Source organism: Roseateles sp., from assembly GCF_039595595.1.
In the GTDB taxonomy this organism is placed as follows: Bacteria; Pseudomonadota; Gammaproteobacteria; order Burkholderiales; family Burkholderiaceae_C; genus Roseateles.
This window is the reverse complement of the sequence record NZ_JBCNLG010000018.1, coordinates 55,767-111,163: the sequence shown is the minus strand read 5'-3', so window position 1 is coordinate 111,163 and position 55,397 is coordinate 55,767. Positions and strand designations below refer to the sequence as shown.

General features: G+C 69.7%; 43 protein-coding genes, 2 pseudogenes and 1 riboswitch (1 of these 46 only partly in view). Of the genes and pseudogenes, 23 read left to right on the top strand and 22 right to left on the bottom strand.

Annotated features, from left to right (window positions below):
• Window positions 1-257: 257 nt before the first annotated feature.
• The 5 genes from ABDW61_RS19430 to ABDW61_RS19410 form a co-directional block, all read right to left on the bottom strand.
• Complete coding sequence (locus ABDW61_RS19430; RefSeq protein WP_343641023.1) at window positions 258-2,432, bottom strand: TonB-dependent receptor; 2,175 nt, start codon at window positions 2,430-2,432, stop codon at window positions 258-260.
• Window positions 2,433-2,602: 170 nt separating this feature from the next.
• The gene (locus ABDW61_RS19425) at window positions 2,603-3,019 is read right to left on the bottom strand and encodes a hypothetical protein (RefSeq protein WP_343641021.1); all 417 of its coding nucleotides are present in this window, start codon (window positions 3,017-3,019) and stop codon (window positions 2,603-2,605) included.
• Between the two features lie 24 nt (window positions 3,020-3,043).
• Window positions 3,044-3,217 carry a hypothetical protein gene (locus ABDW61_RS19420; RefSeq protein ID WP_343641019.1) on the bottom strand — a complete coding sequence of 58 codons (174 nt, stop codon included), beginning with the start codon at window positions 3,215-3,217 and terminating at the stop codon, window positions 3,044-3,046.
• 125 nt (window positions 3,218-3,342) lie between these two features.
• Entirely contained in the window at window positions 3,343-3,918 is a 576-nt protein-coding gene (gene msrA / locus ABDW61_RS19415) for a peptide-methionine (S)-S-oxide reductase MsrA (protein WP_343641017.1), read from the bottom strand.
• A gap of 76 nt (window positions 3,919-3,994) precedes the next feature.
• Window positions 3,995-7,903: a DUF748 domain-containing protein gene (locus ABDW61_RS19410; RefSeq protein WP_343641016.1), complete on the bottom strand. Its 3,909-nt coding sequence runs from the start codon at window positions 7,901-7,903 to the stop codon at window positions 3,995-3,997.
• 86 nt (window positions 7,904-7,989) lie between these two features.
• Between ABDW61_RS19410 and ABDW61_RS19405 the strand changes: the two genes are divergently transcribed.
• Window positions 7,990-8,757, top strand: a complete 768-nt coding sequence (locus ABDW61_RS19405) for a YdcF family protein (RefSeq protein ID WP_343641015.1) — start codon at window positions 7,990-7,992, stop codon at window positions 8,755-8,757.
• Between the two features lie 195 nt (window positions 8,758-8,952).
• On the opposite strand, the gene ABDW61_RS19400 is transcribed toward ABDW61_RS19405, so the two are convergent.
• Window positions 8,953-10,524: a UbiD family decarboxylase domain-containing protein gene (locus tag ABDW61_RS19400; RefSeq protein WP_343641014.1), complete on the bottom strand. Its 1,572-nt coding sequence runs from the start codon at window positions 10,522-10,524 to the stop codon at window positions 8,953-8,955.
• A gap of 311 nt (window positions 10,525-10,835) precedes the next feature.
• Between ABDW61_RS19400 and ABDW61_RS19395 the strand changes: the two genes are divergently transcribed.
• From ABDW61_RS19395 to nusB, 11 genes are all read left to right on the top strand, one after another.
• A complete protein-coding gene (locus ABDW61_RS19395; protein WP_343641012.1) occupies window positions 10,836-11,687 on the top strand; it encodes a transglycosylase SLT domain-containing protein in 852 nt (283 codons plus the stop codon).
• A 149-nt stretch (window positions 11,688-11,836) separates the two neighbouring features.
• Window positions 11,837-11,984: riboswitch (ZMP/ZTP riboswitch) on the top strand.
• A gap of 90 nt (window positions 11,985-12,074) precedes the next feature.
• Window positions 12,075-13,325, top strand: a complete 1,251-nt coding sequence (gene glyA / locus ABDW61_RS19390) for a serine hydroxymethyltransferase (RefSeq protein WP_343641011.1) — start codon at window positions 12,075-12,077, stop codon at window positions 13,323-13,325.
• 16 nt (window positions 13,326-13,341) lie between these two features.
• Entirely contained in the window at window positions 13,342-13,785 is a 444-nt protein-coding gene (gene nrdR, locus ABDW61_RS19385) for a transcriptional regulator NrdR (protein WP_343641010.1), read from the top strand.
• 154 nt (window positions 13,786-13,939) lie between these two features.
• Window positions 13,940-14,572, top strand: a complete 633-nt coding sequence (locus ABDW61_RS19380; protein ID WP_343641008.1) for a GspH/FimT family pseudopilin — start codon at window positions 13,940-13,942, stop codon at window positions 14,570-14,572.
• A gap of 35 nt (window positions 14,573-14,607) precedes the next feature.
• Complete coding sequence (locus ABDW61_RS19375) at window positions 14,608-14,988, top strand: type IV pilin protein (RefSeq protein ID WP_343641006.1); 381 nt, start codon at window positions 14,608-14,610, stop codon at window positions 14,986-14,988.
• A gap of 11 nt (window positions 14,989-14,999) precedes the next feature.
• Window positions 15,000-15,656 (top strand): prepilin-type N-terminal cleavage/methylation domain-containing protein, encoded by a 657-nt coding sequence (locus ABDW61_RS19370; protein WP_343641004.1) that lies wholly within the window; start codon window positions 15,000-15,002, stop codon window positions 15,654-15,656.
• 8 nt (window positions 15,657-15,664) lie between these two features.
• Window positions 15,665-16,744, top strand: a complete 1,080-nt coding sequence (locus tag ABDW61_RS19365; protein ID WP_343641003.1) for a pilus assembly PilX N-terminal domain-containing protein — start codon at window positions 15,665-15,667, stop codon at window positions 16,742-16,744.
• Window positions 16,741-18,396: a bifunctional diaminohydroxyphosphoribosylaminopyrimidine deaminase/5-amino-6-(5-phosphoribosylamino)uracil reductase RibD gene (gene ribD, locus ABDW61_RS19360; protein ID WP_343641002.1), complete on the top strand. Its 1,656-nt coding sequence runs from the start codon at window positions 16,741-16,743 to the stop codon at window positions 18,394-18,396. Before ABDW61_RS19365 ends, ribD begins: the two co-directional genes overlap by 4 nt.
• A gap of 26 nt (window positions 18,397-18,422) precedes the next feature.
• On the top strand, window positions 18,423-19,529 hold the full coding sequence (gene ribBA, locus ABDW61_RS19355) for a bifunctional 3,4-dihydroxy-2-butanone-4-phosphate synthase/GTP cyclohydrolase II (RefSeq protein ID WP_343641001.1): 1,107 nt from the start codon (window positions 18,423-18,425) through the stop codon (window positions 19,527-19,529).
• Window positions 19,530-19,542: 13 nt separating this feature from the next.
• Window positions 19,543-20,007, top strand: a complete 465-nt coding sequence (gene ribH / locus ABDW61_RS19350; protein ID WP_343641000.1) for a 6,7-dimethyl-8-ribityllumazine synthase — start codon at window positions 19,543-19,545, stop codon at window positions 20,005-20,007.
• Window positions 20,004-20,513 (top strand): transcription antitermination factor NusB, encoded by a 510-nt coding sequence (gene nusB, locus ABDW61_RS19345; RefSeq protein ID WP_343640999.1) that lies wholly within the window; start codon window positions 20,004-20,006, stop codon window positions 20,511-20,513. The genes ribH and nusB overlap by 4 nt, the downstream gene beginning before the upstream one ends.
• An 80-nt stretch (window positions 20,514-20,593) precedes the next feature.
• Here the strand turns inward: nusB and ABDW61_RS19340 are convergent, their stop codons facing one another.
• Window positions 20,594-21,793 (bottom strand): nitronate monooxygenase family protein, encoded by a 1,200-nt coding sequence (locus tag ABDW61_RS19340; protein ID WP_343641027.1) that lies wholly within the window; start codon window positions 21,791-21,793, stop codon window positions 20,594-20,596.
• A gap of 220 nt (window positions 21,794-22,013) precedes the next feature.
• Between ABDW61_RS19340 and ABDW61_RS19335 the strand changes: the two genes are divergently transcribed.
• Window positions 22,014-22,715, top strand: a complete 702-nt coding sequence (locus ABDW61_RS19335; RefSeq protein ID WP_343640998.1) for a response regulator — start codon at window positions 22,014-22,016, stop codon at window positions 22,713-22,715.
• Complete coding sequence (locus tag ABDW61_RS19330; RefSeq protein WP_343640997.1) at window positions 22,712-24,403, top strand: HAMP domain-containing sensor histidine kinase; 1,692 nt, start codon at window positions 22,712-22,714, stop codon at window positions 24,401-24,403. The genes ABDW61_RS19335 and ABDW61_RS19330 overlap by 4 nt, the downstream gene beginning before the upstream one ends.
• A gap of 28 nt (window positions 24,404-24,431) precedes the next feature.
• Here the strand turns inward: ABDW61_RS19330 and ABDW61_RS19325 are convergent.
• Both ABDW61_RS19325 and ABDW61_RS19320 read right to left on the bottom strand, forming a co-directional pair.
• Window positions 24,432-25,808, bottom strand: a pseudogene (locus ABDW61_RS19325) (methyl-accepting chemotaxis protein); the annotation flags it as partial.
• Window positions 25,809-25,951: 143 nt separating this feature from the next.
• Window positions 25,952-27,046 (bottom strand): DUF4382 domain-containing protein, encoded by a 1,095-nt coding sequence (locus ABDW61_RS19320; RefSeq protein ID WP_343640996.1) that lies wholly within the window; start codon window positions 27,044-27,046, stop codon window positions 25,952-25,954.
• Window positions 27,047-27,447: 401 nt separating this feature from the next.
• On the opposite strand from ABDW61_RS19320, the gene ABDW61_RS19315 reads away from it, so the two are divergent.
• Entirely contained in the window at window positions 27,448-28,272 is an 825-nt protein-coding gene (locus ABDW61_RS19315) for a hypothetical protein (protein ID WP_343640995.1), read from the top strand.
• A 31-nt stretch (window positions 28,273-28,303) separates the two neighbouring features.
• Here the strand turns inward: ABDW61_RS19315 and ABDW61_RS19310 are convergent, their stop codons facing one another.
• From ABDW61_RS19310 to ABDW61_RS19295, 4 genes are all read right to left on the bottom strand, one after another.
• On the bottom strand, window positions 28,304-29,845 hold the full coding sequence (locus tag ABDW61_RS19310; protein WP_343640994.1) for a catalase: 1,542 nt from the start codon (window positions 29,843-29,845) through the stop codon (window positions 28,304-28,306).
• An 80-nt stretch (window positions 29,846-29,925) separates the two neighbouring features.
• Window positions 29,926-30,876 (bottom strand): LysR substrate-binding domain-containing protein, encoded by a 951-nt coding sequence (locus tag ABDW61_RS19305; protein WP_343640993.1) that lies wholly within the window; start codon window positions 30,874-30,876, stop codon window positions 29,926-29,928.
• Window positions 30,877-31,017: 141 nt separating this feature from the next.
• Window positions 31,018-31,836 (bottom strand): alpha/beta fold hydrolase, encoded by an 819-nt coding sequence (locus tag ABDW61_RS19300; RefSeq protein ID WP_343640991.1) that lies wholly within the window; start codon window positions 31,834-31,836, stop codon window positions 31,018-31,020.
• Between the two features lie 195 nt (window positions 31,837-32,031).
• A complete protein-coding gene (locus ABDW61_RS19295) occupies window positions 32,032-33,441 on the bottom strand; it encodes a pectate lyase (protein ID WP_343640990.1) in 1,410 nt (469 codons plus the stop codon).
• Window positions 33,442-33,637: 196 nt separating this feature from the next.
• On the opposite strand from ABDW61_RS19295, the gene ABDW61_RS19290 reads away from it, so the two are divergent.
• Window positions 33,638-36,724 carry a hypothetical protein gene (locus ABDW61_RS19290; protein ID WP_343640988.1) on the top strand — a complete coding sequence of 1,029 codons (3,087 nt, stop codon included), beginning with the start codon at window positions 33,638-33,640 and terminating at the stop codon, window positions 36,722-36,724.
• Between the two features lie 52 nt (window positions 36,725-36,776).
• Here the strand turns inward: ABDW61_RS19290 and ABDW61_RS19285 are convergent, their stop codons facing one another.
• Window positions 36,777-37,934 (bottom strand): pectate lyase, encoded by a 1,158-nt coding sequence (locus tag ABDW61_RS19285; protein WP_343640987.1) that lies wholly within the window; start codon window positions 37,932-37,934, stop codon window positions 36,777-36,779.
• Between the two features lie 236 nt (window positions 37,935-38,170).
• Between ABDW61_RS19285 and ABDW61_RS19280 the strand changes: the two genes are divergently transcribed.
• Both ABDW61_RS19280 and ABDW61_RS19275 read left to right on the top strand, forming a co-directional pair.
• A complete protein-coding gene (locus ABDW61_RS19280; RefSeq protein ID WP_343640985.1) occupies window positions 38,171-38,809 on the top strand; it encodes an N-acetyltransferase family protein in 639 nt (212 codons plus the stop codon).
• 180 nt (window positions 38,810-38,989) lie between these two features.
• On the top strand, window positions 38,990-40,360 hold the full coding sequence (locus ABDW61_RS19275) for a TAXI family TRAP transporter solute-binding subunit (RefSeq protein WP_343640983.1): 1,371 nt from the start codon (window positions 38,990-38,992) through the stop codon (window positions 40,358-40,360).
• Here the strand turns inward: ABDW61_RS19275 and ABDW61_RS19270 are convergent.
• Window positions 40,357-41,337 carry a LysR family transcriptional regulator gene (locus tag ABDW61_RS19270; protein ID WP_343640982.1) on the bottom strand — a complete coding sequence of 327 codons (981 nt, stop codon included), beginning with the start codon at window positions 41,335-41,337 and terminating at the stop codon, window positions 40,357-40,359. The two genes, ABDW61_RS19275 and ABDW61_RS19270, sit on opposite strands and share 4 nt — an antisense overlap.
• 99 nt (window positions 41,338-41,436) lie before the next feature.
• Here ABDW61_RS19270 and ABDW61_RS19265 point away from each other — a divergent pair, with 99 nt between their 5' ends.
• Window positions 41,437-42,396 carry an NmrA/HSCARG family protein gene (locus ABDW61_RS19265; protein ID WP_343640980.1) on the top strand — a complete coding sequence of 320 codons (960 nt, stop codon included), beginning with the start codon at window positions 41,437-41,439 and terminating at the stop codon, window positions 42,394-42,396.
• A 107-nt stretch (window positions 42,397-42,503) separates the two neighbouring features.
• Window positions 42,504-43,688 (top strand): YopJ family acetyltransferase, encoded by a 1,185-nt coding sequence (locus ABDW61_RS19260; protein WP_343640978.1) that lies wholly within the window; start codon window positions 42,504-42,506, stop codon window positions 43,686-43,688.
• A 185-nt stretch (window positions 43,689-43,873) separates the two neighbouring features.
• On the opposite strand, the gene ABDW61_RS19255 is transcribed toward ABDW61_RS19260, so the two are convergent.
• Window positions 43,874-44,488 (bottom strand): TetR family transcriptional regulator, encoded by a 615-nt coding sequence (locus tag ABDW61_RS19255; RefSeq protein ID WP_343640977.1) that lies wholly within the window; start codon window positions 44,486-44,488, stop codon window positions 43,874-43,876.
• A gap of 123 nt (window positions 44,489-44,611) precedes the next feature.
• On the opposite strand from ABDW61_RS19255, the gene ABDW61_RS19250 reads away from it, so the two are divergent.
• Complete coding sequence (locus ABDW61_RS19250) at window positions 44,612-45,622, top strand: NADP-dependent oxidoreductase (RefSeq protein WP_343640975.1); 1,011 nt, start codon at window positions 44,612-44,614, stop codon at window positions 45,620-45,622.
• A gap of 309 nt (window positions 45,623-45,931) precedes the next feature.
• Here the strand turns inward: ABDW61_RS19250 and ABDW61_RS19245 are convergent, their stop codons facing one another.
• From ABDW61_RS19245 to ABDW61_RS19220, 6 genes and pseudogenes are all read right to left on the bottom strand, one after another.
• Window positions 45,932-46,273 (bottom strand): copper-binding protein, encoded by a 342-nt coding sequence (locus ABDW61_RS19245; RefSeq protein WP_343640974.1) that lies wholly within the window; start codon window positions 46,271-46,273, stop codon window positions 45,932-45,934.
• An 11-nt stretch (window positions 46,274-46,284) separates the two neighbouring features.
• A pseudogene (locus tag ABDW61_RS19240) lies at window positions 46,285-49,470 on the bottom strand (CusA/CzcA family heavy metal efflux RND transporter).
• Window positions 49,467-50,981 carry an efflux RND transporter periplasmic adaptor subunit gene (locus ABDW61_RS19235; RefSeq protein WP_343640973.1) on the bottom strand — a complete coding sequence of 505 codons (1,515 nt, stop codon included), beginning with the start codon at window positions 50,979-50,981 and terminating at the stop codon, window positions 49,467-49,469. Before ABDW61_RS19235 ends, ABDW61_RS19240 begins: the two are co-directional and overlap by 4 nt.
• A gap of 23 nt (window positions 50,982-51,004) precedes the next feature.
• Window positions 51,005-52,237 (bottom strand): TolC family protein, encoded by a 1,233-nt coding sequence (locus ABDW61_RS19230; RefSeq protein WP_343640972.1) that lies wholly within the window; start codon window positions 52,235-52,237, stop codon window positions 51,005-51,007.
• Between the two features lie 77 nt (window positions 52,238-52,314).
• Entirely contained in the window at window positions 52,315-52,698 is a 384-nt protein-coding gene (locus tag ABDW61_RS19225; protein ID WP_343640971.1) for a hypothetical protein, read from the bottom strand.
• A 129-nt stretch (window positions 52,699-52,827) separates the two neighbouring features.
• A complete protein-coding gene (locus ABDW61_RS19220; RefSeq protein ID WP_343641026.1) occupies window positions 52,828-53,382 on the bottom strand; it encodes a cupredoxin family protein in 555 nt (184 codons plus the stop codon).
• A 132-nt stretch (window positions 53,383-53,514) separates the two neighbouring features.
• Between ABDW61_RS19220 and ABDW61_RS19215 the strand changes: the two genes are divergently transcribed.
• Complete coding sequence (locus ABDW61_RS19215; RefSeq protein ID WP_343641025.1) at window positions 53,515-54,195, top strand: heavy metal response regulator transcription factor; 681 nt, start codon at window positions 53,515-53,517, stop codon at window positions 54,193-54,195.
• A 56-nt stretch (window positions 54,196-54,251) separates the two neighbouring features.
• On the top strand, window positions 54,252-55,397 hold the 5' portion of the coding sequence (locus tag ABDW61_RS19210) for a heavy metal sensor histidine kinase (protein ID WP_343640970.1). The gene runs 222 nt beyond the window's last position; 1,146 of the gene's 1,368 nt are visible here — the first part of the coding sequence; the start codon lies at window positions 54,252-54,254; its stop codon lies off the right edge, out of view.

Genomic DNA, 55,397 nt, shown 5'->3' with positions numbered 1-55,397 from the left:
AATTCCTCTCGTTGGTCCTTCACGGTGACTGGGCTCCAGGGCAACTTCGTCCTCCCGCTGACTAGGCGGGAAAAGTGTTACCCATGTCCTGGCACACCTGTTACCTATGTCCTCGGTCCATACACCCAGCGGGGAGAGGGAGGGGAGAGGGGGCTCGTGCCACAGCGCTGCTGCCCTTCGAAGCACCCCCCTCTCCCCTGCCCTCTCCCCCCTCGCGGGGGGCGAGGGAGTTCTTGCGCAAGCTCACCGCGCTCGAGTCAGAACCTGACCTGCATCCCCGCGAACAGGCTGCGTCCGGGCAGCGGCGTCAGCGGCCGGATCGTCTGCACGCTGCCCGCGCTGTAGGCCAGCTTGTTGGCGAGGTTGTCCAGCTTCACGTACCACATCGCGTCGAGGTTCCCGATGTCGAAGTGGCGCGCGATGTTCAAGCGCAGGATGCCGTAGCCCGCCGTCGGCGTGTCGAAGGCCGGCACGCGGTCCTGGCGCATCGCGCCGCGCACCTCCGCCTGGATCAGCCACGGCCCCCGCTCGGCCTGCAACGACAGACTGCCCCGCACCGGCGACAGACGCGGCAGCGCCTCGCCGGTGTCACGGTTGGTGCCGCGCACCAGATCCACCGTCGTCCCGAGCGTCAGCCCCCAGCCCGCCACCGCCGGCAACGGCTGACGCCCCTCCAGCTCGACGCCACGCAACCGCGCGCGCACGCCGCGATACAGGAACTCCGGCACCGACTTCGTCTCGCCATCCTCGCCGACCTCATCGATCGAGCGCCCGCTCGCGTCCAGCGCGATGTAGTTCGCGAAGCGCGTCTGATAGACCTGCACGCTCCACTTCGCCTCGCCCTGCTTCCAATGAAGACCGAGGTCCACCGACTTCGCCCGCTCCAGTCCCAGGTTCACATCGCCGACCTCGAACGCCCCCGACGCCACATGCACGCCATTGGCGAACAGCTCGTAGAAGGTCGGCGCGCGCTGGCTGCTGCTGAGATTGCTCGACAAGCTGAACCCATTGCCAAGCTCATACGCACCGCTGAGCGAGAAGCTCTTCGGACTGAAGCGCCGCGTCACCGGATCGCCGAAGCGCTCCTCATCGCCCCCCGTCGACGACACATTGACGCGTTCGGCGCGCGCGCCGGCCTGCAGACTCCAGGGCCCGGACTTGAACTGCTCGATCAGGAACAGCGCGTTGTTGCGTGTCTTGGTGCCCGGCACCAGGGCCTCCTCGCCGAGCGCGGAGAAGTCGCTCTGCTCCCACTGCCAGCCGAGCACGCCCTGCACCGTGCCCCAGCCGCCCTGCAGCGCCGTGTGCGTCGCCTCGACGCGCCCGTCCTTCCCCTTGGACGAGAAGACCGTGCCGACCTCGCCGCTGCCCTCCACTTCCTGGTGCTTGTAGCGGCTGCTCGCGAACTGCCAGGTCACGCGCGCCAGCCCCGGCAGCGGATCGCGCCATTCACCGGCGGTGGCCAGGCGCTGACGCTGCATCTCGATGCGGACGTCAGGCTCCACGGTCACACCGTAGTCGTTGTGATAGTCCTCGACCGACACACCGGCATAGCCCTGCGAGAACAGCAGCGAGCCGCCCACCGCGCCGCTGCGGCCATGGCTGTCGGAGTTGCGCACGTGCGACCGCCAGCCGTCCTCGCTGAGGAAGCGCGGCACGCGCTGATCGTCAGCGTGACGGTCGGCCGCGTCGACGTGCCAGGCGAAGGCCTCACCGCCGCCATCGAGCACGACGGCGCCGCCGCGCTCCTTGGCCGCGCCACCCAGGCGCAGCTCCGCCGCGCCGTTCAGCCCGGGCTGCGCCAGGCGCGGAATGCGGTTGTCGATCGCATTGACGACACCGCCGATCGCATTGCCGCCGTACTGCAGCGCCGCCGCGCCGCGCAGCACCTCCACGCGCGTGAGCACCAGCGGATCGACCGGCAGCGCGTGGTCGAAGCTGAGGCTGGACGCATCGACCGAGGCACCGGAGTTGCTCAGCATGCGCACCCGGTCGCCGTCGAGGCCGCGCATCGTCGGACGGTTGCTGTTGGGGCCGAAGTAGGTCGAGCCGACGCCGGCCAACCCGTCGAGCGTCTCGCCCAGGCTGGCGCCGCGCTTGAGCGTCAGCGCATCCCCGCTGAGCACCTGCACCGGCGCGGCCAGCTCGCGCTGGCTCAGCGGATTGCCGGTCACCACGACCGCATCGAGCTTGTGCTTGTGCACGCGGCCCGTGCCGCCGGAGGCCGCATCGGCCGAGGCTGCGGCGTCGGCCCCTGAGCCCGCGGCGGCGGCCTGGGCCGTCTGGTCCGCTGGCGCGGTCGGCGCCTGCTGGGCCCAGCCGCTGGCCGACGCGGCGCTCAGCGCCACGGCCAGCAGCGTGGGTTGCAGGACGGGTTGAGAAGCGGCGCGCGACGGCGCCAACGAACGGATCGAAGCCAATGAGATGAACATGAGCACACTCTCGAGCGCCGGCGGCCGAGCACCGCGGCGCCATCAATTTCTGGGAGAACCTGCGCGACGCCATCGCGCCGCCGGGACGGACGCGAACAGCCGCGCCGCGTCAACGGACGCGAACCAACGCAAGCGGACGCGTCTGGGCGAGGTCGGAATCGATGGAGGGGTCAGGCTCTGGGCGGGCCGCGGGCGGCCTTGCGCCACAGCTGCGCGAGCGTGGCGTCATGCGGCTGGACGGTGCCGAGCGGATGATCCGGCAGCGCCACGGTCCAGGCGAAGGCCTGGACGATCGGACCCAGCGCGTGGCTGAGCTGGTCGAGCAATTGGCAGTCGCCGGTGCCGGCGACATGCCCGATCTTGAACAGCGGCGCGTCCTCGTCGGCCGTGCCAGCCGCGGCGGCGCGCTCCAGTTCGGCCGCCTGCTTCGCGGCCTGCACCGCCAGGCGCACGGGCTCCGGCATCGGGCCGCCGTGCAGCGCCCGGTGCACCAGGCCCAGCGCCTGGAAGCCCAGCAGCGCCACCACGCACAGCCAGACCCAGCCGCGTGGCGGACGGGTCATCGAAGGGGCGGACGCGGCGCGCATCGGTGGGAGTCCTGTCCACGCGCCTCAGCGGGCCGCGGGCATCGCCTGCGTGACGCGGTAGAACATGCCGCAGGGGTCGTCGCTGAGCACCGTCATCTGCCCCTCGACGGTCACCACGTCCAGCGTCAGAAAAGCAGCCAGACAAGCAGCCAGAAGCCGGCGCGAACGGAGAGCAGCGATGGCAAAGCGTGCGGTCATCAGCGCAGGGGCGTGAATGCGGCCTCAACGCCGCGTGAAAGCGAGCATTGTGCCTCGCTCGGATGTCGGCGGAAACGAACCCGCGGGCGAGCGGCGCAGTGCCTCCATGCGGATGAGCCCGGCCATCAGCCGGCCGCCTCGTCCTTCAGCAGCGCCTTGAACTTCAACGCGAACTTGTCGACCTTGGGGGCGACGACGAAGGCGCAATAACCCTGCTCCGGATGGTTCGCGAAGTAGTTCTGGTGATAGGCCTCGGCCGGCCAGTAGTTCTGCTCGGGCTGGACCTCGGTGACCACCTTGCCGCCATGGGCGCGCTGGGCGTCGTCGAGCACCTGTCTGATCACGCCAAGCTGTTCGGGCCGGGTGTAGTAGATCCCCGAGCGGTATTGCGTTCCGACGTCCGCGCCCTGGCGGTTCAGCGTGGTCGGGTCGTGGATGGTGAAGAACACCTGCAGCAGGTCCTCCAGCGAGACGACGCTGGTGTCGAAGCGCACCCGCACGACCTCGGCATGCCCGGTGTTGCCGGAGCAGACCTGTTCATAGTTGGGCTGGGCGACCTGGCCGTTGGTGTAGCCGGACTCGACCGCACGCACGCCCTTGACCCGGAGGAAGACCGCCTCGGTGCACCAGAAGCAGCCGCCGCCGAGGGTGATGAGGTCCTCACCGGGCGCAAGCGTGACGGGGGTGGGGGTGGTGCTCATGGGGTGTCCTCGTGATAACTGTCGGCCGGCTCAGATCGGGCTGGATCATCGCGGATCAAGTCCCGCCGTCGACCGGTCACTGCGCGCTCAGCGCCAGATCCACGCGCGGCTGCCAGGGCTTGTCGCGGTCGTCGCCGCGATCATCCGCCTTCGCATGCAGCTTGGGGGAGGCCAGGAACATCCGCGCGTTCGGCACTCCGCGCTCGATCAGCGCGTCACGAACCGCCACCGCGCGCTGCAGCGCCAGCTCGCGCAACTGCTCGTCGGTGACCGTGTAGCTGTCCATCAGCAGGGTCTTCATCTGCTCGGCCGGCAGATCCTTGGCCAGGCCGAGGAAGTTGCGCGGCTTGTTCGGCAGCTTGGCGTTGTCGTAGACCACCTTCAGCAGGCGCGCGCGCTGCGTGTCGTCGAGTTCCACCGGCGCCAGCGCCGCGTCGGACGCCGACGCGGCCGACGCCGCGGGCGCCGCCTGCGTGAAGGACGCGCGACGCAATTCGCGGCGGCGCTCGGTGACCATCGCCTCCTCCAGCCGGACCGCCTGCGCGGCGCGCCGTTCCGCTTCCGGATCAACCCAGCCGGTGATGCTCAGCTGCAACGCCGGCTTGTCCGCCAGCACCCGGGTCAGCGGGTCCAGCTTCTTCGCCGCTTCGGGCGCCAGCGCCGCGGTGCCCGGCTGGAAGTCGAGGTGGCTCATCTCGGCGCCGCCACCGCCCGACAGCAGCGAGAACGGTGCCGTCAGCGCCTTGGTCAGCAGGTTGAGGATCAGCTTGACCACCAACCCGCCGACGCTGAATTCCGGATCATTGAGGGAACCGCTGACCGGCAGATTGACGTCAATGACGCCGTCCCGGTCCTTGAGCAAGGCCACCGCCAGCTTGACCGGCAGCTTGGTCGCCGACGGACTGTCGATCCGGTCGCCGAAGGTCAGCTGGTTCAGCACGATCTTGTTGTCCGCCTGCAGCCGGCCGCCCGGCTCGATCTGGTAGTGCACCCGCGTGGACAGCTTGCCGCGCTCGATCGCGTAGCCGGCGTACTTGCCGGCATAGGGCGACAGCGGCGCGAGCTCGACATCGGTGGCGCTGGCGGTGATGTCCAGCGCCAGCGGCGCGCCGCTCGGATTGAGCTGGCCGCTGATGTCCAGCAATCCGGTGCCTTCGACCTTGCCCTTGAGCTGCAGCGGCGCCATCGCCGCCGAGCCGGCCGAGAACGCGCCCAGCGTGCCGGTGAGCTCGCTCAGGTTGGCGCTGTAGTTGGGCTTGATGAAGCGGTCGTTGAAGTCGACCTTGCCGCCATTGACGCGCGTCTGGGCGATGCTGAGCCGCAGCGCAGGCTCGCCCGCGGCGGACGAGGCGGCCACGGACGCCGCCGTCGGCTGCGGCGCCGAGGCCACGCTCGCCACCGTCGCGGCCACCGGCGCCGAGGCGGCCGGCGTCCCGGCCGCCGCCGCCACCGCCTGGCCCTGCGCCGTCTGGTTCAGGTCACGCAGGTTGAGCCGGCCCTGTTCGTTGACGATCAGGCGGGCGTAGAACTCGTCCAGCACCGCCTGCTGGATCTTGACGTCGGGGGCGCCGCCGGGTGCCAGCGCGAGCTTCAACCCAGCGAGCTTCAGCCCCTGCCAGCTCAGCAGATCCTCGGCCGAGCGCCGCTTGCCGTCCTGCAGCCGCGCCTGGCGCAGCCGCAGATTCGCGATCAGCAGTTCACCGCCGGCACGCACCGACGGCCCCTTCGGCGTCTCGGTGAAGTCGAAGTCGCCGCGGATCGAGCCCTCCGCGCGTTGCAGATGGATGCCGATCGCCGGATCCAGATAGGGATCGGCCCAGTGAAGTGGCAGGTGCTCCGCGACGATCCGGCCCGAGGCCTTCAGCGGCGCCAGCGCGAGCTGCCCGTCCCAGCGGAACGCCGGCACGTCACGCGCCACCCGCCGGGTCGAGTCAGGGCGCCGCAGCGTGGCGCTGAGCTGCGCCGGCAGCGGCTTGCGCAGCTGTCTGCCATCCCAGTCGATGCCGGCGACCTTCAAGCTCAGCGCCTGGACGCCGATCGGGCGCGCGGGCTCGTCATCGAGCACGTGGGTCGCCAGGTCCAGCAGCGTCGCCTCGCCGCCGTCGATGGCGATCTCCGCGATCTGGGCGCTCCAGGGCGCGTTGCCGACGGGCCTGGCCGCCACCTCGCCGTGCTCGGGCGCCTCCAGCGTCAAATGGTCGCCGCGGCCCGCCGGCGCGCGGTGACGCGAGGCCGTCGCGCCGCCCGGCCCGGCCGGCGTGGCGGAAGCCGCCATCCAGCCGTCCCAGCTCCACTTGCCCGCCTTGTCGCGGCCCAGGTCCAGCTTCGGCCCGGACAGCGCCACGCGTCCCGCCGTCAGCTTGCGGCTCTCCAGCGCAATCTCCGCCTGATCCAGGCTGAGTTGCTTCAGCGCCAGCACCGCCTTCTTGCCGTCGGCCAGCTGCACCTCCTCCAGGCTCAGCCCCTTCAGCGACAGCTTGAGGTCCTCGCCATGGGGACCGGCGCGGACGGCGCCTTGCGTCGCGAAGCGGCCCTGCAACGACAACGGCGTCGCGCCCTTCAGATAGGGCGTCAAGCCATCGAACGCCAGGTCCTTGAGCGCCCATTCGAGCGCGACGCCCGCAGCGCCGATCTCGCCCTTGCCGGACAGGCTGGCCGGCGCCTTGGCGCCTTCCGGCGCGACGCTCGCGGCGATTTCCACGGGCGCGGCCTTGGCGGCCAGCGGCCAGGCCAGGCCGGTGCCCTTCAGCGCCAGACCGTCGACGCGCCATATCGCGGCGGGGCGCAGCGTTTCGTCGGTCCAGCCGATCCGGCCGCCTTCGAGCGCCAACTGCTGAACGCCGACGCGCCAAGGCGCGGGCGTCGCGGCGCCAGGCACCGTCTTGGGCGCCGCCGCAGAGGGGGAAGGTGAAGGCGGCATCTCCGGCCACCACAGGCGCCCTTGCGCATCGCGGCCCATCAGCAGCTCGGGCTGCTTCAGCGAGATCGCGCCCAGCAGCAACTGCCGCTTGAGCGGCTGCACGTCCGCCAGATCGACGGTCAGCGCCTGCCAGCGCAGCCAATCCTCCCAGGCACCGCCAGCACCGGCAGCACCGCCCCCGTCCGCGCGCCGCTGCAGCGACAGCTCGCGCACGGCGGTGCGCCCGCTGAGCTTGACTTCCGGCGCCTGCTTCGGCGGCTGCCTGAAATCCACCTTCAGCTGCGCGTCGATCTGCCCCTTGGCCAGGCGCATCGGCAGCGTCTTCGGCCAGTAGGCGCGATAAGCGGACAGATCCAGCGCGTCCAGCTTGACGGTCATGCTCGCGCTGCGCGTGTCGGCGAACGGCTGAGCCTCGCCCTCGCTCTGGAAGCCCACGCCATTGAGCTGCCCCGACAACCGCGGCAGCACGTGGACTTCCTCGTCCGCGTCCAGCGTCGACAGGAACGGGATCCCCAGATGCAGCGCCTTGAGCTCGTGGACCATGCCGGCCGCGCGATCGTCGAGTCTGAACTCGCCGCCGGTCAGCTCGATGTTGTAGACGGCCACCGGGGCGGGCCCGTCGTCGTGCTTGGCCGGGGTCTGCGGCGCCGTATTGAGATGCGCGACGACGTCATCCAGATCGGTCTTGCCGCCGGGCAGCAGTGCGACGCGCACCCGCGGCGCATCGATCGTCAGCGAGGACAGCACCGGCGCGACATGCCACAGCGAGCGCGGCGACAGCGCCGCCTGCAAGCGCTGAACCTCCAGCAGCGGCGGCGCGGCGGCCGACGGGCCGCCGATCTTCAGCTCTTCCAGCGTGAGCGCGAGCCGCCACGGCGTGAAGCGCGCGCCGCCGAGCGTCACCGGCCGTCCGAGCTGCTCCGAGGCGATGCGAACGCCGGCCCGCTCGATCCACATCGGCAGCGCCACCCACGCCACCAGCAGCAGCGCGACGAGGGCCAGCACCAGGCCCACGAGCGCACGCAGCGCGCGGCGGGGCCAGACGGGAAGAGCGGAGAAGAACACGGGGTCCACCGGCGGGCGCCGGACAAGTCGTCAAGGAAGCTGATTATGCTGGCGGGCTCAACACCTGACACCGACGCAGTGCCTCGATGAACGACCTGATACATGCGGTGGCGGCCTTCCTGCTGCCGCCCACCGGCGCCTTCCCGCTGCTGCTGCTCGCCTGGTGGCTGCGGCATCGCCGGCGCTGGCTGTCGGGCGCGCTGTTCGCCGCGGGCCTGATCGCCGTCTGGGTCGGCAGCACCGAGTTCGGCGCGCTGTGGCTGCAGGACCGGCTGCTGGGCCGCCAGCAGGCTGTGCGCCTCCAGGCGCTGCGCGACAGCCCGCCGCGGCAGAGCGTGATCGTCGTGCTGGGCGGCGGCGCCCGCAGACTGATGCCCGAGTACGGCACCGCGCAGCTCAAGACGGCCTCGATCGAGCGGCTGCGCTATGGCATCTGGCTGTCGCGGCAGACCGACATCCCGCTGCTGTTCACCGGCGGCACGCCGCGCGACGCCCCTGACGAGACCTTGACCGAGGCCATGCTGGCCGAGCGCACCGCGCTGCAGGAGTTCGGCTTCACGCTCGCCTGGAAGGAGGATCGCGCCACCGACACCCGCGAGAACGCGGCCTACACCGCCGAACTGCTGCGCGGCAAGGGGATCCGGCGCGTGATCCTGGTCACCCACGACGTCCACATGCGCAGAGCAATGCGCGCCTTCCGCGAGGCGCTGCCGCCGGACGTGGAACTGCTCGCCGCGCCGATGGGGCTGGCGCTGCCCGGCGTCGAATGGCGCGACCTGCTGCCCTCGCAGGAAGGGACGGCGCGGGCGCGCTACCTCGGCTACGAATGGCTGGGCTACGCCGCCGGCCACTGACGCGGGGACGCTCCAAATAGAAACCCCTTCCGCGCCGGGCAACCCGTTCGCGGAAGGGGTGGGCGGACCAGCCGCCTTTGGGGCTCCACGGCCATCTGCCGCAGGGCTCCTGGCGCGCAGAGACTGCGCCAGAGAAAGTGCCGGAAAGGCCAGACAACCTTAGACCGGCGCCGCCCGCCCTTCAAGCCATGATCCCTAGGAACGAGTGATTTCCCGCCCCCCGAACAAACGCTGATAGAGATCCGCCGCCCGGGTCTTCTGCTCGGCCGGCATCTCGATCACACGGCCCCATTCCCGGCTCGTCTCGCCCGGCCACTTGTTGGTCGCGTCCAGCCCCATCTTCCCGCCCAGGCCCGACACCGGCGATGCGAAGTCCAGATAGTCGATCGGCGTCGATTCCACCAGCGTCGTGTCCCGCGCCGGATCCATCCGCGTCGTGATGGCCCAGATCACGTCCTGCCAGCTACGGATGTCGACGTCCTCGTCCACGATCACGATGAACTTCGTGTACATGAACTGGCGCAGGTAGCTCCACAAGCCGAACATCAGCCGCTTCGCGTGCCCCGGATAGGCCTTCTTGATCGAGATCACCGCCATCCGATAGCTGCAACCCTCGGGCGGCAGGTAGAAGTCGACGATCTCCGGGAACTGCTTCTGCAGGATGGGGACGAACACCTCGTTCAGCGCCACGCCCAGCACGGCCGGCTCGTCAGGCGGCTTGCCGGTGTAGGTCGAGTGATAGATCGCGCCCTCGCGCTGGGTGATGCGGTTCACCTCGAACACGGGGAACCAGTCCTGCTCGTTGTAATAGCCGGTGTGGTCGCCGTAAGGCCCTTCCAGCGCATGCAGGTAGCCGCCCTTCTCCTTCAGCGGGATGCCGTCCTCGCTGTGGCCGGTGAAGCCGGGCGCGGCCGGGGGGATGCGGCCCTCGAGCACGATCTCGGAGGTCGCCGGCACCTGCAGCATCCGGCCGGCCTCGCCGACCTGGGTGTCGGCCACCTCGGTCCGCGAGCCGCGCAGCAGTCCGGCGAACTGGTATTCGGACAACGAGTCCGGCACCGGCGTCACCGCGCCGAGCGTCGTCGCCGGGTCCGCCCCCAGGGCCACCGCGATCGGGAACGGCTGTCCCGGATTCGCGATCGCGAAGTCGCGGAAATCCAGGGCGCCGCCGCGATGCGCCAGCCAGCGCATGATCAATTGGCGTCTCCCGATCAATTGCTGGCGGTAGATGCCCAGGTTCTGACGCAGCCGCGGCTGGGGGATCGACTGCGGCCCGCGCGTCACCACCAGGCCCCAGGTCAGCAGCGGACCGACGTCGCCCGGCCAGCAGGTCTGGATGGGCAGGCGCTTGAGGTCGACATCGCCGCCCTCGAACACCTGCTCCTGACAGACCGGCCGCTTGACCAGCGCCGGCTTCATGTCCCACAGCGCCTTGCCCATCTGCGCCAGCTTGCCGACATCGCGCAAGCCGCGCGGCGGCTCGGGTTCCTTCAGCGTCGCCAGCAGCTGGCCAACCTCCCGCAACTGGGTGGTCGACTCGGCGCCCATGCCCAGCGCCACCCGTCTGGGGGTGCCGAACAAGTTCGCCAGCACCGGCATCGCATGGCCGGCAGGCCGCTCGAACAACAGCGCCGGACCTTCCGCCCGCAGCACCAGGTCGCTCAGGGCCGTCATCTCCAGGACCGGAGAGACGGGCTCGGCCACACGCCGCAGCTCCCCCATGCCCTCCAAAGCGCCCACAAAGTCACGCAGATCTCGGTACTTCATAACCAATAGTTGTTTAGAACAAGTCCTATGCGGTTGACGGGTTATTTTTGATCCATAGAATCGCGCCCTGCCCTGGACCCCCAGGGTTATCCCGGTCTTCGCTGTGGGACGCGAAGCCGGTCCGCTGCCAATGGACGCTGGATCGCCCGTCCGTCGCACCAAGCGCCCGGAGCCCTCTGAGAGCCCTCCGAGCCGTCGACGACGCCCGAACCAGCCCATTATCGCCACGCGCCGCCCCGCGCCCGACGAAGGAACTCCGCTGGAGCTCCCCGGTCGCCGCGAGGACGGACGTGGTCGGAGAAAGGAGTCGCATGACAGCGCGTTCTCAATTGCTATCCCTCCCCCGCCAGGCGCGCTCCGCCCTGGTGCTGTTCATCAAGGACATCGGCCAGGGTCTGCTGGTCGTCAGCCACAACACGCTCGCCCTGGTGGGCTTCGCCGTGATCGCCGTCGGACTGGTCTTCGCCAGCCAGGCGGATCTGCGCCAGCAGCTGGAAGGCCAGGTGCTGGGCTGGCTCAACGCCCGCCACGAAGCGCGCGTGGAGGCCTCGGGCGACGTCCTGGCCCTGATGGCCGAGCCTGACGCGATCACCCGCGCCACCGCGGTCGATCCCAAGGAACTCACGCGCCAGCAGGCGCTGGTGGCGAACTATCTGGCGCGCCGCTACCGCGTGGCGCCGGAGCCGGTCAGCCGGCTGGTCAAGGAAGCCTGGGATGTCGGCCAGCGCGCCCGCGTCGATCCCACGCTGATCCTGTCGATCATGGCCATCGAGTCCGGCTTCAACCCCTTCGCGCAGAGCGCCGTCGGCGCCCAGGGCCTGATGCAGGTCATGACCCGCGTCCACGACGACAAGTACGAGGCCTTCGGCGGCAATCTGGCCGCGTTCGACCCCATCACCAATCTGAGAGTGGGCGTGCAGGTGCTCAAGGAATGCATCCAGCGCGCCGGCAGCCTGGAGGAAGGCCTGCGGCGCTACGTCGGCGCAGCCAACCTGCCCGACGACACCGGCTACGCCGGCCGCGTGCTGGCCGAGCAGGAACTGCTCAAGGCCGTTGTGCAGGGCCGCAACGTCAGCCCGTCGGCGCCGCGGCCGATCCGCGAGCCCGCCTCGGCGCCCGCGACGACCGGGGAACAGGTGGCGATGACCGCCGCCATGCACTGACCGACACGTGCCGCGTCCGCGCGCGGACCGCGGCGGACTGCTTCCACGACGGGTTCCCCTGGGAACCCGTTTTTCATTGGCGCCGCGGCCGCCGTCCCCGGAACAATGTCACGGCGCACGCCGTGCCCCTCTCCGGTGCGGCTACACTGCACGCTTCGCGCAACTGGCGATCAGGGCGCCCTGACCGACGACATGCTGTCGCCCGGCAGGCGTCGCCCGAGGTGGGTCACCACCGGGAAGCGCGAGCGGCCGGAGAGTCTTCTCCGGTTGTCCGTGCCGTTCGCCTGGGCCGCCGTCGTTCCGGTTTCCGCCGTTCGGGTCGCCCTGCCGTCGACCCCGCGTTCGCGAGACTGGACGGGCGGCGCCAACCCTTGAGCCGACATCATCATGTTTGACCGCACCCAACACACCCTCGCCACCGTCGACGCCGAGATCTTCGCCGCCATCCAGCAGGAAACGAAGCGGCAGGAAGATCACATCGAACTGATCGCCTCGGAGAACTACACCTCCCCGGCCGTCATGGAGGCGCAGGGCAGCCAGCTGACCAACAAGTACGCCGAGGGCTATCCCGGCAAGCGCTATTACGGCGGCTGCGAGTACGTGGACATCGTCGAGCAACTGGCGATCGACCGCCTGAAGCAGCTCTACGGCGCCGAGTTCGCCAACGTGCAGCCCAACAGCGGCTCGCAGGCCAACCAGGGCGTGTTCTTCGCGCTGCTGCAGCCCGGCGACACCATCATGGGCATGAGCCTGGCCGAGGGCGGCCACCTGACGCACGGCATGTCGCTGAACATGAGCGGCAAGTGGTTCAACGTCATCAGCTACGGTCTCGACGCCAAGGAAGAGATCGACTACGACGCCATGGAAGCCCTGGCGCGCGAGAAGAAGCCCAAGCTGATCATCGCGGGCGCCTCGGCCTACTCGCTGCGCATCGATTTCGAGCGCTTCGGCAGGGTTGCCAAGGAGATCGGCGCCTACTTCATGGTCGACATGGCGCACTACGCCGGCCTGATCGCCGCGGGCGTCTACCCGAACCCGCTGCCGCATGCCGACGTCGTGACCTCCACGACGCACAAGAGCCTGCGCGGCCCGCGCGGCGGCATCATCCTGACCAACGACGAGGCGATCGCCAAGAAGATCAACTCGGCGATCTTCCCCGGCATCCAGGGCGGCCCGCTGATGCACGTGATCGCCGGCAAGGCGGTGGCGTTCAAGGAAGCGCTGTCGCCGGAGTTCAAGGTCTACCAGCAGCAGGTCGCCGCGAACGCGAAGGTGCTGGCCCAGACGCTGATCGAGCGCGGCCTGCGCATCGTCTCCGGCGGCACGGACAGCCACGTGATGCTGGTGGACCTGCGTCCGAAGAACCTGACCGGCAAGGAAGCCGAGGCCATCCTGGGCGCGGCCCACATGACCTGCAACAAGAACGGCATCCCGAACGACCCGCAGAAGCCCATGGTGACCAGCGGCATCCGCCTGGGCACGCCGGCGATGACCACGCGCGGCTTCAAGGAGGAGCAGGTCCGCAAGACCGCGCATCTGATCGCCGACGTGCTGGACAACCCGCATGACGAGGCCAACCTGGCCAAGGTGCGCGCGCAGGTGGCCGAACTGACGCGTCAGTTCCCGGTCTACCGCTGAGCGGAGCCGACGGCGCATGCGCTGCCCCTTCTGCGGTCACGGCGACACGCAAGTCTCGGAGACCCGGGAGTCCGATGAGGGCGACGTGGTGCGCCGGCGGCGGCGCTGCCAGTCCTGCGAGAAGCGCTTCACGACCTATGAGCGCGCGGAAATCGCGCTGCCCATGGTCGTGAAGAAGGACGGCACGCGCGCCGAGTTCGACATGGGCAAGCTGCGCGCGTCGATGACGCTGGCGCTGCGCAAGCGGCCGGTCAGCATCGAGCAGATCGACGCGGCGCTGGAGCGCATCCAGGAGAAGCTGCTCAGCAGCGGCGCGCGCGAGATCCCGTCGACCAAGCTCGGCGAGCATGTGATGCGCGAACTCAAGCGCATCGACAAGGTCGCCTACGTGCGCTTCGCGTCGGTGTACCGGTCGTTCGAGGACGTCGACGAGTTCCGGCAACTGATCAGGGACATCTGATCGGGTCCTCTGCATCCGCGCGGAGCGATCGCTCCTCGGACATCTCTCCCCCAAAAGCTGGCCCCCTTCAGGTGGCCGCTTTTCCCCTCCTGAAGGCGAAGCGCGATCGCGCCGGTCTCCCTAGAGTTCTCAGCAACTCATCCGGAGACCCGCCATGTCACCTTCCGTTCCGTCTTCGCTCCTACCGCCGCTCCTACCGCCGCCGCTCTCACCGCCGCTCTCACCGCCGCTCTGCGCGCTTCGCGCCACGCCGCGCGGCTTCAGCCTGATCGAAGCGCTGGTCAGCGTCGCCATCGTGGCGCTGCTGGCCCTGATGGCCGGGCCCGACCTGCGGGACTGGCTCTGGCGTCAACGCCTGGCCAATCTGGCGCAGGCCGTGCTCGGGGACCTGCAACTCGCGCGCAGCGAGGCGATCCAGGGCGCGCGCAATGTGATCCTGCGATTCGGCGGCGACGAATCGGGACTGGCCGGCAGTGGCCGCTGCTACGTGCTGCACACGGGCCCAGTCGGCGGCTGCGCCTGCCGGCTGGACGCGCCTCCGGCCTGCGACGCCGGCGCGCAGGCGATCAAGCAGGCGCGCTGGCAGCGGGCGCGGGGCCAGGCGGAGGTGGTCTCCAACGTCCCCTCGATGCTGTTCAGCGGCCGTCAAGGCACGGTGTCCGTCAGCGGCACGCTGGAGGTGCGGATGGCCGGCATCGGTGCCGTGCGCCACGTCGTGCACATCACCGGCCGCGTGCGCAGCTGCGCGACCGAGAGCGCGCTCAGCCGCCTGCCGAGGTGCGCATGAGGACGCGGGGCTATTCATTGGTCGAGGTGGTCGCCGTGCTGGCCATCCTCGCGGTGCTGGCCGCGCTGTCGCTCCCCGGCTTCCGCGCGCACATCCTGAAGGGGCGCCGCGCCGAGGCGCGCGATGCGCTGCATGCGGTGCAACTGGCGCAGGAACGGTTCCGGTCCCGCTCGCCGCGCTACGCCGCGACCCTCGAAGAGCTGGCACTGGCGAACACGACGCGCAGTGGGCTGTACCGGTTGCGGATCGTCCAGGCGGATGCGACTCGCTACCTGGTGGAAGCGATCGCGCAAGGCAGCCAGACCAGCGATCATCCCTGCCAGTTGCTCACCCTGCGGGTCGAGGCCGGCAGCGTCCAGACCTCCGGCTCCGACGCCCGGGGCGGCGAACAGGCTCAGGCCTGCTGGCCGCAATGAGGAGCAAGGCCATGAAGCACCGCCTTCGCCCGCTTGCGTATCGCGCCGCCCGAGGTGTCACGCTGGTGGAGCTGATGATCGGGCTGGCCGTCAGCCTCGCGCTGATGGCCGGTGCCTTCGCGATGGCCGGCGTGCAGTTGGGCGAGCACCATCGGTTGCTGCTTGAACTGCAGGTGCAGCAGGAGCTGCGCGCGACCGCCGAACTCATGCAGCGTGATCTCCGCCGCGCGGCGTTCTGGGACAGGACCCAGGACGGCGTCTGGCATGACCTGACCATCACGCCGGATGAGAATCCGTATGTGGATCTGTCGGTCGATGAGGCCGGCGCGCGCCTCACCTACAGCTATGCGCGCGACGGCAGTTCACCCAGCGGAGGCAGCAGCGGGCGTGAAGGATCGGGATTCCGCCTCGCCGAAGGACGGATCGACCAGTGGATCGCGGGCCGCTACCAGCCGCTGACCGATCCGACCGTGATGCGGATCACCCGGTTCGATGCGCGAGTCAGCTCGCTTCCCCATCGGTTGGGAGACGCCTGCGATCCCCGATTGACCGCTCGGCTGGTCGAGCTGTCGGTGGATGCGGAGGCCACCCATGACCGGCGGGTCAGCCACCGCCTGACGCTCTCCAGCCGCTTGCCCAATGACCTCTTGTCGCGAGGCTGTCCATGATGCGGCGCGTGGAACGAGGCGTCAGCACCTTGGCGATGTGCGCGGTGTTGCTCGGCGTGCTGGCGCTCGGTGCCGCCTGGGCGACACGCCAACTGACGACCGCGCAGCGCGTGGCCGCCAATGACTTCCGCGCGGCGGTCGCCTTCGAGGCGGCCGAATCCGGGCTGGCCTGGGCGGTCGCGATGCTCAATGGCGGTGCGATCGACGATGCCTGCCACCCGGCCACCGCGTCAGGCTCGAGCGCTCTGCCCGCTTCCGATTTCCGTGATCGCTTCCTCGAGATCAGCATGAACGGGCACTACCGCGCTCCCTTCGACGCGATACCTGGGGGAGGGCCGGGCTGCTCGAACGCGGAGCCGTTGCGCTGGATCTGCCGCTGCGCGACATCCGGCAGCCCGGCGGCGACTGCCGGAGACCCGGCGGCGCCTGGGGCTGCGGCGCGGGCCCGATTCAGCGTGCGTTTCGCCGACGCTGGCTGGCCGGGCCAGGTGAAGCTCATCGCCCGCGGCTGCAGCGACCAGCGCCCGGATTGCGACGACCTGTCGGCTGGCCCCGTGGCCGTGGCGGAGTCGGCCCAGCACCTGGCACTGCTCAGCGCGCTGCGGTCGCCACCGGCGACCGCTCGCGTCGAAGGGCCGGGCAGCTTCATCCGCGTGTTCGGCATTCCGCCGGCCCGCTATCGCAGCCAACCGGCGTTGGTACGGCTGCGCTGCTCCGGCGATTGCGCCGATCCGCTGGCCCAGGCGCTGGCGAGGGGGCGCCGGCTCATCTGGTTCGACGGCGATGCGCGCTTGTCGCGCTGGCCGGCCTCGGCGCTGAACGGTGAACCGCTGGTGCTGATCGTCGATGGGCAGCTCGATCTGTCCGCACCCGGCCATCCGCAAGGCTTGCTCTACGCCCGCGGCGGCATCAACTGGCACCCGCCGGCCGGACTGGCGGCATCCCTGCGCGGCGCTGTCGTGACCGACGGCGTCATCGGCCATGGCCGCTCCGTCCAGGTGATCCACGATGGCGCGGTCCTGATGCGGATCCAGCGCCAGATGGGCAGCTTCCTGCCAGTTCCGGGCGGATGGACGCCGACGCGATGACCGCCGTACCGACTATGGGCTCGCCGCTGCGCCTTCGGCTCCAAGGCCGCGGGTTTGGCATCGTCGAGGCGCTGGTGGCGCTCGTGCTGCTGAGCCTCGGCACGGTGGCCCTCATGTCCTTGCAGGCTCGGCTGCGGATGGCGGCGGACGAGATCCGCCAGCAGGACCAGGCCTTGCGCCTCGCGCGCAATGAACTCGAACGCTGGCGCTGGCGCCCCGAAGCCCAGCCGCCGTCATTGACCTGGGAAGGGCCGTCGGCCGCATTCGAGGTCTCCGGACAGTCGACCACGGCGAGGGAGGCACTTGGCATCGCCGATGCCGACGCGCAGGCCCTGTCATCGCTCACGCTGCGCCCAGCCCGGTTGCGCGCGCAGTGGACCGATCGCACCGGGCAGACCCAGTCGCTCGCGCTGGACAGTCTGCTGCCGACCACCGATCCAGCGCTCTCCGCCCTGCTGCTGCTGAGCCCGGAGGCGGCCGCTAGACTGCGCGCCATGCAAGATGCCCGTCCCCCGCTCCCCGCTTCCGCGCGCGGCTCCCGCGACGATCACTGGATGGCCGCGGCCGTCCGGCTCGCGCAGGAGGCCGTCGGCCTCACCGACCCCAACCCGCGCGTCGGCTGCCTCCTCGTCGACGGCCAGGACCAGGTCCTCGGACAGGGCCACACCCAGGCGGCCGGGCAGGCGCACGCGGAAGTCATGGCGCTGCGGGACGCCCAGGCACGGGGCCAGGACGTGCGCGGCGCGACGGCCTACGTCACGCTGGAGCCCTGCGCCCATCACGGCCGCACGCCGCCCTGCTGCGACGCGCTGATCGCGGCCGGCGTGGGCCGGGTGGTGGTCGCGCTGGGCGATCCGAATCCGCTGGTCGCGGGCCAGGGACTGGCGCGCATGCGGGCCGCGGGCATCGTGGCCGAGGTGCTGCCGCCCGAGCACCCGTCGGCGGTCGAGGCGCGCGAACTCAACATCGGCTTCCTGACCCGCATGCGCGAGGGCCGGCCGTTCGTGCGGATGAAGATCGCCGCCTCGCTGGATGGCCGCACGGCTCTGTCGAACGGTGTCAGCCAGTGGATCACGGGGCCCGAGGCGCGCCGCGATGGCCACGCCTGGCGCCGCCGGGCCGGGGCGGTGCTCACCGGCATCGGCACCGCCCGCGAGGACAACCCGCGTCTGGACGTCCGCGACGTCGACACCGTGCTGCAGCCGCGCCGGGTGCTGATCGACTCCCGCCTGGAGCTTCCGGAAACGGCCCGGCTGCTGGATCCGCCCGGGCAGTTGCTGATCTATCACGCACTCCCGGAGCCGGGCGAGCGCGGCGCGGCCCTGGCGGCACGCGGCGCCGAACTGGTCTCCGCCGCCGAACCGGCGCGGGGCAAGGTCGACCTCGCCGCGGCGATCCGGGACCTCGGGCAGCGCCAGATCAACGAACTGCACATCGAGGCCGGCTACAAGCTCAACGGCTCGCTGCTGCGCACCGGCCTGGTCGATGAACTGCTGATCTATCTGGCCCCGGTGCTGCTGGGCGACGGCCGCGGCATGGTGGACCTGGGGTCGCTGACGGCGCTGGACGGGGCGCCGCGCTTGCGGCTGATCGAGAGCCAGGCCGTGGGCGGCGACCTCCGTCTGCGCCTGAGACCGGCCGCGAGCGACTGAACCAGCCCCCGCCTACAATCGCGCCCATGCCTATTTCACCGATTCCCGAGCTGGTCGCCGAACTGGCGGCCGGCCGCATGGTCATCCTCGTCGACGAGGAAGACCGCGAGAACGAGGGTGACCTCGTCCTCGCCGCCGATCACGTCACGCCCGAGGCGATCAATTTCATGGCCAAGCATGGCCGCGGCCTGATCTGCCTGACGCTGACGCGCGAGCGCTGCGAGCAACTGCAGCTGCCCCCGATGGCCACCCGCAACGGCACCAAGCACGGGACGGCCTTCACCGTGTCGATCGAGGCGGCCACCGGGGTCACCACCGGCATCTCCGCCGCTGATCGCGCGCGCACCGTCCAGGCCGCGGTGGCCAAGGGCGCCGTCGCGTCGGACCTGGTCCAGCCGGGCCACATCTTCCCGCTGCAGGCGCAGGATGGCGGCGTGCTGATGCGCGCCGGCCATACCGAGGCCGGCTGCGACCTGTCGCGCATGGCCGGCCTGACGCCCGCCGGCGTGATCTGCGAGATCATGAACGACGACGGCACGATGGCGCGTCTGCCGGACCTGGAGATCTTCGCCAAGGAGCACGGCCTGAAAATCGGCACCATCGCCGATCTGATCGAATACCGCAGCCGCAACGAGTCGATCATCCAGCGCATCGCGCAGCGCCCGCTGGAGACGCGCGAAGGCCGCTTCGAGTGCCACGTGTTCCGCGACCGCTCCAACAACGTGCACATGGCGCTGGCGCTGGGCCAGTGGCAGAAGGACCAGGACGTGCTGGTGCGGGTGCATGAGCCCTTCTCGGCGATGGACCTGCTGGATGCCGGCCGCTGCGGCCACAGCTGGCCGCTGCCGCAGGCGCTGGCGGCCATCCAGCGCGAGGGCGCCGGCGTCGCCGTGCTGTTGAACTGCGGCGAAGACGCCGATGCGCTGCTGGCCCGCCTGCAGCCTGCGTCGGCGGAAGAACCCCGCCAGACCATGGACCTGCGCACCTACGGCGTCGGCGCGCAGATCCTGCGCGAGCTCGGCGTGCACCGGATGAAGCTGCTCGGCAGCCCGCGCCGCATGCCCAGCATGACGGGCTACGGGCTCGAGGTGACGGGCTTCCAGGCCGCGCAGGCCACCCCCAACGACTGCTGAACCCGAGGACGGCATGCAAGGATCTGACAAGGGTCAATCGACCCGGCTGGATGGACGCGGACTGCGCGTCGGCATCGTCCAGGCTCGCTTCAACGACGCGCTGACCACGGCGCTGGCCAAGGCCTGCCTGGCCGAGCTGGGCCGCCTCGGCGTGCAGGAGGCGGACATCCGCCACGTGACCGTGCCCGGCGCATTGGAGGTGCCGGTGGCGCTGCAGGCCATGGCGGCCAGCGGACGCTTCGACGCGCTGGTGGCGCTGGGCTGCATCATCCGCGGCGAGACCTACCACTTCGAACTGGTCGCCAACGAGAGCGGCGCGGGCGTGACGCGCCTGACGCTCGATCACCGGCTGCCGATCGCCAACGCGATCCTGACGGTGGAGAACGAGGAACAGGCCTGGGCGCGGGCCGAGGACAAGGGCCGCGATGCCGGAACCGTCGCCGTCGAGATGGCGCAGCTGCTGAAAGAACTCAAGTGAATAGCAAGGACACCCCCTCCCCCGGCAAGAACGGCGGCAAGCCCGCCGCGAAGACCGCCGCGAAGAAGGCGCCGGCCAAGTCGGCCCGCCGCCGCTCGCGCGAGCACGCGCTGCAGGGCATCTATCAATGGCTGGTGACGGGCGACGACATCGGTGTGATCGATGCGCACACGCGCGAGCAGGACGGCTTCGAGAAGGCCGACCGCGGCCACTACGACAAGCTGTTCAACGGCGCGATCGAGGAAGCGGCGGATCTGGACGCGGTGCTGGCGCGCCACGCCGACCGCAAGACGACCGAGCTGTCGCCGATCGAGCACGCGATCCTGATGATCGGCGCCTATGAGCTGAAGAACTGCATCGACATCCCGTACAAGGTCGCGATCAACGAGGCCGTCGAACTGGCCAAGTCCTTTGGCGGCACCGACGGGCACAAGTACGTCAATGGCGTGCTCGATCGCGCGGCGATCGACCTGCGTCCGGTCGAGGTCAAGGCCGCCCGCGGTTGAGTCGGTGGCGCTTCAGGCGCCGCAAGCTTCAAGGGCCCGGGACGATCCGTCCGCGGGCCCTTGCTCATTTGGCGGGCGCTTCAGGCCGCCGGCGTGCCGAGCGGAACGCCGGGCGTCAGCAGGCGCTCCATCAACTGCCTCACGCTGGTGATCTGGTCGCCGAACGGCAGCGCGCCGCGGCCGCGGAAGAACAGGCCCTTCGCGGTCTCGCCGCGCAGCGCCGCGGCCAGCCGCTGATCGATGCAGAACTGCCCCCAGTCCTTCAGGCCATCGCGCAAGCCGCACTGGCTCAAGCAATCGAAGGCCATGGTGCAGCGCTTCTTGAGCTGCGCCACGGACTGCAGCCGCGCCTCCGCGCCCAGGTACTTCCTCAGCCAGGGCGTCATCACCGCCCGTGCGGGAAGACCCGCGACGCTGCAGAACTCGACCAGGTCCTCCTCGCGCGCCTGGGCCAGCACCCGCTTGAACGACGGATGGGCGTCGCACTCCTCGGTGGCGACGAAGGGGGTGCCGAGCTGCACCGCATCGGCGCCCAGCGACTGCAGGCGCTGGATGTCCTCGCAGCGCCGCACGCCGCCGGCCGCGATCAGCGGCACCTGGCCCTCGACACCGGCATCGCGCAGGAAACGCCGCACCGCCGGCAACACGGTCTCGAAATCGAAACGGCCATCAGCGACATCTGCCACCCGCGCCGCGCCGAGATGCCCGCCCGCATGGCCGGGATGCTCGATGACCACGGCGGCTGGCAGGCGCTGGCGGCGCTCCCATTTCTTCCACAGCAGCGTCACGCCACGGGCCTCGGACAGGATGGGGATCAGGGCCGTGCGCGGATGGTCCTGCGCGAGCTCGGGCAGGTCCAGCGGCAGTCCCGCGCCCACCACCAGCGCGTCGATGCCGGACTCGAGCGCCGTCCGCACCGAGGCCGCGTAATCGCTCACCGCGCGCATCACATTGACGGCCAGCAGGCCGCGCCCTTCGGAGAGCCGGCGGGCCGCCTCGATCTCGCGCGCCAGCGCCTCCTGGTTGGCCTGTTCGATCACGGCCTTCTTCTCGTCGCCGTCGCGCATCGATTCGCTGCGGGCCATCAGGTCGGGGTGGTGCCGGCGCAGGTCCACCGACGCGATCGTGCCCCAGGCCCCCTGCCCCGCGACGCTGCCCGCCAGCCGATGCGCGGAGACGCCCACCCCCATGCCGCCCTGGACGATGGGCAGCAGTTCGCGGCCGGCGAGGCGCAGGGGGCGCAATCCGGCGGCACGGACGCGGTCGAGGAGCGAAGGCATGGTCATGGTCGGGATTCCGGGGAAGACGAAAGCCCGGATGGTGGCTGCTCGCGCGCCGTTGCGCCTTGACGCCGCTCAAGCAAAGGCGTTGCCGGCGGGCCGGGATGACCGCAGCCTCTTCATGAAGACTTCGTTAACCTGCCGCCTGCCACGCGTGGACACTCCGGTCCCACGGGCGACGGCAGGCGCGCGACGACGAGCGCGGGATGGGTGGAGGGCGATGAAGGTTCTGCTGCTGGAAGACGATCTGGAGCTGGGCAACGGCGTGCGCATCGCGCTGTCGGACCAGAGCATGGAGGTGGTGTGGGTGCGCCGCCTGTCCGACGCCGCGAGCAGCCTGGACGCCAACACCTTCGACATGGTGCTGCTCGACCTGGGTCTGCCCGATGGCGACGGCTTGGAGCTGCTCGGGCGCCTGCGCCGCCACCGCAAGAACCTGCCGGTGCTGATCCTCAGCGCGCGCGACCGCCTCCAGGACCGGTTGCGCGGCCTGGACGGCGGCGCCGACGACTACCTGGTCAAGCCCTTCGCGCTGGCGGAACTGCTCTCGCGGGTCCGGGCGCTGGCACGGCGCAGCTATGGCTTCGAGGAGGACCAGCTGACGCTGCGCGGCCTGGCGCTGGACGAGGCGACCCGCTCCGTCACGGTGAACGGACGCGAGGTCGAGCTGTCGCGCTGCGAATTCGACCTGCTCGCGCTGCTGCTCAAGCGCATGGGCCGCGTGGTCACGCGGCGGGCGCTGGAGCAGCAGGTGCTGCCCGGCGGGCCGACCAATGAGAGCAACGCGCTGGACGTGCACATGTCCAACCTGCGGCGCAAGATCGGCAAGGGCTACGTGCGCACGGTGCGCGGCATCGGCTACGTGATCGACGCGCGGCAGCGCGAGGAGTCCGCCGACAGCACGCTGGACGGCGCGCCATGAACGTCATGAATGCCAGGATCGCGGGGATCGGCAGGCTCGCGATGACGGCCGCGAAAGCCGCGAAGGCCGCGGCACGGCGGCTTGGGCGCCTGTGGTCGCTGGTGGCTTTCCCCTCGCTCGCGCGGCGGCTGGTCGTGGCGCAGATGGCGGTGCTGGTGCTGCTGTGGACGCTGCTCTTCGCGTGGGTGCTGTACGAGTCCAGCATGCGCAACGAGCTGATCGAAAGCGGCTCCATCCACAACGCCTTCATCGAAGTCACCGAAAGCCTGCGCGACCAGCCGTCGCGCCAGCACGCGGCGCTGCTGGCGATGGACCGCGCGGTGCGCAGCGAGCAGAGCGACCGCGCGGAGCGCCGCGCCCAGGGCCGCGCCACGGCGCAGGACAAGGAGGACGAGGACGCCGAGGCCGCGCTCTCGCCCAGCCTGCTGGTCTGGCAGGGCGAGACGCTGATCTACCGCAGTTCGGAGGAGGTCCCGCTGCTGCGCAATTCCGCGCCCGGCGTGCTGGAAAAGCTGACGGGGCCGGATGGGCGCCGGTGGCTGGTCAAGACCTCGCGCTCGCGGCATTCCGACGTGCGCGTGACGATGATGGCGCCCGGCCTCTGGCAGATGGTCCTGACCATCCACGACCATGGCTACTACCTGCTGCCGCTGCTGGTGAGCCTGCCTTTCCTGGTGCTGCCGGCCTGGCTCACCGTGCGCGTCGCGCTGCGCCCGTGGCGGGAGGTCAGCGACGAAGTCGCGTCCCGCGGCTGGAACGACCTGGCGCCGCTGCGCTTCCAGTCGCGGCACCAGGAGCTCAAGCCGCTGGCGCAGGCCATCGACACGCTGCTGCAGCGCGTGCGCGAGAGCGCGGACCGCGAGCGCAGCCTGATCGCCGATGCGGCCCACGAGCTGCGCACCCCGCTGGCCGCGATCCGCGTCAACGTCGAGGCGCTGAAGGACCAGGCCACCGATCCGCGCGAGCGCGCGTTGATGGGCAGCCTGCTGCGCAGCAACGAGCGCGCCGCGCGGCTGGTGAGCCAGTTGCTGCAGCTGATGCGCAGCGACGCGGAGAAGAGCCAGGACGCCTACGCGGTGCTCGATCTGGAAGAGCTGATCCAGGATCGCCTGGCGCTGCTGGAGACGCTGGCCGATCTGCGCGGCGTGACGCTGGAGTTGGTCTCGCCGGGGCCGCAGCCGGTCTTCGCCGAGCGCGAGAGCCTGGTGTCGATGGTCGACAACCTCGTCGACAACGCGATCAAGTACAGCCCGGCCGGCGGCGAGGTCGTCGTGCGGCTGTCCAGCCGCGCCGGGCGCGCGACGCTGTACGTCGACGACCAGGGTCCCGGCATCCCGGAGCCGCTGCATGCACGCGTCTTCGATCGCTTCTTCCGCAGCCCCGACCAGGCGCAGAGCGGCAGCGGGCTGGGCCTGGCGATCGTGAAGTCGGTGGTGGAGCGCCACCACGGCCAGGTCCGCCTGACGACGCCCGGCGCGGGCCCCGGGCTGCGTGTCGTGGTCCAGCTGCCGCTGTACGGCCAGGGCCTCACGCGCGGCGGTTCGGGGACGGCGGCAGACGGAACACCGCCACCGCCTGCACCAGCCGCTGCGCCTGCGAGCGCAGGCTCTCCGCCGCCGCGGCGCTCTGCTCCACCAGCGCCGCATTCTGCTGCGTCGCCCGATCCATCTGCGACACCGCCTCGCTGATCTGCAGGACACCCTGGCTCTGCTGCTGGGAGGCGGCGCTGATCTCGCTCATGATGTCGGTCACGCGCTGGATCGACTGCACGATCGCGGACATGGTCTGGCCGGCGCGCGCCACCTGGCCGGAGCCGCGTTCCACGCGCTCGCTGCTGGTGCCGATGAGGCCCTTGATCTCGCGCGCGGCCTGCGCGCTGCGCTGCGCCAGCGTGCGCACTTCCTCGGCCACGACGGCGAAGCCGCGGCCCTGCTCGCCGGCGCGGGCCGCCTCCACCGACGCGTTGAGCGCCAGGATGTTGGTCTGGAAAGCGATGCTGTCGATCGTGCCGATGATGTCGGCGATCCGGCGCGCGGACTCGTCGATCTCGGCCATCGTCGAGACCACCTCGCCGACCGCGCCGCCGCCCTCGCCCGCCACGGTCGACGCGCTCTGCGCAAGCTGGCTGGCCTGGCGCGCGTTGTCGGCGTTGTGGCGCACGGTGGCGCCGAGTTGTTCCATCGACGAGGCGGTCTGCTGCAGCGCGCTGGCCTGCTGCTCGGTGCGGCTGCTCAGGTCCGCGTTGCCCTGCGCGATCTGCGCGGACGCCGTCGCCACGCCTTCGGCGTTGCCGCGCACCGTGGCGACGATCTCGCCGAGCCGGTCCTGCATGCGCCGCAGTCCGGCCAGCACGCTGCCCGTGTCGCGCGGGTCGACGTGGATGTCCAGCGTCAGGTCGCCGTCCGCCACGCGCTGCGCCAGCTCCACGGCGTCGGCCGGCTCGCCGCCGATCTGGCGCCGCACGCCGCGCACGATCAGGGCGCTGAGCAGGATGCCGCCGAGCACCGCGGCCGCCATCACCGCGCCCACCGCGATGCTGCCGCTGCGATAGGTGGCGGCCGCATCGCCGGCGGCCGCGTCGGAACCGCGGTTGTTGAACTCGACCAGCTTGCCGATCTGCTCGACCCACGCGTTGAAGGCCTGTCGCGACGGGCCGAGGAATTGCGCCCGGGCCTCCTCGAAGCGGCCGGCGCCGGCGCGCGACATCGGCAGCAGGCGCTCCGTTTCGGCGAAGTAGCGGTCGCGCAGTTGCTGGTAGTCGGCGAAGAGCCGGTCCTCGTCCGGATGCTCGACCAGCGGGTCATAGGCCCGCTCCAGCGCCGTCAGCTTCTGCCGCAGGTCGGCCAGCCGGGCCTCGACGGCGGACATGTCGGCCTGGCCGCTGTTGAGGATGTGCTCGGATTCGGCACGGCGCAGCTGGTTGGCCAGCGAGCGCATGTCACCGAGCATGCGCACCGCCGGCAGCCAGCGCGTGGCGATGGCTTCGGTGCGGTCGTTGATGCGGTCCATCCGGTTCATGCCGAACAGGCCCAGCAAGGCGGTCAGCATCACCATCGCGCCAAAGGACAGCCCGAGCCTGCGGCCCAGCGTCATCCGGCGCTGGCGGCGCACGGCGGCGTCGTCATCGCGCATGAGCGTCTCCCTGCGGCCGATTCTTTCCGGCCGATGGAGGCTCGCGGGCAAAACTGGCGCCCGGCGGCGCCCGGCGGCGCAGGGCCGCCGAGCCCGTCACGCCGTCAGGGGAAGCTGAAATTGGTCGTGGTGGTCGCGCCTGCCGCGAAGGTGATGGGACCCGCGGTCTTGACGCTGCTGGCGGTACTGGCCTCGAGGCCGTACTTCGCCGTGGCCGCCACGTCGGCGCCAAAGTTCAGCGCGCCCTGCGGCGCCACGTAGGCCGCGACCATCGGCGAGGCGACCGGCAGCGTCAGGCTGTAGACGCCGGTGGCCGAGTCGACGCCCTGGGCCAGGATCTCGACCTTGTCGCCGTTGGCCAGGGTCTGCACCGCGCGCACGCTGGCATCGACGGGCGTGGCACCCGTGCTCACGGCGCCCGTGGCCGTGGCGCTCAGCGAGCTGCCCAGCGTCACGGGCGCGCTGGCGGCGTTGAGCAGCGTCACCGTCGATGCGGTCACCGTCAGGCCGGTGACCACGTCGGCGGCGCGGCCGGGCGCGGTGATCACCAGGTCGTAGCTGCCCGGAGCGACCGGCTGCAGCAGGAACTTCCCGGTGGCGTCAGGCGCCGTGGCCTTGATCACCACGCCGCCCTGCTGCACGGACACCATCGTGTTGCCGTTGGCCAGCGACGGGTCCACGTAGCCGCTCACGCCGGAGATCAGGTTCGGCACGACACGCACGACGGGCTTGAGCAGGAACTTGCCGGAGTTGCCGGCCGTCACGACCGACTTGCAGGCATCGAAGTCGAGCACGAAGTCCGCCAACTGATCAGCGGCGATCGTGATGTCGGCATTGAGCTTGAGGCCGGACTGCGCCGCGCTCGGCGTGTCGAGCGCGACTTCGGTGCCGCCCGTCGGCACGACGGAATTCAGCAGCGGGTTCGCGCCGTCATTGGGCGCCAGCACCAGGCGCAGCTGCGTGTAGTGCCCGGCCTGCAGCGGGATCTGACCGAGCGAGGCCAGCACGCCGTTGGTCAGGCTCAGCAGATCGACGCGCCGGGGCGTCGAGAAGCTGAGGTCGGTCCAGCCCGCATCGGTGTCGCTGGCGGTGGCGCTCTGGTTGACGCGGATTTTCTGGATCGCGACGTTCACATGGTCGTACCCGCAGGCGGGCGCGTCGGTGAGCGAGAGCGCGAGCGTGCCATTGGCGCTGGCCATGGCGTCGCCGCTGCCGCCCCCGCCGCCGCAGGCGGACAGGAGCGCGAGGAGCGCGGCCGAAAGGGCCGCGGCAACTGAAGCGGAAATGCGAGGGGAAAAGGAGCGATGGAACTTCATGATGGTTTCCTTTGCCGGTCGTCATTGCCGGAAAAGAGGACCCCGTGCGACCGGCCCGAAAAGCGTACGCCTGGCGCAGCGCTTCGGATAGCTGCTGAAGTTCAATCAATCATCACCAGTTGCAACGGCCACGCGGCCGCGCGGCTCCGAGGATGGCGGCGCGGCGCGCCTTTCTGAAGCCGCGGCCTTTCGACTACATTGCCCCAAGGACGCACGACCGCCGCAGAGCCTGGCGTGCCGCCCAGGGAGTCCTGCTGAAAGGCGTCTCGGCGCCGAGCTGATTCATGAACGGCAACACGCGATGCCTGGATCGACGGCAGTGCCTGCGCGCGCTCTCAGCGCTCTCGCCGCTCTCAGCGCTTTCGGCGCTGACGCCGGTGCGCGCCGCGCCGGCCGCCGCGCGGCCCCGTGTGCTGCGATTCACCTTCTCGCGCCGGCGCGACGACCCGCGGACCCAGTGGCTCATCGCGGTCTACCGCGAGGCGCTGGCCGCGCTCGGGGTGACGTTCGAATTCCTGGACCTCCCCGCCGGCCGCGCACCGCTGGCGATCGAGTCCGGCGACGCGGATGGCGAGCTCGGCCGCACCTGGGGCTACGGCCAGCTTTATCCATCGCTCGTGCGCGTGCCTGAACCGAACAACACTGTCGAGTTCGCCGTCTACGCCGCGGGAGATGCCGGCCTGACCGAGTTCCCGGGATGGCCGGCGGTACGGTCGAACGCGCTGGACTGCGAGCATCGCCGCGGCATTCTTGAACTGGCCGCCTTGCTGGAGCGCGAGGTCGCTCCCCGGCACGTGTCGACCGTCGCGACCATCGAGCAAGGGATACGCCGGCTTCAGCTCAAGCGCACCGCGCTCTATTTCGACGTGCGGGAGGCCGTCGACGACTATCTCTCGTTCGGCGATGCGAGCGCGGAACTGCGCGCCGGCGTCGCACCGCGGCTGCTGAAGGTCGTCGAATCCACGACCGGACATGCCTATCTGCATCGCCGGCACGAGGCGATCGTGCCGGCGCTGTCCGAGACGCTGCGCGCGATGAAGCGCCAGGGCACGGTGGCCCGCTATCGAGAGGAGGCGCTGCAGCGCTTCCTGACCGCGCGCGGACGCTGACGGCGGGTCAGCGTCCGACGGCCGCTAGTCCTCAGTCGGCCAGTGCGGCGGCGAGCTCCCTGACGCGCTGCGCGTCGGCGTTCAGCGCCTTGGCGATCGCCGCGCCGTACTGGCTATCGGCTTTCTGGAAGAACGAGAGCATCGTGTACTTCGTCGTCTCATCCTTCACCTGGCCCAGGTCCCCGGCCAGGTTGGCGACGAGGTTGGCCTGCTCCTGGCTGGACAGCGAGCGGTAGAAGTCCCCGGCCTGCCGGAAGTTCTGCGTCTTGGCGATGCGCTGCTGCTGCGTCGTGCCGCTCAGCGGCAGGCTGCTGTAGCGCAGCGACGCGTCCTGCGGCTTGGGCTCCAGGCGCGACGGCTCGTAGTTCACCTTGCCGACGCGGGCTCCGCCATTGAGCGCGCCATCCTGGTTGTTGTTGTTCACCACCGCCTTGGGCGCGTTGATCGGCAGTTGATAGGCGTTGGCGCCGATGCGATGGAGCTGTGTGTCGTTGTAGCTGAAGACGCGGCCCTGCAGCAGACGGTCTTCCGAGGGCTCGATGCCCGGCACCAGGTTGCCCGGCGCGAACGCGGCCTGCTCGGTCTCCTGGAAGACGTTAGCGGGATTGCGGTTCAGCGTCAGCGTGCCCACCTTGGTCTCGGGCACGCCGGGCCAGATCTTGGTCGCGTCCAGCGGATCGAAGTCGAAGGCGCCGAGCTGCTCGGGCTTGAGCAGCTGGACGTAGAGGTCCCACTTCGGGAAGTTGCCGGCGTTGATGGCCTGGATCAGGTCCTCGGAGGCGTGATTGAAGCTGCGGCCCTGGACTTCCGAGGCCTCGCGCGCCGTCAGGTTCTTCAGGCCCTGCAGGCTCTTCCAGTGGAACTTGACGTAGGTGATGCCGCCCTGCGCATTGACGAACTTGTAGGCATGGACGCCATTGCCGTCCATGGTGCGGTAGCTGGCCGGCGTGCCCTGGTCCGAGTACACCCGGGTCAGCATGTGCGTCGCCTCCGGCACATGCGAGAAGAAGTCGAAGAAGCGATTGGGATCCTGGACGTTGGTGTCCGGACTCGGCTTGAGGCTGTGGACCATGTCCGGGAACTTGATCGCGTCGCGGATGAAGAAGACCGGCAGGTTGTTGCCCACCAGGTCCCAGTTGCCCTCGGCGGTGTAGAACTTCGTCGCGAAGCCGCGCGGATCGCGCAGGGTCTCGGGCGAATGGTTGCCGTGGATCACCGTGGAGAAGCGGACGAAGACCGGCGTGCGCGTGCCCGGCACGAAGACCTTGGCGCGGGTCACGGCGGAGAGATCGGCCGAGGCGACGAACTCGCCATGGGCGCCGGTGCCGCGCGCATGCACGACACGCTCGGGCACGCGCTCGCGGTCGAAGCGCTGCAGCTTCTGGATCAGCTGCACGTCCTGGAGCAGCACGGGGCCGTTCGGCCCGGCGGTCTGCGAGTTCTGGTTGTCGCCGACCGGCGCGCCGTTGTCGCGGGTCAAGGGGGTCTGGCACCAGGCCACGGCCGGCGCGGACAGCAGGGTCGCCAGACCCAGGGTGGCCAGCGGCAGCCGGCGGGTGATCGAAAGCGTCATGGGATCAGTCCTCCTTGAGCAATGCAGGGATGCGCGAGCGTAGTGACGCTCCCCTGCCCGTTCAATTGAAGCTTTCTGAATCAGCGATTGATGTCATCGATCAGCGCCCGGCCGGGCGAGGCCGCCAGCGCCCGCACGCCCTCGGGCAGCGGCATCTGCAGACTGGCCGCGAGGCTGGCCAGCTCCTCGCGGCGTGGATGTCCGGCGCGCCAGGCCAAGCCGATGCGGCGTGATTCGCCGCCGGCGGAAGGCCGCACGATCAGCCGCGACGCGCCCTCTTCCGCGCGCGCGGCGAGGGCCGGCAGGAACGTATAGCCCAGGCCCGCAGACACCAGTTGGCGCAGCGTCTCGAGGCTGGTGGCGCGGCAGTCCGAGGCCTGGTCCGGCGCGATGCCCCGCTGCTCGCAGATGGCGAGCGCCTGGCCGCGCAGGCAGTGGCCCTCGGTGAGCAGCAACAGCTGGAGATGCGCGAGCCGCGCGGCATCGATGGGCCCGTCGGGAAGTCCTTCCGTCCCCGGCGGACAGGCGACGAAGAAGGGCTCGTCGAAGAGCGCTTGCTCGATCACGTCGGAACGCCGGAAGGCGGGCAGCGCGACCACGGCGGCATCGATCTGCTGCTCGTCGAGCTTCTCCTCGAGCCGGCGGGTGGTGTCCTCGACCAGGACCAGATGCAGGCGCGGATACTGCCGCGACAGCTGGGGCAACATCCACGGCAGGTAGTACGGCGCCAGCGACGGAATGACGCCGATGTTGAAGGCGCCCTCGAGCGGACCGCGCCGCTGGCGCGTGAGCAGCAGGATCTCGTCGGCCAGGCCGAGCAGCCGCGCGGCGCGCTCGGCGATCACCTCGCCCATGGACGTGGGCACCGGGCGGCGGCCGCCGCGATCGATCAGCGTGACGCCGAGATAGTCCTCCAGCTTGCGCAGCTGCAGGCTCAGCGTCGATTGGGTCACGCAGCAGGCTTCGGCCGCCTGGCCGAAATGCCGATGCTCCACGAGCGCCACCAGATAGCGCAACTCCCGCAATGTCATGGCGTGTTCCTTGAGCTTGCGGCGAGGGTATCCAAGCCGGAACGCCGAACTCGCGGCCCACGCGAAAACGTCGCTATGAACGCGATATGCGCAATCGAATGGACGGCAAGGCCCGTCCTCTGCTGCGTCTGGCCGATTCGCTCAGCGGGCGATCTGGCGAGCCAGCCAGGCCGTCAGTGTCTCGGTCACGAAGTCAGGGTTCTCGAGATTCGAGATGTGACCCGCGTCGGGAACGATCACCTGTTCGCAGCCGATGGCCTCGGCCATCCGGGCGGTCTCGGCCGCCGGGCGGGGGATGTCCAGCGCGCCGCACATCAGCAGCGTGCGTCCGGCGTTCAGCGCCGAAAGGCGCTGCACCGCCTCGGGACGGCCGAAGATCAGGCGTCCCAGCGGCACGACGGCCTCGCGCAACTGCGCGGCGGAGAAGCCCTCCAGCGCGCGGCGGAAAGCCGTCGGCAAGGGGCCGCTCAGGTCCGCGCCACTGCGGAAGAACAGCGGCACGACGGCGTCGAGGATGGGCGCGGGGAACTTGCCCAGCGACTCGATGGTGTCGAGCATCTGGAAGTAGCGCGCGCGGGTCGCCTCCGGCTCGGCGCCGAGGTAGGTATCCATCATGACGAGCGCGCGCACGCGGGCGGGCTCGCGCAGCGCGAGTTCCGCGCCCCACATGCCGCCGACCGACAGGCCCGCCACCGCGCATTCACGGACGTCCAGCGCATCGAGCAGCAGGCCCGCGTGCGCGGCCAGGTCGCCCAGCGTGCGCGTGCCCGCAGGCGGCGCGTCGGAGCGCCCATGGCCCCAGAGGTCGGGCGCGATGACGCGATGCGTGCGCGAGAGCGCTTCCATCTGCGGCGCCCACATGGCGGAGTCCCAGAGGTAGCTGTGTCCGAGCAGGATCGGAAATCCGGTCCCGCGGTCCTGGTAATGCAAGGAGCGGCCGGCGATGTCGATGACGGGCATGGTGTGGGTGAAGTGAAGGGAACCGGGTGTGACGGCGAAGGAACGGGAGAGACAAGGCGCTCCGGTCCAGGCGGCCACTGGGCGGTGAGTGTGCCTCGATCAGGAACGCGTCTGCGGCTCCTCAGGCGCGGGCCGACGCCGATGCCGGACCTGCGCCTCGAACGTCGGGCGGCCGCCGAGGCGACTCCCTCGGGGTCAGTCGTTGCCGCCCGCCGGGCTGGACGACGGCATCACCACCGTCGCGCCCTCGGCGTTGGCCGGCGTGCCCATCATGACTTGCAGGCGGCCGGTGTCGGTGCTGACGTTCGAGCCGATCCGCAGCGTCGAGTCGCGGTCGTCCAGCCTCACCAGGTGCGAGCGCACACCGCTGAACTGCGAGTCGTCGATCGACACGTTCGCCTTGATCGGCTGGCCGCCCAGCGTCACCAGCAATTGGCCGACGTCCTGGGCGTAGACGCCGCTGAGCTTCACGTTGGCGTCGCCGTTGACCTGGATCGCCTTGTCATGCGAGTGCCGGAACGAGGAGTTCCTGATCTCGACCTCCGCGGGACGGTTGCCAGGGATGCTGTCGGGAGAGATCCCCGCCAGTTGCGCGTCGTGCGCCCGGTTGCCGGGGCCGTCGATGGTGATCATGTCGTCCGGACCGCCGTGCACCGCATGCACGTTGTCGATCTTGGCGTCGCCCAGCAGGTGCACGCCATCGCCGCCCTGGAACTGCACGTTCTTGAGCGTCGCACCCGGACCGAGGACGAAGACCGGCTGGTAGGTCTCGGCCGAGTTGCCGTTGAGCCCCGGCCCGGCGGTGAACAACTGGCCCTTGCCGTCGAAGGTCTCGCCGGGCCCGACCACGATGGGCTTGTTGACCACCACTTCGCCACGGTGGGGCGGGAGCACCGAGGTCGCTGGCGAACTCGTGGACACCGCGCTCGAACCGTCGGGCTTGCCGGGCGCGCCCACCGAGGGCGCGGGTGCAGGCGCGAGCGCGGAATCGAGCAGCGGATCGGTTGTCGCCGGCGCCGCCGCGTGATGGTGGTGATGGCGGTGATGGCCATGAGCCGGTGCCGGAACAGGCGCAGGGCTCGGGCTCGGGCTCGGGCTCGGGCTTGGGCTTGGGCTCGGAGCAGAAGCCGGCGGCGCGGGCACGGGCGCTGGCGCTGGGGGCATATCGCCAGGGCCACCGCTTCCGGGGATCCCGCTCCCCGAGCCACCGAGGCTGCTGCCAGGACCGAAGGAATTGCCTCCCGCACCTCCCGGACCGCCACCGCCCGCGAATGGATTCGCTGCTCCGCCGCCGAGGCCTCCGCCCATGCCTCCGCCCATGCCCCCGCCTGGGCTCCCGCCTGCGCCGCCGCCCATGCCGCCTGCGCCACCCCCTCCCCCGCCAGGCATGCCCTGCTGCCCTTGCTGGGCCTGCAGCGACTGCAGGAGCTGCTGCACCAGCATCGCGATGATCTGCTGGACCAGCAGCGTCATGAGCGGGGCGATGGCGTTGGACGGGGTCGCCGGCTGAGGGTCCGCGTTGAGCTGCTGCTGGTACAGCTGCTGCATCGGCGACAGGCGCGGGCCACTGCCGTTGAGGGACGAGATCGGATCGATGGCGCTCATGAGCGGCTCCTTGGCGAAGGCATGGGAGAAGAGACCCGTCACTCTCGGCAGCGGATCTGGGTGTTCGTTGACCGCCGCCGAACCGTTGTCCGGGGAGACGAAGCCGTCTTGGCCCTTCGCCGCGGCCACCGGACTTTCGCGAGCGCACGGCCAGCCGTCATGGCGGCCCGCCACGATCCTGGCGAAGGAGCAGTGCATGTCCTTCACCACCCGAATCGCGCGCCATCTCGGCATCTCCCGTGTCAACGTCGACACACCCTGGTCGCAGGAGCAGCGCACGCCGCTCTTGCCCAGCACGGCCATCCGGCCGCTGGACATGCCGCCGGCGCGGCCGCAGCCCGGCGCCCCGGCGGCGCCGCGCGCCGCTCTGCCGGCCTCCCAGGCGGTCGATGCCGGCGCCAGCGCCGCGGCCACCGCGTCCGCGCCAGACCAGCCGTCGCGCGCCGCGCCCACCGGCGCGGTGCTGCTGGACGCGATGCGCGCCGAGCGGCCGGATGCGGCCTCGCTGACCGCGGCCTTGTTCGCGCGCGGCGCCTCGGCGCCGGAGGACCTGGCTCAGCTGACCGGCCGACTGTCGCGGCTGGATCTGTCCGGCGTGCCGCCCACCCCCGAGCTGCCCTCCGCGCCGCTGGTGCTGCTGACGCAGTCGCTGGCCGCGGCATGCGACGGCGACGCGCGTCTGGCGCTGGATGCCCTGGACTCGCTGGCCGCGCTCGACGCCGAGGCCGAGCTGATCGCCGCCTGGCAGTCCGGGGCGAACCGGACGCCGGCGGCCTCGCCGCTGTTGTCCGCGTCGCCGTCGCCGTCCGCCGCGCTGCTGGGCAGTCCCGGCCGGCTCACCGACGTCGGACGCCGCCGGCGCCAGGACGGGCTGCGCAACAACCGGCTCGGCTGGGGGCCGATGCTGATCGAGCACGCGGCCGCCGACGAGCAGGCCGCCCGCCAAGCCGCATGGCGCACCTCCTCCGCGCTGGGCGGCACGCCGGCCGGCATGGACGTGCTGATGGCGGTCACGGCGCGGCCGGTCGATCCGGCTCGGCGGCGCGATTTCGCTTTGCTGCTCAAGGCCTCCGAGGGCGCACCGCGCGAGCTCGGTCATCACGGCGATCCGACGGCGCTGCTGCGTGATCCGGCCTCGCTGCGGACGCTCACCGGCGAAGCGCTGTTCTGTGCCGCGGCGCGGATGGCGGGCGACGTGGAGGCCGCAAGGCCGCATCAATGGGCGCTCGCGGCGGTGCGCAACGACCTGCATGACACCGGTCCCGGCACGCTGTTCGCGGCGCTCGACGCCCGGCTGATGAAGATGGGCCGCTGGATCGACCGCGCCGCGCCGCGCGGCGGCCTGGGGCTGCGCAATCCGCTGATCGGCAAGACGCCGTTCCGCGCGCTGCGGCACGGCACGCAAGGCGTGGAACGCGGGCCGGCCGCGCGTCATCGCCAGCGCCGCGAGCAAGCGCTGACCGAAGCGGCCACCGCGCTGCGCAACGCGCTGCCGAACCTGCCGGCGGGCCGCTCGGCCGGTCCGGCCGCGGTGCCGGGCCACCTGTTGCGCGCCGCGGTCCTGTCGCATTGCCTGGAGGAGACCGGTCCCTCGTTCGAGCGCGCGGGCTTCGGCGCCGATGCACGCACGGCGATCGCCGAACGCCTGGCCCGGCTGATGCTGTCCGAGGCCGCCGCGGCGGACCCGCCGGTGCTGAGCGCCCTCGCCCGCCGCCTGGGCGAGTTGCCCGAGCTCAAGGCACTCGCGACGCTGCGCCTGGACGCCACGGCGATGGCCGGCTGGCTGGCCGACGCGCGTTCGGACACGGCCGGCGCGCCCGGCGCGGCCGCCTCCGCGTCCCTGCTCCTGAGCGCATCGGCCGCGCTCGCGCGCGCCGAGGACGAGGCCAACGGCCGCGACACCCGCATGAAGGCGGTCGATCGCGAGACGCTGCGGGCCGCGCTCAAGGACATCGTCGCCAACCTCGAGGGCTCGTCGCGGTTGCGGCTGACTGGCGGCGGCATCGCGGGCGTCGGGCTGCGCCAGATCACGGCGTCGATCAGCGCGGTGGCCACGGCGCTGTTCGTGCGCGGCCGCGTCGATGCCCGCGTGCAACGGGCCCGGCATGCCGTCTTCGAGATCGCCATGCCGCCCTACGACATGGAGATCGTGCTCGGGACGCAGCGCCAGACCATCGGCCAGTTGGGGCTGGGCGGGAGCGTGGGGCCGGACCTGGGGGCGTTCAAGGTCGGCGGCAACGTGGATGCGCTGCTCCTGGGCCTCGACGGGTCCACGCTGCAGGGACTGTCGCTGCGCCTGCCGCGCGTTGGCCGGCCCGTGCCCGAACTGCGCGAGGAGTTCTCGCGCCTGGTCGACCGGCTCATCGACCACGGCGCCGGGGGCGCTGCCCGCCACCCCGGTGACCCGCCGCTGCTGCGCCAGCTGCTGCAGGAATTTCCGGATATGACCATCAACCGCATCGGCGACGCGGGCGACGGACGCCGCCGGCATGGCCTCGGCGCGGACGTCACCGGGTCGCTGGGCAAATGGCGGCTCAAGGCGACCGCCAGCGCGGGGGGCTACGTCGAGACGCAACGCGATGTCACGCGCCGCTACGGCGACGCCAGCGGCGCGATGCGCGTCGAGCGCCGCATCGACGGCCATGCCACCCGCGCTGGTGTCGCGCTGCGGGCCTCGCTCGGCGCGTCGCAGACCGTGGCCGGGTCGGTCGGCGATGCCGGCAAGGCCGACCTCACGATGGGCGCGCTGCAGGCCGGCATCGGCGCGGAACGCATCCTGGGCGGTGTCTTCGATCGCCGCGAGGCCGTCTACGAGGACGGCCGTCTGCATCCACTGTCCTTCGTCGAGACCGAGTATCAGGATCTCAAGGCATTCGCCGAGCGCGTGACGCCGCAGCTCGGCGACTGGGTCGCGGCCGGCGCGGATCGGCAGCGGTTGGAGCAGTTGGTCGCCGATATCCAGCGTCATGCCAGCCCCCACCACAGCGCCGCGGCGCGGATGGTGGTCGGCACGGAGATGCGGCTGCGCGACGGTGCGCTGCGCTCCGCGCTCGCGCTGTGCGAGCGCCAGCCGGGCGGCATGCCGGCCGAAGCGGCCGCGCTGGAACGCGCGATCGAGGCCCAGTGGCGCGATCCGGCGGCGCTGCGGCCGTACTCGATGCGCTCGTACGAGCGCAACATGGCACAGCGCACGCACGGGCTGGACCTCGTCGTGCAACTGGGCAGCGTGACCGCGGCCGAAGCGTCGCACATCGACGCGCGAGTCGACGTGCCGGCGCGCTGAGCGATCGCGCCCGTCGGCACGAAGCCCCGGCGCCAGGCCGGGGCGTTCGCGATCAACCGCTGTAGGGCTTGTAGTCCCAGGCGCCCACGCCCTGCACGTTGGCGGTGGACGGCGCGAGCACCTTGTTCGGCGTGCTCTCGATCACCACGTCGGACGCGATGTTGATGTTGGCCTTCTTGACGTCGCTGCGCACGACGGCCTCGTCGCCATTGCGGAAGACCGAGTTGCGGATGTCGATGCTGATCGGGAAGTCATGTCCGCCGTTGGTGCGCACCGCCTTGCCGAAGCCGTCCGCGGTGAAGCCGTCGATCGACAGCGAGCCCGGCGCGTTGATCTGGAAGATCTTGTCGGTGGCCGCATAGGCGCCGCCGCCGATCACCTTGACGTTGCCGGGACCCTTCATCGTCATCGCGTCCTCACCGACGTCCTTCCACCAGACGTCCTTGAGCGTCGCGTCGCCGCGCGTGTGGACGCCGTCGCCGCCGGCCACCTGCACGTTCTCCAGCTTCGCGCCCGGCTCGAGGATGAAAACCGGCTTCTGGGTCTCGCTCTGGCCGCCGTCACCCAGCGACGGACCGGCCTGATAGAGCTTGCCCTCGCCGTTGAAGGTCTGCCCGGCCTTGACCACGATGGGTTCGTTCACGATCACCTTGCCGGTCGCGGGCGGGATCTCGGCCGGCTTGCCCGCGCCCGAGACCGGCGCGGGGGAAGATGAGGAAGACGGAGACGACGGAGACGATGGAGACGACGGAGACGACGGAGACGACGGAGACGATGGAGACGACGGAGACGACGGAGACGACGGAGACGATGGCGAGGACGGCCAACCGCCGCCTGGTCCGCCCGCGCCTGGTCCCATCGACGGCCCGCCCATGCCGCCCGTGCCGCCCGTGCGGCCGGATGGCGAGCCTCCGCCGCCGCCGGCTCCGCTGCCGAAGCTGTCTCCTCCGCCTCCGCCGCCGCCGAACTGGTTGGCCAGTTGATTGGCGGCACTGGTGGGCTGCAAGCCGTTCTGCGAGAGCGACTGCAGCAGCGGCAGCAAGGCCTGCAGCAACTGGAGGATGCTGTTGATGACCGCGGCCTGGCCGGCCGAGCCGCCGCTGGCTGGCCCTTGCGGCTGCGCGGCGGGCGCGTTGAGGTATTGGCTGTAGAGGTCGAGCGCCGACGGGCGCCGCACGGACGAGGGACGATCGATGGCATCGATGGACATGGCTGCTCCTGGGTAAGGCGTGAAGGCGCGGTGCGCTCGGCGTGATCAATTGGTGAGGGTAGGCACCGCCTCGCGCACGGAGCCTCCCCGAGCGAAGCGGCGTGACAGGCGGCGAAGCGCCGCGAGGGCCAGGCCTTGCGCCCTTCGCGCGACGGCGTGCTGCTTCGCGACATTGCCCTTGGCCGCTCACGGTCCTTCCTAGATTGCAGGCATCCCGGACTTCCCGCCGAACCGCCATGCACGCGACGCCCCATGCCCTGCCCGCTTCCACCGCGTTCGCCGTGGCCCTGGCGGCGATCACGGGCGAAACGCCGATCGCGGCCGCGGCGGCGATCGGGGTCCGCCCCGCGCTGGATGGCGACCTCACGGCCATCACGCGGATCTACAACGAGTCGCTGCCGCCGTTGCCCGCACCGCTGCCGGACGTTGACGCGCGCGCTGCCGGCCGGCCGCTGCTGGGCAGCTGCCTGCCGCAACTGCCAGCGGACGGGCTCGCGAACTGGATGGCGTCGCATCGCGCCAATGGCCGTCCGCTGTGGGTGGCGCAGGCCGGCAGGGAAGTCGTGGGATGGCTGAGCCTGCTCGGCTTCGCCGACCGGCCGGCCTGCATGCCCGCGGCGGAGGTCGCGATCTACATCGCCCGCGGCTGGCGCGGCTGCGGCATCGGACGGCGCCTGCTGTCGCACGCGCAGACCGAGGCGCGGCTGTGGCACATCGACCGGCTGATGGCTTTCATCTGGCACGACAACGCGGCCAGCCTGGCGCTGTTCCGCGCCCAGGGCTTCAGCGCCTGGGGGCGTCTGCCGGGCATCGTGTGGGCCGACGCGAAGAGCCGGGACATGGTGATCCTGGGCCGGGTGCTCGGCGCGGATTGAGGCTGAACGGCGCTGGGGTCAGGGACCTGCGCGATGCGCGGCGTAACAGTCCGCCAGCGCGCCTCGCATACGATGGCCCGTTCCACCATCGGCCAAGACCCAGCCCATGCGACGCGCCGGCATCACGATCATGTTCACCCTTGCAGCCCCTGCGCATGCGAACGCTCAGGACGGCAAGCCATGACCCCGATCCAGCAATGGCATGCCACCCGCAGCCTGCGCCTGCTGCTGCAGACGCTGCGCGACATGATGGTCTCGATGGGGCCGCTGCTGCTGCTCGGCGGCGGGCTGCTGGTGGCGGCCTATTGGTGGCTGGATCCGCAGCCGCCGCGCCAGGTGCGGCTGGCCACCGGTCCGGCCGGCAGTGCCTACGCCGGCTTCGGCGAAGGCTATGCGAAGGCGCTGGCGCGCGAGCGCGTTCAGGTGGTGCTGATCGGCAGCGAAGGCGCGCAGGACGACCTCGCGCATCTGCGCGCGGGCACGGCCGACGTGGGCTTCGTGCGCGGCGGCATGGCCGACCCGGTGGCCGATACCGAGGCTGGCATCGTCTCGCTGGGCAGCCTGTTCTACGAGCCGATCTGGATCTTCTATCGCCGCGATCTGGGCATCGTTCGCCGCCAGCACGGCGGCGAACTGCAGCGTCTGACCCAACTGCGTGGCCTGCGCGTCAATGTGGACCAGGACGGCAGCGGTGTGCCGCAGATCGTCGAGAAGCTGCTGGCGCTGAACCACATGACGCCGGCCGATCTGCGGCTGTCCAATCTGGCCCCTGACGCCGCTGGCGCGGCGCTGCGCGAGGGCCGGCTGGACGCCGCGGTGCTGATCTCGGCGCCGCAGGCGGGCCTGATCCGCGCGCTGCTGCGTGACCCGGCCATCGGACTGATGGGCTTCGAGCAGAACGAAGCCTATTCGCGCCACCTGCCCTTCCTGTCCACCGTGACGCTGCCACGCGGTGTCGTAGATCTGGCGGCCGATCTGCCGCCGCACGACGTGCCGCTGCTCGCGACCACGACCGCGCTGCTGGCGCGCGAGCAGACGCACCCGGCGCTGCGACAGCTGTTCGCGCAGGCGGCCCTGGGTCAGCACGGCGGGGCTGGCTGGTTCAATGGCGCGCGCGACTTCCCCAACACCCGCACCAGCGAGCTGCCGGTCAGCGCCGAAGGCGACCGCGCCATCAACGGCACGCCGCCGGCGTGGGCGCGTTACCTGCCCTTCTGGGCCGGCAATCTGCTGGAGCGCATGTGGCTGGTGGTGGGCGGCCTGCTGGTGCTGATGCTGCCGCTGTCGCGCGTGGTGCCGCCGCTGTACACCTTCCGCGTGCGCTCGCGCGTGTTCCGCTGGTATGCGCGGCTGCGCGAGGTGGAAGCCAAGCTGGAAACCGGCACGGGCAAGCGCGAGGCGCTGCTCGACGAACTGGACGAGCTGGATCGCGTCACGCATCGCATCGCGGTGCCGCTGTCGTATGCGGAAGAGCTTTATGCGCTGCGGAACAACATCCATGCGGTGCGAAAGCGCCTGCTGGCGCAAAGGTCACGGCCGGCGGCGACCTAGCCAGAAGGCTTCCTGCGGCGCACGGTCCTCTTCGCAGCCCCGACCACACCGGGCCGCGCGGATGCCGACGTCTGCTGGGCCGCGGCCCGGTCGCGCGACACCCAGGCGACGACGGCGTCGATGAAGGCGCGCACCTGCGGCGGCAGGAACGCGCGCTCCGGGTAGACCAACGCGATCTGCATCTCGGCGCCGACGACATCGGCGAGCACCTGCGCCAGCGCATCGCGCTCCAGATGCGGAGCCACCAGGCTCTCCGGAAGAAGCGCGATGCCAAGTCCGCGCACGGCCGCGTCGCACAGCAGCGCGATGTCGTTTGAGAAGAATGCGCCTTCGACCTGGAACTTGCTGCCGGAAACGAGTGGCCAATGAAACTGCGGCAGCTCACCACGCGTGAAGCCGAGCAGACAGCGGTGGTCGCGGAGATCGCGTTGCGTTTGTGGTGTGCCTCGATCGGCCAGGTAAGCCGGCGCGGCGACGGCGATCATGGGATCGCGGAAAAGAGTGCGCGCGATGAGCCCGGGCTGCATCTCGCTGCTGGCACGCAGCGCGACGTCGTAGCCGCCATGAAGCATGTCAACGTGCTGACTCGACGTGTGAACATGGACGTGCAGCGCCGGATGGTGCGCAGCAAAGTCGCTGAGCATGGCGCGGAAGCTCGGGTTCATCATCGGCGGCACCGAGACGCGCAGATCCCCACGCACGACATCGTCAGCCGTGCGCACGCTCTGCTCGGCCGAGCGCACCGCCTGGAGCGCCATGCAGGCTTGCTGGTAGAAGGCCTCGCCAACTTCGGTGAGGACAAGGCTTCGAGTGGTACGGCGCAGAAGGCGCACACCGAGGCGCTCCTCAAGGCGAGCGAGACGACGGCTCACGGTCGCGCGCGGGACGCCAAGCTCGGCCGCAGCGCGTGAGAGGGAGGTGGCATCGACCGTCTTGGTGAAGGCGACGAGTTCCGCCGTTTCGATGGGATCGTTCATATGGATCAAATCCTAGCAAATGATGCCAATTCTTGAGGTATTGATAACAATGTCGATCCAAAAGAAGATCTGCCCGGTCAGCCGACAGAACCCGCTCCCATGTCCCCCGACGCCATGGAGCACGAACGAAAGACAGGTGCAGTGATGTCCATTGAAAAGAAACTGATTGCCGTATTTGGCGCGACCGGAAACCAAGGGTCCGGGGTGGTGCGAGCCCTGAAGGCCAACGGCCAATTCAAGGTGCGCGCGCTCTCGCGCGACCCCGGCAAATACAAGGGTCCCGCCGACGAAGTTGTCGCAGCGGACCTGGAGCGCCCACAGACACTTGTGACCGCCCTTGAGGGTGCACACGGAGTCTTTCTCGTCACCAACTTCTGGCAGGAAGGCGTCGACGAGGTCAAGCAGGCAACAGCGGCCATTCAGGCTGCGAAAGCTGCCGGGGTCGACCATTTGATCTGGTCCACCTTGCCGAATGTCGAGGTGATCAGCAACGGCAAGCTCAATCTTCCCCAGTTCACGGGCAAGGCCAAGGTCGATGCGATCGTCAAGGAGGCCGCATTCGCGCACTACACCTTTGTTGTGCCGCCTGCCTACTATCAGAACTTCTCGGGCCAATTCGGACCGCAGCCGCAGCCGGACGGAAGGCTGAGCTTCGTGCGGCCCATCGACCCGGCTGCGCGTTGCTTCCACATGGGTGACATCGCCGAGTTGGGCCACATCGTGACCGGCGCTTTCGCGCATCCGGATGAAACGGGCGATGGCGCCTATCTGCCTCTGGTCGGCGACTTCCTGAGCTTCAACGACATCGTCGATTCGTTGAATCAGCTGGGCCATCGGATCACGTTTACCGAGGTCCCACGAGCCGCATTCGCAGGCTTCTTCCCGGGAGCTGATGCGTTGGCTGAAACGCTGGCCTATTTCGAGGCCTATACCTACCTCGGCCCAGGTTCACATGACGATGCAATTGCGCTTGCGAACAGGGTTGCAGGCCGGACGCCGACTCCCTTTGCATCCTGGGCCCGGGACAATTTCCAGCTCGGCATGGCGTCCGGGTCGTGACCCAAGGCTCATTCGAGGAGGGGCCTGGCCCGGCCAGGCGGCTCCGGCTGTCTGTGAGGGCGATCTCGGATTCTGGAAGATGTCTTCGGGTGCGTTGAAGCGCCGCAGTGCTTGTCGTCGCAAGAATCGGTGCTGCAGCCGCGCTGCGCGAGCAGCCGCAGCATCGCGAAGCTTGTCTGGGCGCCGGCGGTTTGGATACGTCGGCCATTGCCATCGAAGCTGATTCAAGGCCGACTCACAGGAGAGAAGAAATGGGATGCATGTCGTCGAAACTCAACGGTGCCACTGCGCCACGTCCAGCGCAGAGCTACGTCACCGCGCTGGATACAAGCTCGATTGCCGCATCTGGTCAGACCTTCAACGTCAACGCGGGCCAGCACGAAGCGTTGTCTCCACGGACACGCCCGGCGGCGGCCGCCGGTGCCTCCGGCGTCAGCGCAATGGCCGGCCGGGTCGCCCTTCCGTCGTCATCGTCAGGTCCCGCCATCGAGGCTCAATTGAAGGACTTCATTCAAGCGCTGGAGCAAGCCCAGCTTCAAGGAAGGCAATTCCCGGCGGCCGAACTCGATCAGAGATTTCTGTCTCACATGGTGGCAGCTCAGAATCGCATCCACCCCGAGCTCGACGTCAAGGTTTTCGAGGCGTCGAGATCCGATTCCCATGCCTTGCGTCAAGCGATTGTCGACACCGCGTCGGGTCAGCGGTGGCGCGCGGTCGTCAACGTGGAGCGCATCCACGGAAAGGGCGCGCCGAGCCATGGGGTCGCCGTGGACGTCTCGGGAAGTCGCGGCAAGGTGTCCGTCCTCGCTGTCGACAGCGTATGGGGCTGCAGTGACAGTCTGGCCGTCCTGACCGCCGCGTTGAAGGGGGTGAAGAACGCGACGCTGACCATTCTCAACACGGGCACCCAGAAAGACGTCGTCAATTGCAAGATCTTCGCGCTTGCGAACGCGAAGGCGATGGCGGACGCCGGTCATCTGATGGAGGACCTCCACAAGAAAAACCTCCGGGGGCAGATCGCGGGGACGGACGACACCATCAATGACGTGGATGTCACGATAGCGCGCGGCTCCGATGTTCTCGATGCGCGCTTCTTCCAGCACACCACATCGAAGGACGTGTTCGACGGCCTTCCAGAGCACATCCGCAAGCCCCTGGCGGAAAGCTTCGCCGGGAACTTCCGGCAAGTCACTGCCGGAGGCAAGCGCAGGGAGTACAACGCCTCCATCGAACAGGAGAGACTCAAGTTCCTGCGAGACGCCCTGGCGCAGTGCGCCGGCGAGCCGCACTGAGCGGCGCTTTCTCTGTTCAGCATGCGATGCGCCTGAAGAACGGTGAACCGGAAGCACGCTGGCGCTGATGCTGCTGCTGTCGTATGCGGGAGAGCTTTACGCGCTGCGGAACAACATCCATGCGGTGCGAAAGCGCCTGCTGGCGCAGCGGTCCCGGTGTGCGGACCCACCGCCCGGCTGATCAGTCACTCGCGTTTGGCCCGCTTGCGCCGGGCCGCCGGCGCGCGTGATGGCGGAGCGAGCGACGCCAGGATCTCCTTCCGGCAAGCGGTCAGGATTTCATCAGCCAACGGCGAGTCGTCCGGGCAGGCGCGTGACATGACGATCGCGCCCACGACATGCGCCAGCAGATCCAGCCCCTTCGCGCGAGCCTGCTTGGCATCCGCTGACTCCAGCGTGGTGCCTTCGCGGTTCAGCGCCGCCAGGATGCCTTCAATGCCGTCGGCGAACACGGCTCGCACCGCATCCGACTGACGCGCCGCATCGCCGCCCAGCGCGGCCATGGTGCAGCCTTGCGCTCGAGCCGCCCGATGCTCGCGTGACACGTAGGCCTTCACGAAGCCCGCCGCCGACATCCCTTCCGACAGCTCAACCGTCTGCGCGATGCCGCAGGCGGCCGACTCCGCCATCAACTCGGCCTTCGATTGGAACTGCTTGTAGAAGCCGCCATGCGTGAAGCCCGCCGCGGCCATCAGGTCGACCACCCCGACTCCGTCGTAACCCCGTTCCCGAAACAGCGTGGATGCCGTGCGGACGACATGCTCCCGATTGGCTTGCGCTTGCGCTTTGGTGACCTTCATGGCTCGTGCGTGGATGCGTGACAGGGCGCAACTATAGATAGATGCTGCCCATAATCAAATCATTGACTTTTTGGATGACGAACATCATCATTGAAGGCAGTCAATTCACCGATCCCCGACACCATGAAAGCATTTGTCCTTGAGCGCTATGGAAAGCGCAGCGCGCTCGTGCCGACCGAGATGCCGCTGCCCGCGCTGCGGGACGACGAGGTCCTGATCGAGGTCCATGCCGCCGGCGTGAACGTGCTCGACGCCAAGATCAGCGATGGTGAGTTCAAGTTGATCCTGCCCTATCGGCTGCCGCTGGTGCTCGGACATGACGTCGCGGGCGTGGTGGTCAAGGCGGGCCCGCAGGTACGGCTCTTCAAACCCGGCGACGAGGTCTACGCGCGCGCGGACGACTTCCGGATCGGCACCTTTGCGCAGTTCGTTCCGGTCAGGGAGGCCTCTGTCGCGCTCAAACCCAGGGGCCTGTCCATGGAGGAAGCGGCATCGATTCCGCTGGTGGGGCTGACCGCGTGGCAGGCACTGGTCGAACGGGCTGGCTTGAAGCGCGGGCAGAAGGTCTTCATCCAGGCTGGCTCCGGCGGCGTGGGCACGTTCGCGATCCAACTGGCCAAGCATCTCGGAGCGGAGGTCGCGACCACGACCGGCACGACCAACATGGCCCTCGTCAAGGGGCTGGGCGCCGACGTGGTCATCGACTACAAGCACCAGGACTTCGAGGGCCTCCTGCGCGACTACGACGTCGTGCTCAACAGCCAGGATGGCGACACGCTGAAGAAGTCGCTCGGGGTGCTCAAACGCGGCGGAGAAGTGATCTCGATCTCCGGGCCGCCCGATCCTGAGTTCGGCCAGGCGATCGGGGCCCCCGGCTTCGTGCGGCTGATCATGCGTTTGCTGAGCTCGGGCATCCGCCGCAAGGCGGCCAGCCAAGGCAAGCGGTTCTCCTTCCTCTTCATGAAAGCGGACGGCGGCCAGCTGCGGGAGATCACGCGGCTCATCGACGCCGGCGCGATCCGGCCGGTGATCGATCGGATCTTCCCGTTCGAGTCGACCAACGAGGCGCTCGAGTACGTCAAGGCGGGCCGGGCCAAGGGCAAGGTCGTGATCCAGGTCAAGCGGGCCCGCTGACGGTTCCAGGGGTTGTCGTGCGGCACCCGTCGCACGCAGCTCATTGACCCCAGGCGGAAACGTCTGGGGTCCTTTTCTCCATTTTTCTCCTTTTCTTCTCCCCGGCGATGGGGTGACTGCGCGCTGGCGCGACAGGGAAAGAAGCGGATGCTGGCGTTGACGCTCCCGCAGATGTTGGCGGCACCGGCCGTCGTCGCGAAGACGGCCATGACGGCCACCCTCATGAAGCGCGTGGCGCCGCACTCGCCGGCGGGCCGCCGGCTCGTGCTGTTTCCTCCGCCGGCCGCGCGGACGGTAGGGAGGCTGTCGTCAGCGCACTGGCTTGAGCTCAGTGACGGTGGCCTTGCCCTTGACCATCTCCGCCTGGAACTTGACCTTGTCGCCGATCTTCAGGCCTTCGAGCATCCTCTTGTCCGCGACCTCAAACCCCATCGTCATGCCCGGCATGGCCAGGTTGGGAATGTGGCCGTGGCGCAGCACGATGAGCCCCTTGCTCGGGTCGATCCTGCGCACCTCCGCGTCGACGAGCGGCATGGCCGCCGCGGAAGCGCTGCTCGCGGGCGTCATGGGCATGCTGTTCATGTCCTGGGCATGGGCGGCCGAGCCGGTGCCCAGAGCCAGGATGGTGCAGAGAACGAATGTGGCCTTCATGAGGCGTCCTTTCAGAGAGGTTGGGAGGGAACGGCCGCGCCTTCAGGCGAGCCGAGTGGGGAGAAAACGGGCGCCGAGGCCAGCCTGCGGCGATGAACGAGGTACCAGGCCGCTGGCATCACCAGCATGCTGAGCAGCGGGGCCGTGACCATGCCGCCGACCATGGGCGCGGCAATCCGCGCCATGACTTCGTGCCCGGCGCCCTCCCCCCACAGCATGGGGATGAGGCCGGCCAGCACGATCGCGACGGTCATCGCCTTGGGCCGCACACGAAGCACGGCGCCTTCACGGACGGCGGCAAGCAGCGTGTCGTGGGTATCCGCCTCGCCGGCGGCAAGACGCCTTGCCAAGGCGTTCTCCAGGTACACCAGCATGACGACGCCAAACTCGGCCGCCACGCCGGCAAGCGCAATGAATCCCACGGCCGTGGCGACCGACACGGCGTGCCCAAGCAGCCAGATCAGCCAGAACCCGCCCACGAGCGAGAACGGCACGGCAGCCATCACGAGCGCCGCGTGGGTCGCGTCCCGGAACAGCAGATACAGCAGCACGAAGATCACCGCCAGCGTCGCGGGGACCACGACCTTCATGCGCTGCGCCGCTCGCTCCAGGTACTCGAACTGCCCGGACCAGGAGAGCGCATACCCGGCCGGCATGGCCACCTCCTTCGCCACGACCGCCTGCATGTCGCGCACGGCCGAACCGAGGTCGCGCCCTCGCACGTCGACGTAGACCTAGCCGGACAAGCGCGCGTTCTCGCTGCGCAGCATGGGCGGGCCGTCCTCAACGGTGATGCGCGCCACGTCCCCCAGCAGCAGGTTGGCGCCTTTCCCGGTCACGAACGGCAAGGCGCGCAGGCGCTCCAATGAATCACGAATCTCACGCGGATAGCGGACATTGAGCGGGAAGCGCTCACGGCCGCTGATGACCTCGCCGACGTTCTCACCGCCCACCGCCGTCGACACCACCGCCTGCACCTCCGCCACCGACAGGCCGAAGCGCGCGGCCGCGGCGCGGTCGACATCGACGTCGATGTAGCGCCCGCCGGTCAGCCGCTCCGCCAGCGCCGACGAGACGCCCGGCACCTGCTTGACCGCGGTCTCGATGCGAGTGGTCAGGCGGTCGACGGTCTGCAGGTCCGCGCCCGCGACCTTGATGCCCACCGGCGACTTGATGCCCGTGGCCAGCATGTCGATGCGGTTGCGAATGGGCGGCACCCAGACGTTGGACAGCCCCGGCACCTGGACGACGCGGTCGAGCTCCTCGACCAGCCGGTCCGGCGTCATCCCTGGCCGCCACTGCTCACGCGGCTTGAACTGGATGGTGGTCTCGAACATCTCCAGCGGCGCCGGGTCCGTGGCGGTGTCCGCGCGGCCGGCCTTGCCGAAGACCGTCGCCACCTCGGGCACCGTCTTGATGAGCCGGTCCGTCTGCTGAAGCAGCGCCGACGCCTTGGAGACCGGGATGCCCGGCAGCGCCGATGGCATGTAGAGCAGGTCGCCCTCGTCCAGCGGCGGCATGAACTCTCCCCCCAGCCGCATCAGCGGGATGACCGTCAACGCCAGCACGACGCCGGCAACGGCCAGCGTCGCCTTCGGGAAGCGAAGCACGGCCTCCAGCGCGGGCCGGTAGGCTGCCATCAAGAGTCGATTCAGCGGGTTCGCGGTCTCCCTGGGAATGCGGCCTCGGACCAGATAGCCCATGAGCAGGGGCACGAGGGTGACGGACAGCGCCGCCGCCGCCGCCATCGTGTAGGTCTTGGTGAAGGCCAAGGGAGCGAACAGGCGCCCCTCCTGCGCCTCCAGCGTGAACACCGGCAGGAAGGACAGCGTGATGACCAGCAGCGAGAAGAACAGCGCCGGCCCGACCTCGGTGCAGGCGTTCGCGACCAGCGCCCAGCGCTCCTGCGTCGTCGGCGCTCGGGCCCGGTCGTGCTCGAAGGCCTCGATGTGCTTGTGGACGGCCTCCAGCAGCACCACCACGCCGTCCAGCGCGGCGCCCAATGCCAGCGCGATGCCGGCGAGCGACAGGATGTTGGCGTTGAGGCCCTGCCAGCGCATCACGATGAAGGCGACGCCAACGGCAATCGGCAGCGCGACCACGGCCACCAGCGCGGAGCGCAGGTGCAACAGGAAGAGCACGCACACCAGCGCGACGGCGACGAACTCCTCCGAGAGCTTGAGCTTGAGGTTGTCGATGGCGCGGTCGATGAGCTGGGAGCGGTCGTAGGTCTCCACGATTTCCACGCCCTTGGGCAGGCTGGGCTTGAGCTGCTCGAGCCTGGCCTTCACGGATTCAATGGTCGTGCGCGCGTTCCTGCCCGAGCGCATGACGACGACACCCCCGGTGACCTCGCCTTGGCCGTCCAGTTCAGCCACGCCGCGGCGCATCTCCGGCCCCAGCTGGACCGTGGCGACGTCCCGCAGCATCACGGGGGTCGACCCGGACAGGCCGAGCGGGATGGACCGGAAGTCGTCCAGCGACTTCAGGAATCCCCGCGAGCGCACCATGTACTCGGTCTCGGCCATCTCGACCACCGAGCCTCCCGAAGACTGGTTGGCGTTCTTCAGCGCGTCGACGACCATGGCCTGCGTGACGCCGAGCCCGCGCAGGCGGTCCGGGTCCAGGACGACCTGGTACTGACGCACCATGCCGCCGATGCTGGCGACCTCCGCCACGTCCGGCACGGTCTTGAGCTCGAACTTCAGGAACCAGTCGTTCAGCGCGCGGAGCTGGCTGATGTCGGTGTGCCCGGTCCTGTCGACCAGCGCGTACTCGTAGACCCAGCCCACGCCGGTCGCGTCCGGCCCCAAGGCGGCCGTCGCGCCCGCCGGAAGACGGCTCTGGACCTGGTTCAGAGACTCGCCCACGCGCGACCGCGCCCAGTACGGGTCGGTCTTGTCATCGAACAGGACATAGACGAACGAGTCGCCGAACAACGAGTAGCCGCGAACCGTCCTGGCGCCCGGCACGCCGAGCATGGTGGTGGTCAGCGGATAGGTCACCAGGTCCTCGACCACCTGCGGCGGCTTTCCCGGATAGGTCGTGCGCACGACCACCTGCGTGTCGCCGACATCGGGCAGCGCGTCGACCGGCGTGTGCAGGACCGAGAAGAGCGCCGCGACGACCAGGAAGGCCGTGGCGATCAGCACCAGGACGCGGTTGCCGATGGACCAGCGAATGAGCGCGGCGATCACTGGCCGCCTCCGATCCGATGCACCGCGACGAGCTCGAAGTCGTCGCCCGCCTTCTTGAACTCGAAACGGATCCGATCGCCGGGCTTCACTTCCGGGAAGGCCTTCGGTTGGCGCTTCTTGAAGCCCATCGTCATGGCTGGCCACTTGAGCGCGGCAATGGGCCCGTGAGAGATGGTCAAACTCTGGGCTTCGATGTCCTCGATCGTTCCTTCCGCCGAGTAGATGCCGCTCGCCGCAGCGCTTGCGGCGCTGGCGGCGCCGATGGGTCCGACGGCGGAAGCCGCCGAGGCCGCGGGCTGCACGGATGCCATGGTGCCGAGCACCGACTTGAGCCGAGCTTCCGAGTCGATGAGGAACTGTCCACTGGCGACCACCTCGTCGCCTTCTCGCAGGCCCGCCAGCACCTCGAGCTGGTCACCCAGATCGACGCCCAGCTGGATGTCGCGAGGCGCGAAACCGCCGTTGCTGTCGCGGACGATCGCGACCGCGCGCGTCCCGGTGCGGATGACCGCCTCTGACGGGACGACCAGGCGCGACACCGCGGCGCCAGCAACCTGCAGCCGCAGCAGCATCCCAGGGGTCAGCTTCCCCGCCTTGTTGTCGACCTCGAAGCGCGCCTGCAGCGTGTGCGTGTTCGCGCTGACTTGAGGGAGCATCTCCTTCAGTTCGCCCTCGAAGGCGTGGCTCGGGTCGGCCTGCAGCACGGCCTTGACCCTCTGACCTCGGGCGAGCCGAGGGATCTGCGCCTCGGGAATCTCCGCGATGGCCCAGACCTTCTCCAGGCCCGCGATGCGAAAAAGCGTGGTGCCAGGCTGCACCTGCACGCCTTCTCGAACGCCAAGTTCCGCGATCACGCCAGTCGCGGGCGCGCTGAGGGTGAAGCGCGCTTGCGCGGTCCCGGTCTCCTCGCTGTGTCGAATCAGGCCGTCCGGAATGGACATTGCGCGCATGCGGTCCCTGGCGGCAGCGATGACCTCCGGGCTCACGCCGGCCCGCTTGAGCGCGAGGAGCTCGTTCTGCGGCGCCAGCCATTCCGGCGCGAAGACGGTGGCGAGCGCTTGGCCCTTGCGGACCTGCTCCATGGGCGCCCGCACGGCCAGGCGTTCCACGTAGCCGGCGACTCGGGTTTGAACCGCAACGCTGAGCCGTTCATCGAACTGGACCGTGCCGACGGCATCGAAGGAGCTACCCATGTCCGCCCGCTTCACGGCAGCGGTCCGGATGCCCAGGTTCTGCTGGAGGGCCGGGCTGATCGTCACGCCGGCATGACTGGCATCACCGGCCTCGTCCGCGTACACGGGGACGAGCTGCATGTCCATGAACGGCGACTTGCCCGGCTGGTCGAAGCGAGGGCCGGGGACCATGGGGTCGTGCCAGTACAGGACCTTGCGCTCGCCTTCAGAGGCCGCACGGGCCGCGGGCACGGCAGCAGCGGGCGCAGTCAGGGAGTTGGCGTCGGAGCGCCCCAGCACGTAGCCGCCGCCGATCAGCAGGCCGCCGGCGACGACCATGGATGTGACGAATGCGGCGCGATTCATTGGGCGCCTCCCGGTGCGAGTGGCTTGAAGGTCAGTTGCGCCTGAGCGCGCGCGAGGTCTCGTTGAAGCGCGAGCAGTCGCCGCTGGGCCTGCACCTCCGCGTGGCGGGCCTCGAAGAGCGCCGACAGCGGCGCCTGGTTCGAGCGGTAGGCCGCCAGGACGGCGGCGGTCCGTTGCTGCGCCGGCACGATCACCGCGGCCCGGTAGCGGTCGACGCGCTGCTCAAGCCGGGCGGCGTCGCTGGTCAGCGTGCGGTAGTCCGCTGTCGCGGCGCGAGCCGCCTCGGCCAGATCCGCTTCGGCTCTCTCGACCAGAGCCAGCTTGGCCGCCGTGTCGCGGTCCTGACGCTGCGACGGCGCCAGCTGCAGAGGAATGCTGACGCCGACGGACACCATGTCCGAGTAGCCGCTGCGCTGACCGTAAGAGACCTCCCAGGTCCAGTTCGGCGAGCGCTCTTTCGCGGCCAGGGCGGCGGCCCGTCTGGCAAGTTCCACGTCTCGCTGGAGGCCCGTGACGCTCGGGCTCCGGGCGACGAAGTCGTCCTCGGAAGGGGCAGCGAACACCGGGAGCGGGCCCAACGAGTCGGGCGTGAAGCCGACCCATCGCTGGAGATGGACCGCGGCGGCGGACTGCTGCTGGCGGGCCTCGTCGCTCTCGTCCTGCGCCATGCCGCGAGCCGCGGCGAGCTGAAGGACCTCGGCGCTGCCGCCCGTCGCCGCGGCGAGTCGCGCCCGCGCGGCCTCGAATTCCTCGTGGAGATGGCGCTCGGTCTGGGTCGTGAGCTTGAGCGCTTCGGCCGCGTACCAGGCCTCCAGGTAGCTCAGGGCGGCCTGCAACCGGGCCTCAGCCTCGGCCGCGGCGCTCTGAACGGCCTCGCGATCGGCCATCGCGCGCGCGACCCCCTCTCGCGCGGCGCGCTTGTCGGGCGGCAGCCACTCCTGGCTGATGCCGACGCGCTTCATCGTCATCGAGTCCCGCGTCGTGCTGAAGCGATCGGCACCGGTCACGGGAAGGTTGTCGACCCCGGCGCGCAGCGTGGGATCGGGAAGCTGGCCCGCGGCCCGAGCGGACTCATTCGCGCTGAAGGTGGCCGCACGGCCCGCGCGAGCGGCCTCGGAGCGTTGAACGGCCAGGCTCAAGGCCTGGTCGAAGGACAGTGGCTGCGCCCAGGCGAGGCCGGGCAGAACAGCGGCAACCAGGGCGGCTGCGCGCAAAGGCAGGGTTGGCATGAGAACTCCGGGGACGAACGGGAGCGCAGCTGAGATGCGGACGTGCCGCACCAGCGCCTGTCAGTCGACGGAGCGGGTCAGACCCTGAGTCTGAGGGTGGAGAGGAAGAGCGGGTCCGGAGGCGGTCGAAGCTCGGGGGCCCGCGCCACTGGCAGCGTGCGAGCGACCTCTTCCTCCAGCAACACGGGCAGCTCGATGACCTGCAGCACCATCGGAAGGGAGGGTGCAGGCAGCTTCACGGCCTCGAAGGTCTTGCCTGGATCGGCCGCGTGCTGATGACAGAGCGCCGGTTGCTGCTCGTCCATGCCGTCGCACGGCATGCCTGCGTCCATCATGGCCGCCATCGCCGCCGTGTCCGCCTCTTGCGGGCACACGTAACTCGCCAAGGCCAGCTGTGAAAACAGCAGCGCGATCACTGCGCAGAGCGCAACGGTCAGCCGGCGAGCAAGGGGGTGAATCATGACGGGCCGCAGTGTAGCCGCCTCACGGGCCAAGCGCTCCTGATCGGCCTCACTTGGCCGCCTCGATGGGCGTGACCACGATGGCGCCTGGGCGCTTCCCGGCAGCGAAGCGCACCGTGTCGCTCCTGCTCAGTGCGAGTGCTCGGCCTGCCCATCGGCCGCCGCACCCGGCCTTGCTGAACCCGCCTTCGCGCCGGACCTGGCAACCGTGACCGCGCCCTTCATGCCGGCGTCATAGTGACCCGGCTGCAGGCAAGCAAAGTCGACCTTGCCGGCCTTGGTGAACTGCCAAATCACCTCGCCCTGCTCGCCGCCAGCCAGCGTGATCATCTGCGGGTCCTCGTGCGCCATCTCCGGGTACTTGAGCATGGCTTGGTAGTGCGCCTTGAGCTCCTGCTCCGTGCCGAGCACGAACTCATGCTTCACCCGGCCGGAGTTCTTGACCTTGAAGCGGATGGTCTCGCCTTGCTTGACATCCATGCTGGCGGGGGTGAAGCGCATGTTGTCGGTCATGTCGACATGGACGGTGCGCGTCACCTGGGCCGCCTTGCCAGGCTTGCCGATGGCGCTGCTTTCATCGCCATGCGCATGTCCGCCAGCGTGGTCGCCGGAGGCCAGCGCGGCACTGGCGAAGAGGGTCACGAGGATCGCGACAAAGGCGTGTTGAGCGTGTGGGATCTTCATCTCTGATTCCTTGAGAGACACGATGCGCAGGGACTCTACAAGTCCGGTCCCCACGCCACGGGAACGGGAACATGACAGACCGGTCATGTGCTCGACCTCCTCTCGAAGGACTTCCTGCGTCACACTGTGGCCATGCGAATCCTGGTGATCGAAGACGAGTCCCGGCTGGCCAGCTATGTCAGGAAGGGCCTGAGCGAGAGCGGCTACGTGGTCGACGTGGCCGGCGACGGAATCGATGGGGCACATCTGGCCCTCGAAGGCCAGTACGACCTGATCGTGCTCGACGTGATGCTTCCGGGCATCGACGGGTTCGAGGTGCTGCGCCGTCTGAGAGAACACAAGTCCACGCCGGTACTCATGCTCACGGCACGGGACAAAGTGGAAGACCGGGTGCACGGCCTGAAGGGAGGAGCGGACGACTACTTGATCAAGCCGTTCGCCTTCACTGAGCTGCTGGCCCGCATCGAGGCGCTGCTCCGTCGCGGCGCGAGCCTCTCGTCGCAGCCCTTGACCTCGCTGCGGCTTGGCGATCTGGAGGTCGATCTTGCCCGGCGCAAGGCGAGCCGCGCGGGTCGCCGGCTGGACCTGTCGCCCAAGGAGTTCACGCTGCTGACGGTCATGCTTCGTCGCCACGGGGAGGTGCTCTCGCGCACGGTACTCGCTGAGCAGGTCTGGGATCTGAACTTCGACAGCGAGACGAACGTGATCGACGTCGCGGTACGCCGGCTCCGCGTCAAGCTGGACGAGGGCTTCGACAGGCCGCTGTTGCACACGGTCCGCGGCATGGGCTATGTGCTGGAGGATCGGGGTTGACGCCCACGGGTCCGATCCCAAGACCGCGCCGCCGCGTTCCGAGCGCTCCGCGCTCGATGGCGCAGCGCCTGATCCTTGCGTTGACGCTGCTGGCTGTTGTCGTCTTTGTGGCAGTGGCGCTGCTGCTGCACAGCGGTCTGCGGCACGAACTGGAACGCGCCCGCGCCCATGATCTGGAGGGGAAGATTGATGTCGTCGAGCATCTGCTCGAAGAGGTGCGAAGTCCTGCGGATGTGCCGGCACTGACGCATCACCTCAATGACCTGCTGATCGGTCATGGGCAGATGCGCATCTGGTTGCTGGACCGACAGGGCCGAGTGTTCTACGGTGGCAGTCAGCCACCCGTTCCAGCGGCAGGAGCAACTGGCCTGCAAGTGCGGCGGGAGGACGGCTTGGCGATGCAAGCGCGTCGGGTCTCGCTCGAAGCCCACCCGGTCCTGGGCGAGCAGGACCTCATCGTCGCGATCGACTCGCGGGATCAGGACGCGATGCTGCGCAGATACGCCACCCGGCTGGCGATCATCTGCGGCGTAGGCGTCGCGCTCATCGTGGCGATTTCAGGATGGATCGCGCGCAGATCGCTTCACCCGGTGCGACGGCTGTCCGAGGAAGCCACAGCGCTCAACCCCGGATCGCTCTCATCGCGGCTGACGCCGGTCGAGACCGCGGAGCTGCAGGAGTTGGTCCAGGCCTTCAACAGCGCCTTGGGCCGCGTGGAGACGGCGTACAGCCAATTGGAAGGGTTCAGCGCGGACGTGGCTCATGAGCTGCGCACGCCCCTGGCCACGCTGATCGGCAGCACAGAAGTCGCGCTGATTCGTGAGCGTCCCGCAGAGGAGCTGAGGGAGGTCTTGGGCACCCACCTGGAGGTGCTGCGCGAGCTCTCCACCCTCGTCAACGACATGCTGTTCCTGGCGAAAGCGGACCAGGGGCAACTCGCCGACCATTTGGTTCCGCTGGACCTGAAAGCACAGGCGCAGCACATCGCCGATTACTTCGAGCCCATGCTCGAGGAGCAAGGCGTGCGGCTGCGCTTGGACGGCGACGCGCAAGCCGCGGGCGATGCCGGACTGGTGCGCCGAGCGCTGGTCAACCTGGTGGGCAACGCCGCGCGATACACCCCGCGCGGCGGATCGATCGTCATCGAGTTGGCGACGGTGGAGTCGCGCCTGGCGCGCATTTGCGTGAGAAATACGGGTCCG

Bases quoted from the DNA above. Each gene is read 5' to 3' on its own strand.
- ABDW61_RS19430 (WP_343641023.1), bottom strand. From the start codon at position 2,432: ATGTTCATCTCATTGGCTTCGATCCGTTCGTTGGCGCCGTCGCGCGCC.
- ABDW61_RS19425 (WP_343641021.1), bottom strand. From the start codon at position 3,019: ATGCGCGCCGCGTCCGCCCCTTCGATGACCCGTCCGCCACGCGGCTGG.
- ABDW61_RS19420 (WP_343641019.1), bottom strand. From the start codon at position 3,217: ATGACCGCACGCTTTGCCATCGCTGCTCTCCGTTCGCGCCGGCTTCTG.
- msrA (WP_343641017.1), bottom strand. From the start codon at position 3,918: ATGAGCACCACCCCCACCCCCGTCACGCTTGCGCCCGGTGAGGACCTC.
- ABDW61_RS19405 (WP_343641015.1), top strand. From the start codon at position 7,990: ATGAACGACCTGATACATGCGGTGGCGGCCTTCCTGCTGCCGCCCACC.
- ABDW61_RS19400 (WP_343641014.1), bottom strand. From the start codon at position 10,524: ATGAAGTACCGAGATCTGCGTGACTTTGTGGGCGCTTTGGAGGGCATG.
- ABDW61_RS19395 (WP_343641012.1), top strand. From the start codon at position 10,836: ATGACAGCGCGTTCTCAATTGCTATCCCTCCCCCGCCAGGCGCGCTCC.
- glyA (WP_343641011.1), top strand. From the start codon at position 12,075: ATGTTTGACCGCACCCAACACACCCTCGCCACCGTCGACGCCGAGATC.
- nrdR (WP_343641010.1), top strand. From the start codon at position 13,342: ATGCGCTGCCCCTTCTGCGGTCACGGCGACACGCAAGTCTCGGAGACC.
- ABDW61_RS19380 (WP_343641008.1), top strand. From the start codon at position 13,940: ATGTCACCTTCCGTTCCGTCTTCGCTCCTACCGCCGCTCCTACCGCCG.
- ABDW61_RS19370 (WP_343641004.1), top strand. From the start codon at position 15,000: ATGAAGCACCGCCTTCGCCCGCTTGCGTATCGCGCCGCCCGAGGTGTC.
- ribD (WP_343641002.1), top strand. From the start codon at position 16,741: ATGACCGCCGTACCGACTATGGGCTCGCCGCTGCGCCTTCGGCTCCAA.
- ribBA (WP_343641001.1), top strand. From the start codon at position 18,423: ATGCCTATTTCACCGATTCCCGAGCTGGTCGCCGAACTGGCGGCCGGC.
- ribH (WP_343641000.1), top strand. From the start codon at position 19,543: ATGCAAGGATCTGACAAGGGTCAATCGACCCGGCTGGATGGACGCGGA.
- ABDW61_RS19340 (WP_343641027.1), bottom strand. From the start codon at position 21,793: ATGCCTTCGCTCCTCGACCGCGTCCGTGCCGCCGGATTGCGCCCCCTG.
- ABDW61_RS19335 (WP_343640998.1), top strand. From the start codon at position 22,014: ATGAAGGTTCTGCTGCTGGAAGACGATCTGGAGCTGGGCAACGGCGTG.
- ABDW61_RS19330 (WP_343640997.1), top strand. From the start codon at position 22,712: ATGAACGTCATGAATGCCAGGATCGCGGGGATCGGCAGGCTCGCGATG.
- ABDW61_RS19320 (WP_343640996.1), bottom strand. From the start codon at position 27,046: ATGGCCAGCGCCAATGGCACGCTCGCGCTCTCGCTCACCGACGCGCCC.
- ABDW61_RS19315 (WP_343640995.1), top strand. From the start codon at position 27,448: ATGAACGGCAACACGCGATGCCTGGATCGACGGCAGTGCCTGCGCGCG.
- ABDW61_RS19310 (WP_343640994.1), bottom strand. From the start codon at position 29,845: ATGACGCTTTCGATCACCCGCCGGCTGCCGCTGGCCACCCTGGGTCTG.
- ABDW61_RS19305 (WP_343640993.1), bottom strand. From the start codon at position 30,876: ATGACATTGCGGGAGTTGCGCTATCTGGTGGCGCTCGTGGAGCATCGG.
- ABDW61_RS19300 (WP_343640991.1), bottom strand. From the start codon at position 31,836: ATGCCCGTCATCGACATCGCCGGCCGCTCCTTGCATTACCAGGACCGC.
- ABDW61_RS19295 (WP_343640990.1), bottom strand. From the start codon at position 33,441: ATGAGCGCCATCGATCCGATCTCGTCCCTCAACGGCAGTGGCCCGCGC.
- ABDW61_RS19290 (WP_343640988.1), top strand. From the start codon at position 33,638: ATGTCCTTCACCACCCGAATCGCGCGCCATCTCGGCATCTCCCGTGTC.
- ABDW61_RS19285 (WP_343640987.1), bottom strand. From the start codon at position 37,934: ATGTCCATCGATGCCATCGATCGTCCCTCGTCCGTGCGGCGCCCGTCG.
- ABDW61_RS19280 (WP_343640985.1), top strand. From the start codon at position 38,171: ATGCACGCGACGCCCCATGCCCTGCCCGCTTCCACCGCGTTCGCCGTG.
- ABDW61_RS19275 (WP_343640983.1), top strand. From the start codon at position 38,990: ATGACCCCGATCCAGCAATGGCATGCCACCCGCAGCCTGCGCCTGCTG.
- ABDW61_RS19270 (WP_343640982.1), bottom strand. From the start codon at position 41,337: ATGAACGATCCCATCGAAACGGCGGAACTCGTCGCCTTCACCAAGACG.
- ABDW61_RS19265 (WP_343640980.1), top strand. From the start codon at position 41,437: ATGTCCCCCGACGCCATGGAGCACGAACGAAAGACAGGTGCAGTGATG.
- ABDW61_RS19255 (WP_343640977.1), bottom strand. From the start codon at position 44,488: ATGAAGGTCACCAAAGCGCAAGCGCAAGCCAATCGGGAGCATGTCGTC.
- ABDW61_RS19250 (WP_343640975.1), top strand. From the start codon at position 44,612: ATGAAAGCATTTGTCCTTGAGCGCTATGGAAAGCGCAGCGCGCTCGTG.
- ABDW61_RS19245 (WP_343640974.1), bottom strand. From the start codon at position 46,273: ATGAAGGCCACATTCGTTCTCTGCACCATCCTGGCTCTGGGCACCGGC.
- ABDW61_RS19235 (WP_343640973.1), bottom strand. From the start codon at position 50,981: ATGGTCGTCGCCGGCGGCCTGCTGATCGGCGGCGGCTACGTGCTGGGG.
- ABDW61_RS19230 (WP_343640972.1), bottom strand. From the start codon at position 52,237: ATGCCAACCCTGCCTTTGCGCGCAGCCGCCCTGGTTGCCGCTGTTCTG.
- ABDW61_RS19225 (WP_343640971.1), bottom strand. From the start codon at position 52,698: ATGATTCACCCCCTTGCTCGCCGGCTGACCGTTGCGCTCTGCGCAGTG.
- ABDW61_RS19220 (WP_343641026.1), bottom strand. From the start codon at position 53,382: ATGAAGATCCCACACGCTCAACACGCCTTTGTCGCGATCCTCGTGACC.
- ABDW61_RS19215 (WP_343641025.1), top strand. From the start codon at position 53,515: ATGCGAATCCTGGTGATCGAAGACGAGTCCCGGCTGGCCAGCTATGTC.